Here is a 54,867-nt window from a genome sequence, read left to right on the forward strand (position 1 = left end):
CCGCCAGCGTTCGTCCTGAGCCAGGATCAAACTCTCCAATAAAGTTTGTTACTGGTTCAAAGCTGGCAAATCATTTAATGATAGACTCATTAACGCTTTCGCTGTTCAGTTTTCAAAGAGCATTTTTACGCTATGTTCAGCGCAGATCTTTAGTTTATCACATTCAACTTTCAAAGTCAACAACTTTTTTAGCTTTATGTGATCTTTTCTACTCAATTAAACTTAGGTGTTTCGTGAGTAGATTTTTAATATAACACATTTCTTTTCATTAATCAAGAGATTTTTTAACCTCATTGAAATTAATGGTGCGGTCGGCGAGACTCGAACTCGCACGGGTCGCCCCGCCACCCCCTCAAGATGGTGTGTCTGCCAATTCCACCACGACCGCATGTAAAACGTCTCAGGAGAGGTTCGAACTCCCGACCGTCCGCTTAGAAGGCGGATGCTCTATCCAGCTGAGCTACTGAGACATATTGTAGTTATAAAAAAATGGGGCGATCGATGGGACTTGAACCCACGAGTGCCGGAGCCACAATCCGGTGCGTTAACCCCTTCGCCACGACCGCCATAATGTATGCGTTTTAAAAATGTTCCTTGGCAGGGGCAGTAGGAATCGAACCCACACCAAAGGTTTTGGAGACCTTCGTTCTACCGTTAAACTATGCCCCTATGGTAGCGGTGGAGGGGATCGAACCCCCGACCTTTCGGGTATGAACCGAACGCTCTAGCCATCTGAGCTACGCCGCCATGATTATCTCGTAATAAAAAGAAGTGGCGGAGGGAGAGGGATTCGAACCCCCGTGAGCTTGCACTCTAACGGTTTTCAAGACCGCCCCGTTATGACCACTTCGGTATCCCTCCGCAAAATATGGAGCGGGTGATGGGAATCGAACCCACGCGACCAGCTTGGAAGGCTGGAGTTCTACCATTGAACTACACCCGCTTGAATATGGTGCCGGTGAAGGGACTTGAACCCCCACGGTTTCCCTCACGATTTTGAGTCGCGCGCGTCTGCCATTCCGCCACACCGGCATATTCATTTGAAACATGGTCGGGAAGACAGGATTCGAACCTGCGACCCCTTGGTCCCAAGCCAAGTACTCTACCAAGCTGAGCTACTTCCCGATTATCGTTCTTCACTTTTTAAAATGAAGATGCGTGCCCTGAGAGATTCGAACTCCCGACCTTTTGATTCGTAGTCAAACGCTCTATCCAGCTGAGCTAAGGGCACATGTTATGGAGCGGACGAAGGGTCTCGAACCCTCGACCTTCGCCTTGGCAAGGCGACGCTCTACCAATTGAGCTACGTCCGCATATTTATTGGTGCGGTCGAGAGGACTTGAACCTCCACGGTGTTGCCACCACTAGAACCTGAATCTAGCGCGTCTGCCAATTCCGCCACGACCGCATTTAAAATTCAATCTCTCGCTTTTTAAAAACTGGTGAGCCATGAAGGACTCGAACCTTCGACCCTCTGATTAAAAGTCAGATGCTCTACCAACTGAGCTAATGGCTCTCGAAAAATGGCTGGGGTACTAGGATTTGAACCTAGGAATGACGGAGTCAAAGTCCGTTGCCTTACCGCTTGGCTATACCCCAATAGCCATGAAGTAAAGATGGTGGGGAGAGACGGATTCGAACCGCCGAACCCGGAGGGAGCAGATTTACAGTCTGCCGTGTTTAGCCACTTCACTATCTCCCCAAGCTTGTCCTTCAAAAGCAAACCTTATTCAGCTTTCAAAGAAAAAGTGGTGCCGGCAATAGGACTTGAACCCACAACCCCCTGATTACAAGTCAGGTGCTCTACCAATTGAGCTATACCGGCGTGCTTGGTATAAATGGTGGCTCGGGACGGAATCGAACCGCCGACACGAGGATTTTCAGTCCTCTGCTCTACCGACTGAGCTACCGAGCCTCAAGCGTAATTGTTTCGCCATCGCTTGAGAAAAATGGCGGAGCTGACGGGACTCGAACCCGCGACCTCCGGTGTGACAGACCGGCGTGAACTCCAACTTCACCACAGCTCCATGTAAAACATTCAGTTGTTAAAAGTGGTGGAGGCTGACGGGATCGAACCGCCGACCCTCTGCTTGTAAGGCAGATGCTCTCCCAGCTGAGCTAAGCCTCCGCTATTCCCAACAAAGTGACGTCAATGCTTTGAAGCATATTCCGAGTACTTTGTTGGGGCCCCTTATTATCAGGGCGTTTTGCTAGGTGACCCGTAGGGGATTCGAACCCCTGAATGACAGCGTGAAAGGCTGCTGTGTTAAACCGCTTCACCAACGGGCCATTTGAATGGCTCCTCGGGACGGACTCGAACCGCCGACCGATCGGTTAACAGCCGATTGCTCTACCAACTGAGCTACCGAGGAATGATGATGTTTTAGAATGGTGGAGCTGAACGGGATCGAACCGATGACCTCCTGCTTGCAAGGCAGGCGCTCTCCCAACTGAGCTACAGCCCCATTCTAATGCTTTCATGACACAGTTGCCATGCCAGCTATGTAAGTGGTGGTGGGCCTAGGCTGACTCGAACAGCCGACCTCACGCTTATCAGGCGTGCGCTCTAACCAACTGAGCTATAGGCCCGTAATTACTTCCGGAACTTTAATCTATCACACTTTTAAGTTCATTGCAATAGAAAATTTGATATTTTTTTATTGCGTGGGTGAACTTTTTTGTGAAAGACGAGTTTAACAAAAGCACAATCTATTATAAGTCAGTTCATCATATATTTCAAATGTGTTTTTAAATTTTCATTAAGAAAAAAGCTTGCCCGGTAAAGGACAAGCTTTTCTTCGTCGCAATTAAATATCAAGATCGCGTACATTTGCTGCGTATTGTTCAATAAACTCCCTGCGAGGCTCTACTTCGTCACCCATCAGTGTCTCAAACACCATATCGGCATCCATAGCATCCTGGAGATCTACCTGAAGCAACGTACGAACTTCTGGGTCCATTGTAGTCTCCCACAATTGATCCGCGTTCATCTCACCTAGTCCTTTATAGCGTTGGACGTTTGGCTTCGGTTGTGCCTTCAAGGTAGCGAGAACCTCATCACGCTGCTTGTCGGTATAAGCATAGTGCAGCGTCTTCCCTTGCTTGATGCTGTAAAGAGGCGGCTGCGCAATATAAATATACCCCGCTTCGATCAACTGTTTCATGTAACGGAAGAAGAACGTCAGCAGAAGCGTACGGATATGCGATCCGTCGACGTCGGCGTCCGTCATAATAACGACTTTATGGTAGCGTGCCTTTGAAATATCAAAGTCTTCACCGACACCTGTTCCCAAAGCCGTAATAATAGCACGGATCTCGTTGTTGCCGAGAATTTTGTCCAAACGTGCTTTTTCTACGTTCAATACCTTCCCGCGAAGAGGAAGAATGGCTTGGAAATGACGATCGCGTCCCATCTTTGCAGAACCGCCCGCAGAGTCACCCTCTACAATGAACAGTTCAGATTCGGATGCGTCCTTGGAAGAGCAGTCCGCCAGTTTACCCGGCAAAGCACTTACTTCCAGGGCACTCTTGCGACGAGTCATTTCACGTGCTTTTCGAGCTGCCTCACGGGCACGAGATGCCATGAGCGCTTTTTCCACAACTTTTTTGGCTACACCCGGATTTTCTTCCATAAAGGTGTTAAAACGGTCACCAAAGACAGACTCGGTAATGCTACGCGCTTCCGAGTTGCCCAGCTTCGTTTTTGTTTGTCCTTCAAACTGAGGCTCTTGAATTTTTACGGAGATAATCGCGGTAATACCTTCACGCACATCGTCCCCGGAAAGATTCGGATCCTTTTCCTTCAGGAAGTTAAACTTGCGGCTGTAGTCGTTGATAACACGCGTAAGAGCTGTTTTAAATCCGGTTTCGTGAGTACCCCCCTCATGCGTATTGATGTTATTGGCAAAAGAGTAGATGTTGCTCACATAGCTGTCGTTGTACTGAAGGGCAACCTCCACGACAAGACCTTCTTTTTCCCCTTCGCAATAAATCACATCATCATGCAGGGCTTCCCGGTTTTTATTCAAGTATTCTACGAACTGGATGATACCGCCCTCGTAGTGGAAGGACTCTTCCTTCTGCTGATCTGGGCGTGTATCCTTCAGCGTAATGCGCAATCCTTTGTTCAGGAACGCCAGCTCGCGAATACGTTTTTGCAAAATCTCGTACTCAAATACAGTTGTTTCGGTAAAAATAGTCGGGTCGGGCTTGAAGGTTACTTTTGTTCCCGTTTCATCGGTCTCGCCTACGACAGCAAGATCGGCATCCGGTGCGCCTACTGTAAAGCGCATGTAGTATATCTGGTTATTTTGTTTAACCTCGACTTCCATCCATTCGGATAGCGCGTTCACTACCGAGCTACCGACCCCGTGAAGACCACCGGACACTTTGTATCCGCCACCGCCGAATTTACCACCGGCGTGCAATACAGTCAAAACGGTTTCAACAGTGGATTTCCCGGTCTTTTCATGAATGCCAGTCGGGATTCCTCGACCGTTATCGGTTACAGATACGGAGTTGTCTGGATGAATGACCACCAAGATCTCGTCGCAATAACCGGCCAGCGCCTCGTCAATGGCATTGTCGACAATCTCCCATACCAGGTGATGCAAACCTCGGCTGCTGGTCGACCCGATGTACATGCCGGGACGTTTCCGAACTGCCTCTAACCCTTCCAGTACCTGAATCTGACTCGCATCGTAGTTTGTATCTTTCGTCGTCACTTGATCCACTACTCTGTCAACTCCTCCACTTCAGCTTGTACAAAGGGAAACTGATCCAAGCTGTCCACGAACTGAGCGCGTCGCTTCAGCGTCAGAGAAGAAATAGGTGAACAGTAAATGGCGTTCTGGGTGATTACATAAGACTTCGTTTCTTCCTCACTATGGTCAACAACTGTTTTACTTTTTTCAAGTAAGAACGCTTTATTGATTTTTGAGGATTTCACAGTCTGATGATCGAGGATGGAAATAACTTCCTTCGTGCTCACCACAGTATCTCCACCAATGTGAATAAACATCCCTGTACCCCCTACCTTTCTCCGGAGATTTTCCCTTCCCTCACGTAAAAACGAGAGGCTTGCTGGAGAACCTGATGCTTTAAGCCTTCCACACCTGTGGTACTTACAAACGTCTGTACTCGATCCTGAATGGTTTCGAGCAGCAATGTTTGCCGATGTTCATCCAACTCTGACAAGACATCATCCAACAACAGAACGGGGTATTCTCCCACTTCTTCTTTAATCAGCTCAATTTCGGCCAATTTAATGGACAGCGCACTGGTGCGTTGCTGTCCCTGGGAACCATACGTTTGCACATCCATGTTGTTCACTTTAAGTGAAAAATCATCACGGTGTGGCCCAATAAGGGTGTTCCCCCGCATGATTTCCCGGTCGCGAACCTCTTCGTAGGCAGCAAGCATTTTATCTACAGCTTGATCTATCGTCATCTCTTCTGTAACGGGCGATGAGTTAACGTAATGCAAAGAAAGTCTTTCCCTGCCATCGGTAATGCCAGTGTGGATTTCCTGTGCCCACTTCTCCAGCTTCCGAATGAACTCAAAACGCTTCCGTAACAATTTTACCGCTAAATCGGCTAATTGGGTATTCCAAATTGCCAGCATTTCCAGCGAGTTACTTTTTTTCATGGCCAAATCCTTTAAAAGCTGATTTCGCTGGGCCAGCACTTTGTTGTAATTGCTCAAATAATAAAGATACGTAGGTGAAACCTGACCGATTTCCATATCGATGAAGCGTCTGCGCTGGGCAGGTGCGCCTTTGACAATGGAAAGATCCTCGGGTGCAAACATGACGACATTCAATGCCCCCACATAGGCACTCAGCTTCTGCTGTTCCATTCCGTTGATTTTGGCCCGCTTTCCCTTGGTTGTCAACTGCAGCTCTAAACGAACAGAACCGTAGCGACGAAGAACATCGCTACGGATCGTGGCATAATCGGCATCCCAGGAAATTAGCTCCTTGTCGCGGGGCGTTCGGTGGGATTTGGCGAGTGCCAAAACATAGATCGATTCGAGAGCATTCGTTTTCCCTTGAGCGTTGTTGCCAATAAACAACTGGATGGGACCGTCAAACGACAGGGACATCGTTTCGTAGTTGCGATAATTGGTTAGCGACAGGTTCTTGAGAAACAAGAATCACGCTCTCCTCTCAGGGGCGTACCACTTGATAGCGACCATAGCCTTCAATCGCCACTTCATCGCCAGGATATAGCTTGCGTCCACGTCTGTTGTCCAGCTCTCCATTAATCTGGATCGGAACCTCAGCCAAAAAAGCTTTGGCCATTCCCCCCGTGTCAATGATTTCAGCCAGCTTCAAAAATTGGCCGAGAGCAATATAGTCTGTGCTTATGGAAACCTCACGCATGGCTTGGCTCCTTTCTTTTACGTAAAAACATTTTAGTACGTACGAACCGGCAAAATCAAATGGAGCATCCAGTCATGATCGGTCGGACGAATCACAAATGGACTCATCGGGCCGCTAAAGCTCGCTTTGATTTCTGCGCTATCGATTGCACGCAGCGCATCGATCATGTATTTGGCGTTGAAGGAAATTTTCAATTCTTCGCCATTCATTGCTTTTGGCATCAAAATGTCCGTTACTTTCCCGATCTCAGGTGCATTGGACGTAATTTCGACGGTTCCATCAGGCATCGTAACGAGCTTGACTACGTTCGATTTGCCTTCGCGGCTCAACAAGGAAGCGCGCTCGATGGATTGCAAAAACTCCTTGGTGCTCACAGTGATCTCCGTTTTGCTTCCTTGTGGAATAATTCTGGTCGTGTCCGGATAGGTTCCTTCCAAGAGACGGGAATAGAACAGGATATGCTTGGACTTCACCAGGATTTGATTGTCCGCAACAACGATATCCGCGAGATTTTGGTCGTCATCTAATATTTTTACCAATTCATTGCAGCTTTTACCCGGAACAACCACGTTGTGGAAAGAAAGATCCTCTGGGCATTCGACCATTGCGGTACGACTAGCCAAGCGATGGCTGTCGGTTGCCACAAAACGCAATTTGCCTTGATCAAGCGACCACATTAAACCGGTCAAGATCGGACGCATCTCGGAAGTGGAAACACCAAAAACAGTCTGACGAATCATTGCCTTCAGTAAATCACAGGGAACACTGAAGACTTTATCTTCTTCCAGATGCGGCAGCTGTGGATATTCGCTGGCATCCATTCCGTTAATGGTGAACTCAGCTTGTCCGGAACGAATTTTGGTTACGAGACGATCATCCACTTGAATATCGATTTCATTGCTTGGCAGTTTGCGTACGATTTCACTAAAAATACGTGCAGTCAACACAATGCTACCAGGTTGATGTACGGTAACTCCCCATTCTCCGGCTTCTTCCATCGGGATCTGAACTTCAATAGACACATCAGAATCGCTTGCTGTCAGTGTCAAACCTTCATCATCCGTTTTGATTTTAATCCCGGTCAAAATTGGAATCGTAGTTCTGCTAGAAACTGCTTTGCTAACATGCGATACGGCGTTCGACAGCTTTTCACGCTGAACGGTAATATGCATCGACGTGAGCCTCCCTCTCCGGCGCCATTATTTTGGTTGGAATCTGCATAATGGCTGCGCCTTTATCATAACTTATTAGGATAAATCTTTTTAACAGAAGTAGTAATAGGGCCTGTGGATTTGTGGATATGTGGGTCCATTACGTAAAAGAGAGCCTATACACATGTGGGTAAGTTGTGTATAGGCTTTTTGCGTTATGCACAGGTTTAATGGTTTGCTTTTAACTTTTCAATGAGCGACTGAATGGTTGTTTGCATATGAGGGTCATTTGCCAGTGCACGAGAGATTTTCTCATGGGCATGGATGACTGTCGTATGGTCACGGCCGCCAAATTCATCACCGATTTTCGGCAAGGAGGCATCCGTCAGCTCTCTGGAGAGATACATCGCAATCTGACGGGGGAAAGCGACGGTTTTTGTCCGTTTTTTCGCCTTGAAATCTTCTAGTTTCAGGCTGAACGCTTCTCCGACCGTTCGTTGGATGTCCATAATGGTAATCACGCGTGGGCGGGAGGAAGGAATAATGTCTTTCAGTGCTTCCGCTGCCAGCTGCGTGTCGATATCGCGATTAATCAAGGAGGAGTAGGCAACGACACGAATCAGTGCGCCTTCCAGCTCGCGGATGTTGCTGTCGATCTGGTTGGCAATGTACGCCATTACCTCATTAGGGATATCGAGATTTTCTGCTTTCGCCTTTTTGCGCAAAATCGCAATCCGCGTTTCGAGGTCTGGCGGCTGAATATCAGTAATCAGCCCCCATTCGAAGCGTGAGCGGAGGCGATCCTCCAGTGTCGGGATCTCCTTAGGAGGCCGATCGGAGGAGATGATGATTTGTTTGCTTTCTTCATGCAAGGCATTGAACGTATGGAAAAACTCTTCTTGTGTCGACTCTTTGCCTGCCAAAAACTGAATGTCATCAATTAAAAGAACGTCAACACTCCGGTATTTATTGCGGAATTCGACGGCTTTGTTATCACGAATAGAGTTGATGAATTCATTGGTGAATTTCTCAGACGACAAATAGACCACTTTCGCCGATGGGTTGTGCTGAATGACATAATGGCCAATTGCATGCATTAAGTGGGTTTTGCCAAGTCCGACTCCTCCGTAAATGAAGAGGGGATTGTAAGCTTTCGCAGGAGCTTCAGCAACCGCAAGTGATGCGGCGTGAGCGAATCGATTCCCTGAGCCGATGACAAACGTGTCAAAGGTGTATTTGGGATTTAAGATACTGGGTGGCTGGTCATCCGCGACTGTTGGCGGTTCGCTCATTTTCACCCGTGGGGCAGGTTGTTCGTCGGCAAAAGCCGCATCAGGATTTTGCATCGCGACGAACTTTACTTTCATATTGATACCCGTCACTTCATATAGTGTATCGGTAATCAGTTGTGCGTACCTGGTTTCTAGCCAATCACGAGCAAAGTCGTTTGGTGCGACGACAATCAGTGCATCTTCTTCTAAAGTAGTTGCCTTTGTCGCCTTCAGCCAGGTATCAAAACTGGGTTTGCTTAGCGATTTTTCTATCTTGGCGAGTACTTTGCGCCATAGTTCGCTAATCGCTGCATCCAACCAGAATCCCTCCCTCTGGGCCATCCGAAAAATTGATGAAGACCGATCCATCATGATCGAGAAAAAGTGCAAAAACCTGCTATGTTGTGACTTAATTGTCAACACAGCCGTATGTAACGACTGTGGATAAAAAAAGTCGAAATATAGGGATTCCGCTCGTAGAAGTGAAAAAAAGCAGACGGTTATCCTCAATCCTGTGAGTAACGACATACACATAGGAAAGAATCTGTCCACAAACTTATCCACACCCTGTGGAAAAACCGATTCACGTATCGGAGTTATTCACGCTTCAAAACAAAAACATAATAACAGATATAAAGCGTGGTATCAATGGTTTTTTCATACTTATCCACAAACACAACTTCTGGTACTCGCCACATATTCACATCCCTATATTTTGTGTACAAGCTGTAGATAAACTTGTCGAAAGCTGTTTTTGTGGATAAAATGATATCCACAGACCCGGGAAATAGTTTTATGGGGATATTTTCCTTGGTAATGAAATTCCACTGTTGCTTGACTTTTTAGGCATATGTTCTTATAATGCAAAAGAATGTCTTTGCAAGACGGAGGTGTATACGTAATGAAACCATCTTTCAATCCTAACAACCGCAAGCGCAAAAAGGATCATGGATTCCGTAAGCGCATGAGCACAAAAAATGGCCGTAAAATTTTGGCTGCTCGTCGTCAAAGAGGTAGAAAAGTTCTTTCCGCTTAGGCCACACTTTCAGTGGCCTTTTTGTTTGCCTACATATGTCTGAAAATTCTTTGTTCTTATAAAAAGAGGAAGGCTCTCTCCGATGTGGAAACCTTTTGAGGGATAATCGTTACCTAGCTACCGAAAATCCTACTATTTATTGAAGAGACAGGAGGAGGCCGATGGAGCAAAGCAAGGATGTAACCGACTTTTTTGTATCGTTGGCGCGAGAGTTTCTTGATGAATGGCCTCTAGCCAGCTTGGTATGTGCCTATGCTGGTGGATCTGTCGGGAGGGGAGAAGCGGACGCATACAGCGACCTTGATTTACACATCTTTGTGGAGGGAGAAGATGATCTTTCCTGTGAAAATCGTTTGTTTAGAGGTCATGTAATACAGCTGCAGGTTCAATCTGCTCCTACAGATGAAGAAGTATACGAGAATCCGTGGGCATGGCGTTACTTAAAGGAAGCAAAGGTGATGCTAGACCCGGAGGATCGTTTCACTTCCTGGATGAATGACATGTGTGCCTATATGGATTCCCCGGCTGGAAAAGAGAAAATGTTTGCACAGGCAAAAGCGGAGGTAGATTCGTTCCATGAAGAGGCGCAGGCTGCCTTAAGGGAAGGCTTTCCTTACTCCGCTTATTTGGCTGCATGGGCAGGATGGATAGGGGCGTTGCAAATGAGTGCCGTCTTCCAGGGGGATTCATTGAGTGATGCACAGTTGTATCAGTTGGTTCAGAAAGCAGGACGGTCGGACGGTATGGATGGCTTTTTTCAGGAGACATACCGGGGTATTCAGGATGTACAGGATGCACTCATGGTATTGGCGGACTATCGGGCCCATCTACGGTCAATAAATGAGGGGATCGAGTTTGTACTGGCGACTGAAAATGATTGGTTAGTAAAGAGGAAGGTTCAGAGATTGCAGGAGAGAAATCAGCTTGATATGGCCGGGTTTTTATTATTTTCAGAGGCGATCTGGTTATATCAAAGTGTGGATTCTGATGAATGGCTGGAAAATCATTGGGCGGATCTGCCTGCCGAGCTTTCCTTGTCCCTTCAAAAATTGGGCTTTTTCCAAGCGGATGGGCCATTGCTCGCTCATTTACGTCATGCCAGTGCAGAAATCATCGCGGAAATTGACTGTTAGGGGAAAAAAGTGGACGAAACAAGGATATACTGGTAGATGCTGTTTACGTTTTCTACTATAATTGTGATGTTAGGGGTTGTTTACCTTGCATCGTTCACACCGGCTCAAAAAAAATGAGCAATTCCAAGCTGTGTTTCAACGAGGAAGTTCTGCTGCTAATAAGCAGTTTGTCTTGTATTCAGCAAAGCAAGAGGGACAAGCGGCTTTTCGTGCTGGAATTTCCGTCAGTAAAAAAATTGGCAATGCTGTTGTCCGCAATAGAGTCAAGCGGCTTATACGCGAAGCAGTAGCTCGAATGGAGTCTGATATTCCAGTCGGTCTCGATCTCGTCATCATCGCCCGTCCGGGTGTGGAAGCGATGACGCTTGAAGCCATTGAGCAATCTCTGTTACATGTGATGAAGCGAGCCAAAGTGATCAAACAGGCACCCGTACATAATGGAAAAAGAGATGGAAAAAGAGGGTGAAACGATGATGGTGAAGATCATGGTTTGGTTGATTCGGGGATACCAACTGATGATTTCTCCGTATAAACCACCTTCATGCAGATTCGCGCCCACCTGTTCTCACTACGCAATCGAGTCGATTCGCCGATTTGGAGCGTGGAGGGGAGGCTGGTTGGCCCTTCGTCGCATCTTGAAATGCCATCCGTTCCACCCGGGCGGGTATGATCCAGTCCCGGATCAGCACAAATAAGATTACCTCAATTGAAGCGGGGAAAAGGAGGATCACCCTTGAGTAGACGTACACTCAGCATTCTTATGCTGACTATGCTGGTTCTAGTTTTGTCGGGCTGTAACCCCCAAGCTGCAGCACCAATTGGCCCTGACGCAACCGGCATTTGGGACAAGTATTTTGTCTATCCACTGTCCTGGCTAATTAAAGAGAGCGCATTGATACTCGGAAACAACTACGGTCTGGGTATCCTGGTTGCAACGATCATCATTCGAATCATTGTGCTTCCATTGATGGTCAAGCAAATCAAGAGCTCCAAGAAAATGCAAGAGATTCAACCGGAGATGCAAAAAATCCGTGACAAGTACAAAAATGATCCTCAAAAAGCGCAAGCGGAAACCATGGCTTTGTTCCAGAAGAGCGGTGTCAACCCGTTGGCTGGATGCTTGCCAATGTTGGTACAAATGCCGATTTTGATCGCGTTCTACCATGCGATTATCCGTACAACCGAGATTAATTCGCAAACGTTCATGTGGCTGACGCTGGGACAAAAGGACCCGTACTACATCTTGCCAATCATTGCGGCGATTACGACGTACCTGCAGTCCAAGATGATGGGTCAGGCAACACAAGGGAATCCACAAATGCAAATGATGATCGTCATGATGCCGCTGATGATTTTGGCGATTGCTGTCACATTGCCATCAGCGCTGTCTCTGTACTGGGTATACGGTAACCTGTTTACCATTGTACAAACCTACTTCCTGTATCGTGACAAAGGAAATATGCCAACTCCTAAGGGGGGAGCCTCCAAGTGAAAAAGGTGGTAGCTACGGCAAAAACGATCGACGATGCTGTGCAAAAAGCTTTACTGGAATTGGGAGTGCCGCGTGAGCGGGCAACGATCCAAGTTCTGGAGGAACCAAGCAGAGGGTTGTTTGGACTGATTGGGGCAAAGGACGCTAAAGTGCAAGTAGAATTTCACTTTGATCCGGTTGCACAGGGACGTGACTTTCTTCAAGACGTTTTGTCGAACATGAAGGTGAATGCCAAAGTGGAGACGCGTACAAATGAAGAAGGCATGCTGTTTGACATCCAGGGAACCAATCTGGGAATCATTATTGGCCGCAGGGGACAAACTCTTGATTCATTACAGTATCTCGTAAACGTCGTAGCGAACCGTCATGCGGACAAACATGTACGTATCACTCTGGATGCCGAAAATTACAGGCTGCGTCGCAAGGAAACATTGGAGCAGCTCGCAGATCGTGTGGCGAAAAAAGCGTTATCGACCAAACGGGATGTACGTCTGGAACCAATGTCTGCTGCTGAACGGAAAGTAATCCACGCCTTCTTGCAAAAGAGAGCGGATGTGGTTACCTTCAGTGAAGGAGACGAGCCAAATCGTTATATCGTGATTGCACCGAAAGAAGCCTCTCGCTAGGCTTCTTTTTTTGCCTGAATGTAAGGAAGCAAGCGACGACATATTGAATAATCTCTCTCAAAAAGTTGTCCACTGTGGATAATTGACCAAATGGTTGAGGATTTGCGAAAATGATTATACTGTGGATAACCAAAATGGACGGCAACCTTGGAGAGAGGGTTGCTTTTTCCTATTGGGTGTTTGGGCATATAGATGGATTGGCTGCACTTTCTTTTGGAATTTTTCCAGACGATCTGTTATGCTAGTAAGTTAGTGGCTGACTTGTAAGAGTGGAAAGCTTGAGGTGAACAGCATGAAATTCGATACAATAGCGGCGGTCGCAACACCGATGGGTGAAGGCGGTATTGCCGTGATCCGGGTAAGTGGTACGGAAGCGATCGAAGTTGTGGATAAGATATATAAAGGAAAGCAGCGGTTGTCCACTGTGGACAGCCATACGATCCATTATGGGCACTTGTATGAGCCAAACACAGGTGAACGAGTGGAAGAGGTACTGGTTTCCGTAATGAAGGCTCCCCGTACATTTACGAGGGAGGATGTAGTGGAGGTCAACTGTCACGGAGGAATTGTTTCCGTTGAAAAGGTTCTGGAGTTAATCTTGGATAATGGAGCAAGATTGGCGGAGCCTGGTGAGTTTACGAAGCGTGCGTTCTTAAATGGACGTGTCGATCTGTCTCAGGCTGAGGCCGTCATTGATTTGATCCGGGCGAAGACAGACAGAGCGATGAAGGTCGCATTGAATCAAGTCGAAGGGAAGCTGTCCAGGCTCATTCGGCAGCTGCGCCAAAACTTGATTGAAGCTATGGCCCATATAGAAGTAACATTGGACTATCCAGAGCATGATGTCGAGGAGTTTACACAAAATTTCTTGCGAGGAAAGTGCCTGGAGGTTAAAGGTGAAATCCAGCGACTGTTGCAGACCGCACAGCAAGGAAAAATTTTGCGTGAGGGCTTGTCGACCGCGATTATTGGGCGTCCGAATGTAGGGAAATCCTCTCTATTAAATAGTCTGGTCCAAGAGGAAAAGGCGATTGTGACTGACGTTGCGGGAACGACACGCGATGTCATCGAAGAGTATGTCAATGTGCGCGGGGTTCCTTTGCGACTCATCGATACCGCAGGAATTCGCGATACAGAGGACATCGTGGAGAAAATCGGAGTAGAGAAGTCCAGACAGCTGCTGCAAAAGGCTGACCTTGTGTTGCTCGTGATCAACTACAACGAGCCTCTCTCTGCTGATGATTACGCGATTTTTGAAGCGGCTAAAGGGTTCCATGTTATTGTGATTGTTAATAAATTCGATCTGCCACAAAAAGTGGATTTGGAAGAGATCAAGCGTCATTTCCCTCAGCAGCCGTTGATTATGACGTCAGCGCGTGAGGAAACGGGGATCGATCTTCTGGAGCAGGCGATTGGGGAGATATTCTTCAGTGGTCGTGTGCAGCAGGATGACTTGACCTATGTGAGCAACGCTAGACATATTCAACTGCTTCGTCAGGCGGAACGAGCCATAGATGAAGCGCTGGGTGGAATCGATGATTTGATGCCAGTAGACATGATTCAGATCGACATTAAAAAGTCGTGGGAGCTGCTTGGTGAAGTCATTGGAGAAAGCGTCGGCGAGGATTTGATTGACCAGATTTTCTCCCAGTTCTGTCTGGGTAAGTGATTAGGAGGATAAAAAATGAACGTTGTACCTGCATATGAAGCGGGCTCTTTTGACGTCATTGTCATTGGTGCGGGTCATGCCGGTGCGGAAGCGGCATTGGCGGCTGCACGTATGGGCTGCAGTACATTGCTGTTGACGATCAACCTGGACGCTGTGGCGTACATGCCATGTAATCCTTCCGTAGGTGGTCCGGCAAAAGGCCACGTCGTACGCGAATTGGACGCGCTTGGTGGAGAAATGGGACGCAATACCGACAAAACCCATATCCAAATGCGGATGCTGAATACAGGGAAAGGACCTGCAGTGCATGCCTTGCGCGCGCAAGCAGACAAATTTGCGTATCAGCATGAAATGAAGAAAACGATTGAAAATACTCCGAATCTGATCCTGCGTCAAGCGATGGTGGAAGAGCTGATCGTAAACGATGGAGTTTGTGAAGGGGTTATCACACAAACTGGAGCGCGATACATGGCCAAATCCGTTGTATTGACGACCGGAACCTATTTGCGCGGAAAGATCATCCTCGGGGATCTTCAATACGAAAGTGGACCGAACAACATGCGTCCGTCCATTCGTCTGGCACATCATTTGAAGGAACTCGGTTTTGAAATGACACGTTTCAAGACGGGGACGCCACCGCGTGTTCATAGCAGCAGTGTGGATTTCTCCAAAATGGAGATTCAGCCTGGTGATCCGGTACCGCGCGCCTTTTCTTATGAAACAACGGAATTTATTATGGACCAGCTGCCTTGCTGGCTGACATATACAAATGAAGAAACTCATGGACTCATTAATAGCAATCTGCATCGTGCCCCTATGTATTCGGGAATGATTGAAGGAACCGGCCCGCGTTATTGCCCTTCGATTGAAGATAAGGTAGTTCGTTTTAATGATAAGCCGCGTCACCAAATTTTCTTGGAGCCAGAAGGACGCAATACCGAAGAAATGTATGTACAAGGCTTGTCGACCAGCTTGCCGGAGGATGTTCAGCTGTCTATGCTGCGCTCCATGGCTGGAATGGAAGAAGTCAAAATGATGCGTCCTGGCTATGCGATTGAGTATGATTCAATCGTGCCGACGCAGCTCTGGCCTTCTTTGGAAGCCAAAATCTTGCCTGGCTTGTTTACAGCAGGACAAATCAATGGTACCTCTGGTTATGAAGAAGCAGCGGGTCAAGGTCTCATGGCAGGGATTAACGCAGCACGCCGCGTTCAAGGAAAACCACCCGTCATTTTGGGACGAGAAGAGGCGTACATCGGCGTTTTGATTGACGACCTGGTTACGAAAGGAACGCATGAACCTTATCGTTTGCTTACTTCTCGTGCAGAATATCGCTTGCTGCTGCGTCATGACAATGCGGACTTGCGCCTGACAGATATCGGCCATGAAATTGGTCTGATTAGCGATGAGCGCTACCAGCGATTTAACCAAAAACGCGCGCTGATTGAGCAAGAAAAAGAACGTGTGGCAAACACGCGTGTACGTCCTGAAATGGCACATGTTCAAGAGGTTTTGCGCAACGCAGGCTCCCCTGAACTGACAGATGTCATCGAGCTGGCTCAATTGCTGCGTCGTCCGGAAATCAACTACAGCCACATTGCTCAAATGGTCCCTGCACCCGAAGCACTGCCAGAGGATGTAACGGAACAGGTTGAAATCCAGATTAAATACGATGGCTACATCAAAAAGTCATTGCAACAAGTAGAGCGGATGAAAAAAATGGAGGAGCGCCGCATCCCAACAGATATTGACTACCACCAAATCTCCGGTTTGTCCAAGGAATCCCGCGACAATATGACCAAAATTCGTCCGTTGAACATCGGGCAGGCGGCTCGTATCGCAGGGGTTACTCCAGCAGACATTTCCGTGTTGATGGTATATCTGGAGTACAAACGCGTGGGAGTAGCCGAGTAAGGAGAAAAGCTATGACGAAAGAACAGTTTGCCGAGGTACTTGCAGCCCAGGGGATTTCTTTGACGGATCGTCAGAAGGAGCAGTTTGATCATTTTTTCCGCCTACTGGTGGAATGGAATGAGAAGATGAACCTGACCGGGATTACTGAAGAAGGTCAAGTGTACAACAAGCATTTTTATGATTCGATTACGCCGGCTTTTTACTTTCCATTTGACCAGGTGCAATCAGTTGTTGATATCGGTGGGGGCGCAGGCTTTCCGAGCATTCCTTTGAAAATTTGCTTCCCACATCTGAAAATGACAATCATTGATTCCTTGAACAAGCGTATGAGCTTTTTGCAGCATGTAGCACAGGAACTGGGTCTGGAGAACGTGAATCCTGTACATGGGCGTGCAGAGGATCGTGGGCAAGAAGCGATTTATCGGGAGAAATTTGATCTCGTAGTGGCACGTGCTGTTGCTAGACTCAATTTGTTGTCGGAGTTCTGCCTTCCTTTTGCCAAAGTCGGAGGACACTTCGTCGCTCTCAAGGGAGCGGAGATTACTCCAGAGCTTGCTGAAGCGAAGAAGGCAATCAAGACCCTCGGTGGAAAAACGAGAAAGGTCGAGACATTCCAGCTTTTAGAGGAAGCGGGAGAGCGTAATATCGTCATCATGGAAAAAATAGAAGCGACGCCGAAAAGCTATCCGCGCAAGGCAGGGGTTCCTGCGAAAAAGCCGTTAGTGTAGGAGTCAATGATAAGAGAGGGTCGTAGCCACGTGCTGCGGTCCTTTTTTTCGTGTTGAAAGTTTAAATGAAACTGCCTGTTCCTGATGAATTCTCTCAGATTTGCGTCTTGTATCATGGAGTCTACAACTCGGCATATGCATAGTACTAGCTCCTTCGAAAAACAGTACTTTCCTCCTTTTTTTCGCCAGAATTTCCACCCATATTGCTTCGGCTCTTTCTAGCCTTTATAGCAGGAGCCATCATGGGATAGGAGCGAGAGAGATTCATAAAAGATGTGAGTAGGCAAAGAGGTGCTCGTTTTCGAACGTATAGTCTCGTATGCTTTGGTTCGTGTCTTTTTGGGCTAGCTTCCATTTATGGTATTTCTTCGAGTGGCGTAAATCATGATACGGGGAGGATAGCTGCACAAGTCGTCACAGGCATGGGATTTTTGGGAGCTGGAGCCAATGGTAGAGTGAAAGGCTTGACGACGGCAGCAGGGATGTGGGTTGCATCAGTCATTTGTCTAATGTTCAGTACAGAGATGATAGTGCTGCGATCGTTGCCGCGATTTTTTCGTACCTGACGTTAGACCTTCATAGACATTTTCCTCGCTTGTTTTACCGTCACCAAGATTTCACATCCTACCGATGAGTATGGGAAGTGAAGAGACGACAAAGCACCGTGATCATCACGATTTTTATGAACGTATAGGAATTTTATAAGCAGTACACTCAAGAATTCCGGAGCGCATAATAACTTTCCGCAAAAATGCGGTCGCTCGTCCATGAGAAGGTCCTCGATAGAGGTTATTTTACGAAAATCACAATTGATGTTTCACGTGAAACGTTTTTTGTTAGCAGGAATTGGGCGAATCTTGCAGAATTACATATATATAAATGAACCTGAAGAAAGCGTGTAGGGAAAGAAGATTAGGTCAAAGGCAATTTTACAAACCGACCGGATGGGCAAGAAGAGTCTGTTAATCAGTATGTACTATAGGGCTTGTGAAGCTTTTTTAAAAGTAGCTGCATGCTGTCTCTAACGATGTAAGAGGAGGACCTATGTTAAAAGAGTAGGACTGGACTCACTTACGACGCCAATATGCCATTTTTCCTTAGCAGCAACAATCAAAGAACATATTCAATCTGTCATATCCGGACAATGGATGGGCGAGGGATACAAAATGTTTCGAGGGAGATTCTGTCGTTGATTGGACAGGACCTTTTTCAGTTTCAAGGACGTATTCAAAAAGTTGTCTTATCAGCACCAACAAGGCGGCGAGAAGCTGAAAAAGGAGGAGCGGAATGTAGGGGAGCTACATGAGCACCTGGATTTCGAAGGTAACGCTTGTTTCGTTGTTGCGCAATTTTTCAGGATTTCTTCGTGATCAAAAATGACTTTTTGAACACCTCTTCAAAGACTTAAAAATAGCACGGATGGAACGGGTAGAAGTGGGGGATTTTTCTATGGCAGTTAAAGATTCATTTTCTCGGATTTTTGGCTTGACGGACAAGACAGAGAACGAAGAAATCAAACAAATACCAGTTGAGGAGATCGTACCGAATCCATATCAGCCTCGAACTGTATTTGATGACGAGAAAATTGATGAGTTGTGTCAAACGATACGAACTCATGGGCTCATTCAACCGATTGTCGTGCGGGTTCGCGATGGTCGTTATGAATTGATTGCCGGGGAACGACGTTTGCGCGCAACTAGAAAATTGGGCATGGAGAGGATTCCTGCGATTGTCAAAGAGTTTAATGACTCGCAAACAGCCTCTATCGCATTAATTGAGAATTTGCAACGAGAAGGTTTGACAGCCATTGAAGAGGCAGTCGCATATCAAAAGCTGATTGATTTGCACAATTTGACGCAAGAGAGTCTTGCTCAGCGTTTGGGCAAAGGACAATCGACAATCGCAAACAAACTGCGCTTGCTCCATTTACCGCAAGAAATTCAAGATGCCTTGTTGTCCAGACAAGTTACAGAGCGTCATGCAAGGGCTCTAATTCCGTTAAAAGATCCAGAATTACAAAATAAAGTCCTGCTGGAGATTTTGGAGCGGGAATGGAATGTGAAACAGACGGAAGTACGTGTGAAGCAGCTGCTAGAATTGGCTGAGAACCCAAAATCGGAAAAAGATGCGAAGCCTCGCTGGAAAGCATTCTCAAGGGATACGCGAATTGCGATTAATACCGTTCGGCAATCGATCGATATGGTGATCCAGACGGGCCTGCCTGTAGAGACAGCGGAAGAAGACCATGATGAATTCTATCAATTCACCATTCGTATTCCGAAAAACAAGGAAACAGGGAAATAAATGTAGATGGTAACCAAAAAGGCGACATTGTCGCCTTTCTTTTTGGGCAAATGCTGATTATTTATAGAAAATGATGCTTTCTGCACGATTAAATTTCCAGAAATAAGCATTTTTCGTGAAAAAGCTAGGGAAATCTGCATTTTTGGGACAAAAATCAGGCTTTTTTGTCTCACTATCTAAAAAAAACAGCGTACGACCAAGCTGCAAATCTGATAACATGGAGAGTACCAACCTGTGCATACTGCTGGTTTGCTCGATAATCAATGAGGATAACTTTCAGAGGCTTTTTTCATCTTATTGTGTACAGGCCATGTAAAGGTAACAGAATGGCAACGAACGAAGAAAGTTGTAAAAAAGATTATCGTTTTACAAGAATACGAGCAAATCGTAAATAGACTCGAATGACTAACTAGATGAGGATACAGAAGATGACTTTGAAAGACGTATTGGAGAGTGTACTGGTCAAGCCACAAGCTTTCCTACACGACAAAAAAGAGGTGGAGAAGTTGGGAAAAATCATTGCGGTTGCGAACCAGAAAGGCGGCGTCGGGAAAACGACTACGTCCGTCAATCTAAGTGCTTGTTTGGCCGCATTGGGGAAAAAGGTGCTGCTGGTTGATATTGATCCGCAAGGAAATGCCACCAGTGGGATCGGGGTAAATAAGGCAGATGTAAAGTACTGCATTTATGATGTCCTGATCAATGATATCAACCCCGTCGATGCGACTTTGCCGACTGAAATTGACGGATTAATGATCATCCCTGCCACCATTCAATTGGCAGGTGCGGAAATCGAGCTGGTTCCTACGATTTCTCGTGAGGTTCGTCTGAAAAAGGCACTGGAAGTAGTCAAGGACAAGTACGATTACGTCATTATCGATTGCCCGCCATCCTTGGGGATTTTGACCGTTAATTCTTTGACAGCATCTGATTCGGTCTTAATTCCAATCCAATGTGAATACTATGCGCTTGAGGGCTTAAGCCAGCTGTTGAACACCATTCGTTTGGTCCAAAAACATTTGAATTCACAGCTTGCTATCGAAGGTGTTGTGCTGACGATGCTCGATGCACGTACGAATCTCGGTCTGCAAGTGATTGAAGAAGTGAAGAAGTATTTTCAGGACAAAGTATACAAGACAATTATTCCTCGAAATGTACGCTTGAGTGAAGCACCGTCACACGGACAAGCCATCATTACGTACGATCCACGCTCACGAGGAGCGGAAGTCTATACTGATTTGGCGAAGGAAGTGGTAGGGGTATGAGTAGAGGATTGGGAAAAGGGCTGAATGCACTTATTACTTCCAATCTCATCGAAGAAGGGGAACAGGTAAAAGAGGTTTCCATTAATGAGATTCGTCCTAACCCTTATCAGCCCCGCAAAGAATTCGAGCAATCAGCTATCGAGGAACTGGCACAGTCGATCAAAGAGCATGGAATCATCCAACCGCTGATTGTTCGGAAAAGTATCAAAGGTTACGAGCTAGTAGCTGGGGAAAGACGACTGCGTGCTGCAAAGGTAGCGGGGTTAAAAGAGGTTCCGGTAGTAGTAAAGGCGTACACAGATCAGCAATTAATGGAGATTGCCCTGATTGAGAACTTGCAGCGGGAAAATCTGAATCCACTCGAAGAGGCAGAGGCTTATGACAAGCTGATTTCCCACCATGATTATACACAAGAACAGCTTGCGCAAAAGATTGGGAAGAGTCGACCGCATGTAGCCAACATGCTTCGTTTGCTGCAACTGCCGGAGAAGATCCGAAAAATGGTTTCGGCAGCCGAACTATCCATGGGACATTCGCGCGCTTTGCTTGGGGTAACTGATAAGAAAGTACAACAACAGCTTGCAAATGACGTGGTGGAAAAAGGATTAAGTGTTCGTCAGCTGGAAGAGCTTGTGAAGCAGCTCAATGTTTCACGTGAAACAAAAAAGAAAAAGCCAGCGAAAAACGAGCCAGTATTGATCGAGATGGAGGAACGACTACGCAGTCGTTTTGGAACATCGGTCAAGATTAAAAAAGGAACAAAGCGCGGCAAGATCGAAATCGACTTCTATTCACAGGAAGACTTGGAGCGAATCATCGAAATGCTGAATATAGAGAAGTAAGTCCAGGAGGTAAGGTAGTCATGGCGATCATCTATTTGGATAACGCAGCTTCTACATGGCCGAAGCCACCGGCAGTCAAAGAAATGATGGCCGAGGTCATCGAGGATTTTGCTGCAAATCCTGGCCGAGGTGGACATGCACTGGCGATGAAAGCGAGTAAAGCTGTGTTTCGGACACGAGTGCAAGTGTCACGGTTGTTTGGGATTCAAAACCCGAATAACCTCTTTTTTTATCTCAATGCCACTCAAGCGCTTAATCAAGCGATAAAAGGATTCTTACAAGCAGGAGATCATGTTGTTTCTTCGTCTGTCGAGCATAATTCGGTAAGACGTCCCATCGAGTACATGCGCAAAAACAACCAAGTAGCAGCTACTTTTGTCGAGCCGAGAGAAGACCATCAATTCTATGTAGAGGATTTTGCCAAGGCAATTACACCCGCAACAAGGTTAATCGTTGTGAGTCATGCCTCCAATCTGACGGGTGTTATCCTGCCTGTAGCAGAACTGGGAAAACTGGCAAAAGAGCACGGAATTACGTTTTTGGTGGATGCTTCTCAGTCTGCTGGTGTTTTGCCTATCGATGTAGAGGCAATGAATATTGATATGCTTGCTTTTCCTGGGCACAAAGGGCTGTATGGTCCACAAGGTACAGGTGGTTTGTACGTGAGGAGTGACATTGATCTCGAACCTTTGATTCATGGGGGGACAGGCAGTCAGTCTGAAGCGATTGATCAACCGACAACTCGTCCAGACCGATACGAAAGCGGGACACTCAATACGGTTGGTTTGGCAGGGCTGCAAGCAGGTGTTGATTTTGTCATGGAAAAAGGTGTGGACAACATTCGTCAGCACGAATGGGAATTGGTGAAGCAAACGATCCTTGGATTGCAGACAATCGACGGTGTACATGTCTACGGACCGGGGATTGAGATCGAACGTGTAGGCGTGGTTGCTTTTAATATCGGAGAGGTGGATGCAGCAGAGGTGTCGTTTATCCTGGATCAACAATACGGGATTGCGACGAGATCGGGTTTTCATTGCACGCCACTGGGTCACCAGACTGCCGGTACCGAGCAACGTGGAGCGGTTCGAGCCAGCTTTGGAATTTTTAACTCAGAGAAAGATGTAGAAGCGCTTCATAACGCTGTTCGGGAAATAGCAGCAGCGTTTGTGTAAGGGTAAGGCATCTGTAGGGGGACAGCGCAAGTGATCTTGCTGGGAACATTGGTCAACGCCGGAGCAATCATCTTAGGGGCATTGTTAGGCAGAATGTTGAAGCGAATTCCGGAGTCGATGCGACAAACCGTCATGCAAGGAATTGCTCTGGCCGTATTCGTGTTGGGCATTAAAATGTGCCTGGGTTCGGATAATTTTTTACTCGTGATTATCAGTATTGTGCTAGGAACAGTAATAGGTGAATGGATTGGGATTGAAAAAGGCTTAAACAATCTGGGTCACTGGCTGGAAAGGAAAGTTGGGGGGAGCCAAGGCAGTATCGCCACTGGCTTTATCACGGGGACACTGGTGTACTGTATTGGAGCCATGGCTGTACTAGGTTCATTGGACAGTGGTTTGCGTAACAACCACGAGGTACTGTTTATGAAAGCAATGCTAGACGGATTCTCTGCGATCATTTTCGCATCAACGCTAGGAATCGGTGTCATCTTTTCGGCAGTGCCCGTGTTTTTATATCAAGGCATGATCGCGCTATTATCTACGAGCATTTACAGTGTGGTGAGCGAAACGATGCTGAATGCGATCCTGGTAGAAGTAACGGCGGTAGGTGGCTTGATGATTATTGCCATTGGATTAAACGTTTTGGAGATCAAACAGATAAGGGTAGCCAACATGATGCCAGCATTACTGATTGCAGCAGTCGGAGTTCCCTTTATCGATTGGATTTCAAAGCTGTTTTCATAGTTCGCAGAGAGGCTCTTCCTTCGGGAGGAGTCTTTTTTTATGAAAAATCAACTATCATCGATAAAAATAGCATGCGATAATATGATACAAAAACTCGATTTGCGAGCAAGGATGGATAAGCGGGACGGAACAATACAGTACGACAGCATGTTTGGGGAGAGAACGGTTATGTTGGGTGTTATCGTCAATCCTGTATCAGGTAATGGCACAGGGTTGAAAGTATGGAGGCAAATTGAGGCGACGCTACGACGTCTGGGAGCGCCTTTTCATGTCAGGTTGACATCAGGAGAGGGGGACGCCGAAAAATTATCAAAAGAGCTGATTGAAAAAGAGGGAGTAAATAAAATCATTGCTGTCGGAGGGGATGGTACTGTCCGAGGCGTGATAAACGGGATATACGAATCAAAACAAGATTGTCGATTTGGATTGGTGCCGGCTGGTTCCGGGAATGATTTTGCTCGCGGACATGGAATTCCGATGAAACCGTTACAGGCATTAGAGCGAATTCTGTCGGAAAAAGGGGAAAAGCGAATCGATCTACTTTTATTGAATGGAGAAGTAGCTGTGAATTCAATTGGGGCTGGATTCGATGCACAGGTAGCAAAGATAACAGATCAAGCTGTGTACAAAGCTTGGCTGAATCGGTATAAGCTCGGAGCACTCGCCTACATTATATCGGTGATTCGCGTCGTATGTACGTATCAGCCATGTGACATCGTACTGAACGTTGATGGTCATGAGGCTAGTTTAGAGGCTGTCTGGCTAGTTGTCGCTGCCAATATTCCGAATTACGGAGGAGGAATGCTGATTTGTCCCGATGCTATCCCGGACGATGGCATCGCAGACATTTGCGTAGTAAGTGGTGTGAGCCGACTCGGATTGTTAGCTGCTTTTCCGAAAATATTCACAGGAGCTCATCGTCATCATCCGGCTGTCCGGTTTTATAGGGGCAAGCAGATAACGATACAAGCAGCGGGACAGCTGCCTGTCCATGCAGATGGAGAAAGTGTAGCGCCAACGCCGATCAGCGCCCAAGTGATCGAAAAGTACCTGACGATTTATGTATAAAAAAATAGACCTGTCATCCGTTGAGGGAGAGAACAGATCAAAAAGCAAGTTTTCTAAAGAGGGGTGGAACCTTTTGCAGAAAGAAACGGTCAATCATATAAGACACTATCGAATCGACTAGGCGTAGAAGCCAGTGTTACGGCTTTGGCCAGTCCGGAAGCTATGATATCTGCCATGTTCATGACGATGGAGAGCCGGGTATTTTGAAGGACAAAATACTCCATGAATCCCCCTACGTTGACAATCCCCGTAATGTGGAAGGAACCAACAGGAGGAAGCTCTTTTTTTACACCAGCCCCTGGTTTTAGTGGACCATTAATCACATTGATGTTTCCGACGTGGCTAAATTGACCTAAACAGGCATCGACCGCAATAAGTGTAGCTGTCGGATGATTCGTGTGGATGAGCTCTAATTTTTCCTTAAGATTCATGGCGTGTACAGGGTCCTCAAGCGTTCCGTACACTTGCAAAAAACGAGGTGACTGTGCGATGAGCTTGGTTCCTACTAATGGGCCTAGGGCATCACCAGTAGAACGGTCTGTCCCAATACATACAATGACAAGGTCGTCATCGAACCGATTTAAGCGAAAGCGCTGGGCAAGGTGACCGGCGAGATGCTCGTCTGCGTTTTCACTGCGGTATTCCACTTTAAAAGGTGGCAAAGAATAATCCTTGCGATTATCAGATGTACTCATGGAAACCCCCACTCTTGCCGACTTGGCTTAAACCAACCTGTAAAAGGTTATATAAAAGTATTCACAGTATCGTACCGATATGACATTTTTATACCTGCTAATGGGAAAGTTACGTAGGTTTTGAAAACTCAGCAGGCTGGCATGCATGAAAACGAACAGGTAAAATAAGAGGAGCCTATGGCAGTTTGCGTGAAAGAGATAAGGGGGAGTGAAATGGGAGGAGAGACAGTGCTGATCGCGTTTGATTCCACGCAGCAAGCCTTGCGGGCAGAAATGCTGCTGGAGTACGAAGATATTGAAATTGATACAAGACCAACGCCAAAAGAAATAACGGCAGGCTGTGCCCTTTCCATTGAGTTCTCACTGTCGGATTACTCACGAGCGAAAGCGATCATGATGGAACAACAAGTGGTAATACGAGGATACTTCCGTCAGTTTTTTGGCCAGTATAGCGAGGTCGACGAAAACGGGGAGCAGAAGGAGCGGGAGGAATGAATCAAGCTAGTTTCTTTGAAAGAATTTATGCTCAGGTATATGCGTATGTGACAGATGCAGATATGTGGGTAAATATAGGGATGGCTGTACTGAAAATAGCCGCGATCATCCTGTTATCGCGAATCGTCGTTTCCGTTGTGCAATCAGGCGTAAATAAAGTGTTCCAGCACCGCCACGGAAGCAAGATACAAATGGATCAACGCCGGGTGGACACGATGCGGGTGCTCGTCAACAATATCGTTCAGTACGGCATTTACTTTTTGGCGATTCTCATGATCTTGCAGCTGTTGGGCATTGATTTGCGCCCTGTTTTGGTAAGCGCAGGGGTACTGGGACTGGCAGTCGGTTTCGGGGCGCAAAGTCTCGTGCGTGATATCATTACGGGATTCTTCATTATTTTTGAGGATCAATTTGCTGTCGGAGATGTCGTAACGATCAACAATCTGACAGGAACGGTGCAGGAGATTGGTCTGCGCATTACAAAGGTGCGAAGCTGGACGGGGGAGGTACACATCTTTCCAAACGGCACGATTAATCAAGTGACCAACTTTTCTTTGCAAAATACGTTAGCGGTTGTCGACGTATCTGTAGCGTATGAAGAGGATCTGAACCAAGTGGAGTCTGTGCTTAAAGAAGTATTGGCATCGGCTCAAACAGAATTGACGGATATCGTAGCTGAGCCACAGATTTTGGGGGTACATGCACTGGGACCTTCCGAGGTCATCATCCGTGTTACGGCTGAGTGCAAGCCGAACACCCATCACGGAGTCAATCGAAATTTACGTGCGAAGATCAGAACGGAATTAACCAACCGAGGGATTCAAATTCCGTATCCAAAAATCGTCGCGGTGTCTGGAAAGGGAACAGTGTAGAGAGGAGAAAGAGAAATGGAACGCAAGCAATTTGGACTGGGGGATGTCGTACAGATGAAAAAGCCGCATCCATGTGGCACGAATGCGTGGAAAGTCATACGCATGGGCATGGATGTGCGAATCAAATGTACGGGTTGCGATCATAGTGTAATGATTGGACGACTAGAATTTGAACGCAAGCTGAAAAAGATACTGATTCGCGCGGAGGAAGAACCGCAAGCATAGACCATATTTCTTTGATCAACCCATCTGTCTTTTTCTACAATGCCTGTAAACGATGAATCGACGCGCTTATATTCTTCAGGGAGCGGTTTCATCGTTTTAGACGGGAGGGGTTCGATGAAAAAGATGAGTGTTCGGTGGTTGCAATGGGTAGTAGTGCTAGCGCTTTTCCTGGTTCCATCACAGGGAGTGTGGGCAAAGTCGGCAAACGAATGGGGAGTGAAAATATCCCCAGCTGACAAATCGGCGGAAATTAACCCGGATCAAATCATTACACTGACGTTTTCGGGACCGGTTTCGTTAAAAAATGGGCAAGAGCTCACCGACAAGTCTGGTCTCTCGATCATTTCGCTCACGGATACGAAAAAAAAGAAGGTTCGTTTTACGGCGAAATGGAACAAAACAGATCGAAGCATGATGATTGATCCGGTAGGCAATCTGGAAGCAGGGGCGTCTTATCGAGTGAGCCTGCTGGCCAAAAAGTTGAAGGATCAGCGAGGCAATTTGAATCCAGAGCTGGCCAGCACGTTTCAAACGAGAAAACCTGTGGATAATATCGCTCCGCAAGCAGTCATGTTGCCCGGACACGGGGCTAAACATGTATCGCTTCAGGATAAAGTGACACTCCAGTTTGTAGAAGAGATTGCTTTGGTTAGTGGTGGAGTCCTATCCAGCAAAACGGCCGGGCCATTAGTTCGTGTGACAGATGAAAAAGGGATTATTGTTCCGCATACCATTACGTGGAACAAAAGCAAGCGGATGTTGTCTGTGAAGCCAAAAGGAAAATGGCAGCCACATACGAGATATCAGGTAAGTCTTATCGCCGGTTTGGTAAAGGACACAGCAGGTAATGTAAATCAAGCGCAGTGGATAACTTTTCAGACCGGGTCGAAATAGTTCTGGTTCAAGCATGTGGATAAAAAAAAGGATGCAGCCAATAGAGGCGCATCCTTTTTCCTTTTGTACGATCAAATGTATCTCCCGGTGATAGTACGTAGGTTATGACTGATCATTATCCCTAGGCTGCATTGCCTTGGCTATGATCTATGTGGAATTGGAGAAGGTAAGGCTGCTGAGGATGCAAGCTTACCTTCAGATAGGCTGGATGGCAGCGGAGTAGGTTAGTCGCAGTCGCAACCTACGATAACGAGAAGGATGAACAGAACCAAGATCAGCGCGAAATCGTCGAAGCCGTTAAAGATACCCACTTGCTAACACCTCCTACCGTAGTTTCAATACTCATGCTATGTAGGAACCCACAACGAGGTATAGGCGGATGCCCCAGTTCCAAGGAAAATAAGTTATTCACAGCATATCCACAGAAAATGTGGACAACTTTTTGCAGAAAAAAGGAGTGTCTGCAAATGCTGAGGGGGATAAAAAGTTGTTAGTAAATATTTATCCACAGACTTATCCACAAAAGTGAATTTTCTCTGGATAAATTGACGGTTGTTATTGAATATTTGAAAAATTTTTATTAGTAAGAAGGAATTTGGCAGGTGAAAATATAATTACACACTTATAATTTTGGCAAAAATAGATAGAAGAAAAGGGGCGATTGAGATTTGAAGAAGCAAGTATTTGCATCAGTTACGGCTTTGGCCATTGCATTGTCGACAGTATCCGTACCATTCATTCCTTACAGCACGCAGGCGGTAGCTCTTGCTGCTGAGAAGCCTTCTTATCAAACTCGCACTGAGATCCCAGATGCGTACAAGTGGAAGCTGGATCATATTTATCCGACTGTTAAGGAATGGGAAAAGGATGTTGCTAAGGTTGAATCTTTAGCAAACGCTTTCACAAAGCACCAAGGCAAGCTGGGTACATCTTCTGCTGCCATGCAAGCGGCATTCGATGACTATGTTGAATTGATGCGCTTAAATGACAAAGCATACGTGTATGCAAACATGTCTCTCGATGTAAACTCCGCGAATCCTGATCTGCAAAAGCTGGGAGACCGCGCTGAGAAAATGTACACGCTTGTCACAGAAAAAACTTCATGGGTACAGCCTGAAATCGTTGCGATTCCCGATGACAAAATAAAGAGCTTACTGTCAGAAAAGGAGCTTGAGCCTTACAAGCTGTTTATCGAAGACATGCTGAGAACGAAGCCGTACTCACTCTCTGCGGATATGGAGCAGCTCTTGGCGAAATCGTCGCCATTGGGCGGTGCGCCTACTAATATTTACAGCATGCTGTCCAAAGACGTGAGGTTCCCTAAAATCAAAGATGAGACAGGCAAGGAAGTTCAGTTGACTCGTGCCAATTTCATTTCCTATATGGAAAGCAAAGATCAAAATGTGCGCAGAGAAGCGTTCAAAGCGTATTATGGGGCTCTGATCGATTTCCAAGACTCGTTTGCATCAACATTGGCTGCCAAAGTAAAAGGAGATAATTTTTACGCAGCGGTACGCAATTACGATTCTGCGCTGGAGGCAAGCCTGACACCGAACAACGTACCCACGAAGGTGTATGATGAGCTGATTGACACGGTAAATGACAATCTGCCATTGCTGCATCGCTACATTTCCTTGAAAAAGAAAATGCTTGGCGTGAAGGAATTGCACATGTACGACATTTACGTGCCGATCGTTCCATCTGATGACAAATATATTTCCTTCGACGAAGGAAAGAAAATTGTCGTTGATGGTTTGCAGGTAATGGGTGACGACTATGTCAAGGCAATGTCTGAAGGCCTTGATGGCGGCTGGGTAGATGTCTATTCCACCGATGACAAGCGCACGGGTGCTTACCAATGGGGTGCTTATGACACACATCCATACGTACTGTTGAACCACCAAGGTACGCTCGACGATGTGTATACGATCGCCCATGAGATGGGACATGCGATGCAGTCCTATTACACGAACAAAAACCAGCCGTACATTTCGTCCAACTACCCAATCTTTACGGCAGAAGTGGCTTCGACCATGAATGAAACTCTGCTGTTCAAGAGCATGTACGCGAAGGCGAAGACGAAGGAAGAGAAGATGTATCTCTTGAATCACTATCTGGAAAACTTCCGTTCTACGCTGTTCCGTCAGACGCAGTTTGCGGAGTTTGAGAGAGCGATTCACGAGAAGGAACAAGCCGGGGAATCTTTGAATGCGGAAGCGATCAAGAAGATCTACCTCGACATCAACAAAAAGTACTACGGAAAAGACATGGTTTCCGATGAGGAAATCGGTATGGAATGGGCACGTGTGAGCCATTTCTACAACTATAAATACTACGTCTATCAATACTCGACGAGCTTTGCCGCTGCACAAGCATTAGCGAAGCAAATTATGGATGAAGGTCAGCCAGCAGTGGATCGCGTTCGCAAAAACTTCCTCGAAGCGGGTAACTCTGCTCCGCCTATCGAGGTGCTGAAAGCAGCAGGGGTGGACATGTCCACGTCCCAGCCAATCGAGCAAGCGATGGAAATCTTTGAAGAGACATTAAATGAGCTGGAAAAGCTGGTAAACGAGAAGTAAAGAAGCAATAGAAGCAAAACAGGCTCCCTTCCATTACGGATAGGAGCCTGTTTTTTGTATGTATCAGTAGGCAATGCCGACTCTCGTTCGCACGTACTCGGAAGTAGAAAGCTGCTGATACGTAAACTCCGCCGTATCCGGCACGGAAATTTGCATCCCATCTACAGGCAGCTGATGAGCCTCGACCCGGTAAGTGCCTGTATACTCGCCATCTGGCAAATAAGTCGGGCAAACAATGGTCCAATCGAGCTCAGACTGTTCCAAGAGCGAGAATGCCTTGTGATGTTCCTCGGCAGCACGCGTCAATTTTTGTCTGGACTCACTGGATTGATAGCGAAGCAGGTCAGGAGAAACTCTGCTTTGCAAGATGCCGGCGGTGCCCACCGTAATAATGCGTGACACGCCTTCACGTTTCATTGCTTCAATAATATAGGGAGTTCCTTCGGATAACGTCGTTGCTTTATCTGTCCCGAGCGCGCTAATGACTGCGTCAACTCCACGCATGGCTGATGCAACATCCTTTTGAGCGAGGACGTTTCCGGTCAGAACGTGCAGATTTTCATCAGCCAGATGAAGGAGCTTGTCTGCTGAGCGAACTAGAACGGTTATTTCATGACCATCTTTTCGTGCATAGTCGAGGATATGGCTTCCTACGCGACCAGTGGCACCGAGAAGTAAGAGTTTCATTTTTGTAGTCACCTCGTACCATTTATTTTACCGTAGCAAACAGATTCTGTTTGTCTAGTCTAGCATTTCTTTTTTTGTCCCACCACCTGGAGCTATGATGAGCACAGGAAGAGACAAGTAAAAAAGCTTCCACAAGGAGACAATTGTAATCTGAAAACCAAATCTATATACTTAAAAGGATGTCAGGATGATGATGAGGGAGTGTATATAGATGGGTGCATCATGCGGGATTGTAGGTCTCCCTACAATCCGAGTAGTTAATCAGCATACCAGGTAATTACCACTTCAGATGCATTCGAAATATTTACATGATGAATGAGTTGCCGAATTGCATTTTTTGATTTCATACGGTCGAGAGACAATACATCATCAATTAATCGTTTCACTTTCTGTTGGACGATAACCCCGGCGTTTTCCTGCTCCGATTTTTCCATCTCCTTTAGCTGCTCAAGCAAATGTTGTCGATCCTTTTCAATTCTTTCCTTGGCTTTTTTCAAATCATGAGTTGTAATCAAATCATCCTCATAAGCTTCAATCTGTCTTTGAGCTTTCAAATCCAATTTACGAAGGCGATCTTGAATGGAAGCTTTGTCAGCTCGCTTCTCCGAATTTATTTTAGCGACGGTTATTTCCAGATCATTTGGATCGGCAATTGCAATTTTTTTGATTTCACCTATAACAGTAAATTCCAAGTCATCACGCAGAAGGTGATGGAAGTAGCAGCCACCTTTTTTCATGTAAGTATTGCATACATAGCGGAAGTATATATTTTTCCCATGCTTCGAATCTTTGCGTCCAACCATCTTTCCGCCGCAATGAGTGCAAACAAGCAGCCCTGTTAAGAGGTAATTTGTTTCGTCGACATATCTACTTGCAGATTGTTTGCGGGACTGGAAAATTTTTTGGATAGCATCAAAGGTATCACGATCCAAGATCGGTTCGTGGTGGTTTTCTATGCGAATCCATTCTTCCTCGGGACGGGTTAAAATCCGTGTGCCTTTCCGGTATGTACGATTGTAAACAAAATCCCCAACAAGTGTTTCTCGCTTTAACAGTTCACGAACAACTCTATCTTGCCACTGGTTACCATCCTTAGTTGTTATGCCTCTTTCGTTAAGACGTTTCGCAATTTCCCATGCCCCACGTCCTTCCAATGCCCATCTTGCCATTTGGTGAACAGCTAGTGATTCTTCCAGATTTATTTCTAAAGAGCCGTTCTTCACTTCGTAACCAAAGCAGGGCCTTGAAATGATCTTTTCGCCTTTCCTCGCGATTGATCGCATGTTATCTCGGACACGTTCAGAAATACGCTCACGCTCAAATTCTGCCACCATACCGAGCATTTGAAGCGTCATCCGACCGGCAGGGGTTGTCGTATCAAATGCTTCAGACGCAGATACATAACTACAATTGTGTTTTTCTAAATAATCGATCACCGAAAGTATATCGAACAGACGGCGCGAGAGCCTGTCTAATTTAGTTGTAATGATCAATGTGTATTTTTCCGTCTTTACATCACTTAGCAGGCGAGCAAGTTCGGGACGACGCAAATCTTTGGCGGAGTATCCGTCATCTTCGTAGATAGTAGGAGCAGGCCATCCCATTGCTTTACAATAAGAACTCAGACGATCGCGCTGCTCGTCAAGAGAAAATCCTTTTTCAGCTTGTTCTTCGGTACTTACACGTATGTAACCAGCTATACGCATACTCACTTATAAACAACCTCTTTTTCCTTTTTTCGTTGTATGGCTACCCTGAACATTTCTTTTGCTTCGTTACACCCATTAGCCAGATTGGCTTTCCGATACAAACTTCGATGGTAGGAAAGGAGTTTAAGATCATTTTTTGCTTGAATGATTCGACTTTTTATTTGATTATAACGCCGTAAGGCAAGTGACACTGTAACATTGAACACATGTGCCCAATAATTAACGACATTCTTTTCATACAACGGCACCTCAAGCTTCTGCACCATAAAGAAAGGGATCGCAGCATACTGCTGAAATAGAGATGCTTGTGTTTCCTGAAGATCACGAAATGCTTTAGGTAACACTTTCTGATTTCCAACATGACGGAGTGGGTGACAGAGCTCATGAAAAAACTGGGATCGTTGAACAGGATTGTCTAAACGGCTATCAAGGCTAATCAAAAATTCTCCAGTGCCATCGTCATCCCAATAAGCATGCGATCTTGTTGGTAGATACAAGATTTCCCCACCAAACACCTCAGCGATACGGTGTATGTCAAGGTCGTTAGGTGTATAGATCGAGTGTGTAAAGTACATCTCGTTGATCCACTCTTCGAGAGGGGAAGTTTTGTAGTGTGTATAGTCCAAAATTAAAACCTCCTCAATCAACAAACGTTTGTTCGGTTTATCAGTTAAAATTAATGCCCATTTTAGGGCATTTTATAGATTAGTTGCTATTTTCCTTTGCGTTCCTTTGCTTTCCGTTCTTTCATTCTCCTAAATAGCTCTAGGCTTTCTTTGAGGTAGTCCATTTCTTCCTCATCTAGTTCTTCCACTCCGCCATCGATAAAAGCCAAGCCTTGGACTGGGGCGTTCTCATTTTGAGGAATCCTTTTTGCTGTGGATGAAAGGGCGCTAGTTTCTTCTAAATAACCAGCTTTTTTAATTAGCTCGTTGTACTCTATTCCTCTGAGATATGGAGCGAGTGATTTTAGAGTCTCAATACTGGTTTTGTTTGTTCCAGCCTCAAGCCGATTGATCGTAGAGTGACTCACCCCTGATTTTTCGGCAAGCTCTCGCTGACTCCTATATCCACTTTTTTCTCTCAGTTCAGCAAAGAAAATACCAAACTCTTTTAGGTTCATAGTCACATCACCATCCTCATCATAACAAAAAACGTTGCATTCATGAAACGTTTTTTGTAACATACATGAAATTTATTGTTGCAAGTATGTTACAACCGTGTTAAATTAATTGTGTAACAAGCGTGAGACAAGGGGGTGCAACAGTGAAGGTTCTTTTAAAACCCGGTGTACTTGATGATCTTAGGCATAAGTTGAAGTTTACTGACAAGAGATTTGCTGAATTCATAGGTGTCTCTAGAAGTCAGTTATGGCGTGCAAAACTTCCTCCAAGTGATAAACGCTTTTCCCTTGGAGAGGATTTTATCGCTAAAGTACTGTCGGCTTTTCCAGATCATACATTTGAAGACATATTTTTTTTGGATGATCTGTCACATTCGTGTGACAGTGGTGTTCCAGCTTGAAAGGAGTTAACTCATGAAAAAACAACGTCCACAAATCCGCGTTGTAGGCCACAGGGTTGTAAGTCGTAAAGACCCCACGAAAGTTCTGGGCGATAGACCAGAGAACTTCCCGTATCTGGTCGCTGCGTGTAAAGCTGCCATCGCAACGATGACGACCAATGAGGTTCACGTAGTGAAGAGGGTGGCAAATCAGTGAACTACTCCGAAATAAACGGCCTGCATGAAACCGCCAGTGCCAAAGAAGCAAACGATCTGCTTCAAGAAGGCTGGACGTTATACGACATCGAGAAGAGAAACGGACGGTATACGTTCCTTCTGGTGAAGCTGTAAAACTGCTCCGAGAAAAAACCACACAACTGCATAGAGCGCCGAAGAGCGGGAGCGAGCGATTTGATCTGTGAAAGCAGGGAGCCGCGCCATAATACATTCCACCAAATCACCGGGTAAGGGTGAAACAAGGTCAAGGTGGGGTCACTGCCAAGACTCGACGCTGCATGCAGTTGTGTGAAAGGAAAGTGAGGTGATCAATTTGTTAGATGAACTCGATCATTTGGTTAAACGCATCGGTTGGTACACCAAGAAAGTCAAACAATCAGCAAAATGGCCACGAGAGAAACGGGAACGTCGGCTTCCAAAGCTTCTGGCTTACAAAGAAAGGCTTCATGAACTGATCAGAAAAAGAAAGCCCTCGGCTCATATGGCTGCCGAGGGAGAGTCTGGAAAGTGAGCTTGGATTCATTGTACATCGAAAATCGAATAACGCTGGTAAGGATGGTGCGAACAAATGAGCGACTTTGGTAGACAGTTAGGTCAGTCACTTCAAGAGGCGGGCATGACACAGTTAGCTTTCGGCTTCGAAGCTAATGTAAGCCGGGAGGCAGTTTCTTCATACACCACGGGGAGAATTATGACGCCGCCCGATGTTAAGTCGAAAGCTATACAAGTGACAAACAATCCATTTCTTTCAATTGCAGCAGCTTATGAGTCGTCAGCAGGTACAAGCCCAGTCATTTTGGATGGCGACAATGTGGAGCTAAACAGGCACACCGTTGTTGCTAAAACGGTAGAGGAAGTCGAGGAGTTGCTTCTAGCCATAAGGCGGGTCCAGCCCATCCTTTTAAAACCGCCGTCCACATGGAGTACATCAGAAAAGCATCAGATTGAACACTTGATCCAAGAGACGTTGGACGTGGTTACATCGACAACACACATGGCGGCGGTGATCACAAAGGAAGGAAAGCTGGGCTGGATTGCTCAATGGACGAAACACAAAACAAAGCTTTTGAGCAAAGGTTTTATAAAAGTGATGAAAGGGGCAGGACGTCATGAGTGATCAGTACATGGTTTTTGATAAAGAGCAGTTGTTCATAGTAATTGGAGCTTTGGTAAAAGAAAAGGTCAGGCTTGATCGTGAGGGTGATGAATGGCAAGGCAAACGGATAATTTCAACAGCAAATACACTGTTTGAAATGTACTGCGGTAAACCTGGTTATTTGGACGAAGAACAGCTTGAACAAACAGCAAAAGCATTGGAAAGAGCAGTCGAAGAAGGTAGGGGATTGTCAAACAGCAAGGCGTCAGAAGCTTTGTGGCTTGCTTCTCGACTACGTCAGATAAAGGCAAAGCGGGAGAGTCGATTTTTTAAAGCGCCTTATGTAATGGTGAAGGGCAAGCGGAAAGCGGTTCTCTTGAAAGCAAGAGAAGTTGCAGCATTCCTGAAATATGAAAAAACCGCCCGCGACGAACGGACGGCTTAGAAAAACACTGTATTAGAAGAATACCACAACAGTGTAGAGGAGGACAAGCCCATGAGTAAATCGCTTTTAGATAGAGGCATTATCGCAGTAGAAAACATTGATTCGAAAGGGGATCGCTGGGCCGCATTTACGGCAAACGGAAGTTTGAAAATCAGCGAATTCTCCAAAGTGACTGAGGGGCAAGAGGTTATCTTGCAAAACTGGGACGAGATTGAGCGTCTACGCAACTTTCTAAATAGCTTGAAACCAGTAAAACAGCCAGAGGAGGTTGTGATCCATGCAGCAACTGCTTGATTTTCCGGAGCACGTCGAACGGACAGAGCCGAACAGACAGCGGCAATTGGAACCCTTAGCTTTTGATGTTGATGGCAGCGGACTTGAATGGACGGTACGGGATGTTATCGAAGAATTGGAGCTTCTTGTTGAGGGGAAAGCAACGATGAATCAAGAGGATTTCGTAGAGGGGATAAGGGAACAGGCAAGACGCTTGATAAAGTAACGTGGGCTTCGGCCCTGCGTGGAAAATTCGGCCGACCTTTCAAAATCTGAGAGTCGCACGTGAACTGAGTTTTCCACGGAGGTTCGAACCTCCAAGTAATACATAGCGAGGTCAAGACGTGGCGTAGGCAAGGAACTACAACGGCTGCCGTAGAGGTTTTAGGAGGGTGGCGGCCTCGTGATTTAAGAGAAGGGGGGAACTCGGGATGACCGACAGAAAAGCGGAATTGATAACGATGATATGCAAGGAGTGTCAGAAACTAGGCTTTACTCAAAAGGATTTGAAGGAAAATATTGATGCGGTTAATCAATTTTACTTCGAGAATGCAATGCCATAAAAAGAGAGGGGTTTTCCCCTCTCAATGGATTATCCCTTATGACATGGATAAGAGCAGTGATAGCATCCGTCATAATTTGTTTTCCCTGTTTCTTTTTTTACTCGTTGAATCGCAGCATTACAATCGTTTTCGTACCCAATCATTACACGGTTTAGTGCGGCTGGAAGATAGGAGCATTCACTTGTATGAACTTCATGATTGCCTTTAGAATCCAGATTCTTGTTGTAGTAATAAAAATTCGCCAAATTTGTCGCATCCTTTCTCTGGACTGGTAATTTTAGACACTTAACAGCATTCGACAATAATATGGAAAAACCTCCAAAAATTTGTCGTTAGTATCTGCTCGATAAAAATAAAAAAGACCCAGCGCTACAACGCTGAGTCTTCGGTCTTAAAGCACGATTGGGAATCAAGTTAATATTTGCTTATCAAGTGATTTAACACAAGAGGGAGTGGTTCTGTGGGAGCTTTGAAACTGGTCTCCACGGAAAACATGCCATATCAAGAATGGCTCCAGTTGAGAAAGAAAGGAATTGGCGGTTCGGACGCTGGTTCTGTCGCTGGCTTTAGCAAGTATCGTTCTCCAATAACCGTCTGGCTCGAAAAGACTGGCAAGGTTGAGCCTTCACAAGAGGAATCACAAGCAGCTCGATTCGGACGAAAGTTAGAACCAGTTGTCGCCGACGAATTTGCCGAACGGACTGGCTTAAAAATCGAGCCAATTCATGAAATGCTCCAACATCGAGAATATCCATTCATGCTGGCTAACCTCGATAGGTTGATCTACGAGGACGGGAAGCAAGGAGTCTTAGAGTGCAAGACTGCTGACAAATACTTTGCTTCTGAATGGGACGACGAAAAGATTCCCGACCATTATTACTTGCAGGTTCAACATTACCTCGCTGTGACTGGCCTACAGTTCGCCTACATCGCTGTTCTGATAGGCGGCAATGATTTCCGTCACAAGCGTGTTGATCGGAATGACGAGGTAATTTCCCATCTAATCAAAATCGAGTCTGATTTTTGGCGACTGGTTGAAGAGGATATTCCCCCAGCGATGGACGGTGCTGAAACAACAGCAGAGATGATCAAGCAACTTTATCCAGAGTCTAACGGACAAGAAATCATTCTCCCCAATGAGGCTATGGAGTGGCTTAAGCAGTATCACGAAGCAGCCGCAAGGATCAAGGAATATGAATTCCTGAAAACCGAAGCTCAGAACAAAATCATGTACGCCATGAAAGATTACGCCATTGGTTGGATTGGTGAAAAGAAAGTTACACGTTCAGTAATTGCTGAGAAACAAATGAACTTTGTAAAAAAGGCACATACACGGCTTTACCTACCAAAATCATCATAGGAGGTCGAATGGATGGGGAACCCGCAAGATATGGCTGGAAAGCTTGCAGAACGAACAGGTAACAACTCTCTTGAGAAAAAGGAGACAACGATTTTTGATCTGATTGAATCCAGAAAGAACCAATTTGCTCAAGCCGCTGGGAACAACATGGATGTAAACAAGTTCCTACGGATCGCAACATTCTGCATTAGAACAAACCCTACGCTCATGAAATGTAGTGTTCCATCGCTGATGTCTGCATTGATGCAGTCGGCTCAGCTTGGTCTTGAGCCAGGAGTATTAGGACATTGCTACTTAGTTCCTTTTTGGTCAAGCAAATTAAAGTCTTTCGAGGCTACATTCATTATTTCGTACAAGGGCATGATTGAGCTGGCTAGACGGAGCGGTAACATCCAATCAATCGCTGCTCGAATTGTTTATGAAAATGATGATTTCCAATTTGAATACGGCTTGGAAGAAAAACTGACTCATAAACCTTGCGTAAATGGGGAAAGAGGCCAGATGAAATTGGTTTACATGATCGCTCATTTCACTGGTGGGGGTCACTACATCGAAGTTATGAGCAAGGCGGAAATCGATACGGTCATGATGTCTTCAAAATCGTATGACAACAATAAAAAACAGGCAACAGGCCCATGGAAAGACCACTATGAAGAAATGGCAAAGAAAACAGTTATCCGTAGAGCTTGGAAGTACTTGCCTATCAGCGTTGATGATGCGCGTGTAGTCGAACAAGAAGGCACTGTGAAGCATGAGATAGCAGAAGATATGTCAACTGTCGCTTGGATCGATGCGGAAGCATACGCGGTTGAGGAAGTGCCAGAAACGAGCGGTGAACAAACCAAGCAGCATGAGAATCCTGAATCAGAAGGAGATTTGTTTTCAAAAGGATAGATCATGCACAGCCGTGGAGTAGTGACATGAAAGGGTGCAGGGGATGGGCATAGCAGAATATGGGACAACGGGGTTCTTTGTCCTTCCCCGTATGTCTTTCCGGAACAGAAGGGACAAGCTGTTATTCGCCGATTTGATGGAACGGGCTAGCTACAAGGACAGTGCTGGGCAGAAACGAGGCGAGTTGTTGTTTAATGCAGCAGAGTTTGCAAGGGAAGTGGGCTGGACACGAAAAGCAATCACTACCTCACTAAATCATCTGGTGAAGGATGGCTTGATCAAAATTTCAGCAGCAAAACGCAGGTGTGACGGGGTTTTCATCACGATTTTGCACTACAACCAGATGCAAGATTTGAGCTCTTACAAAGTGCAAAATTCCTCCGAAAAAGGGACAAAGGAGGGACAATCAACTGACAACGAAGGGGCAATCAAGGAGCAATCAAGCGAAATTGCAAACCCTTGTGGCTCTAAGGATGAAGGGGGTTCGCAAATGGCAGAAGGGACAATCAAGGGACAATCAAATGCTCGTGAAGGGACAAAGGAGGGACAATCTTTATTTATTAAACAACAAGAACAGCAGTATAAACATAAGAACCATTTACAAGACTTACCCGAGCAATTGTCGAGATTGGAGCATGTGGGATCCTTTGTTGACTCGCAAATGCTCGCCAACCCCATATCCACTTTGCCAAGAAAACTTTTTGTGGAATACATCAACACCATTCGCTTGAAGAGGGCAACAGGTCGGATTGCAACAAGCAAAGCTGTGAAGATATGGGAAAAGCTGTTGTCCTATTGGCAAAACAAGAAATTGGCTGACACTCCTGACGGGCGGGCTGCTATCATCCTATACGCTCTCAGCCTTCATGTCATGAAGTTTGATGACAAACAGGAGGAATACACTTACGGAATTATCCGCAACACATCCGAGCATGAGGCTCGACAGAAGATGCTGAAACTCAGGAATCAGGGAGGTGCGGCCCGTGAAATCGCTGCAACAGGTACTGACTCAGGGCGAGCAGAGTATCACCAAAAGCGCCGAAGCTTCTAAGCCACCTGCTAGGGCATGCCCACATTGCAATAAAATGCTTGAGCCTATCCAGATTGTAATACTGGGCCAAACCCGATGGGGAACCGTTACTTGCCCTTGTGAGACAAAGGCAAGAGAAGCCCTTGAAAAAGAAAAGCGGAGGCGCGAATGGTTGACCCTCTGCCACGAATTCACAAGCAGAGACAAACTGCTTCCAAAAGCAACTCTAGCAAACTACGAAAATCGTATGGGATGCGCCAATGCCATTAAGATTGCGAACAACTTTGTTGATACATACACCGAATGGCTACGTGAGCGCCCAGGATTGGGGCTTTACCTCAACGGACCAAATGGTTTAGGGAAAACGCACCTTCTAACAGGGATGTATAAAGCGTTGATGAAACGGAACGTTTCGGCAGTATTTATGACCACCTACCACATGTTCCAACGATTCAAAGAGGTAGGCAAGGTCAATGATTACGAGTATGAAAAACGCCTTTTGAAAGTGCTGTATGGTTGCGAGGTGCTGCTTCTGGATGATGTAGGCGGTGAGGTTCCTTATGACTCCCGGGCTGAGAAACTGCTCGATGTAATCAACGTTCGAAGCCAAAAGAGGCCCATTATCTACTCAAGCAATTTCACGACAGGAGGGCTTGAACAGTGGATGGGAAACCAAGGGAAGAGAATCGCTGATCGCATCTTGGAAAATGCCATCACGATCACGTTGGATGGCGAAAGCAACCGGGGCCTGATTAACGACGAGCACCATGACTGGCTTGCTGGAAGGGTGAAAGGGCTTGAATAACACTGTCGAACAAACTGAAAGCATGGGGCATGTGCTAGTGAACAATCAGGCTGAGCAGAGTGTCATTGGAACCATGTTCCTGAACGAAACCTATTATCCATATGTCTACTCGATTTGTAAGCCAGAGGACATGTATTCGCCGCACCACAGGCAAATTTACCAAGCTATGGTTGAGCTTAAACAAGAAGGCAATCCAATTGACCTTTTAACGGTGACAGCGCACCTACAAGACCGCAAGCTGCTGGATGAAGTCGGCGGTGTTACGTATCTTACGGAAATCGCCAGTTCAGTTCCAACTGCTGCAAACATCGAATACTACGCTGGAATTGTTCGTGAGAAGTCCAACCTTCGAAAGATATACTTCGCTGCACTTCGGATACCTAGCCTGATCGAACAAGAGGTCAACCTTGATATGGCTGTAGAGTATCTGGAAAAGACTTTGCAAGAGGTCGTTGTCAGCTCCAATGGAAAAGGTTTCCGCCAAACTAAAGATGTTCTCCTGAATGTCTACGATGCTATCGAGCAGAAAGCGAATAATGGGGATGGCGAGGTTACAGGAATCTCAACTGGATTCAAAGACTTGGATCGGGTCACGAGAGGGCTGCAAAGATCGGACTTAATCATTGTAGCTGCTCGTCCATCCGTTGGTAAAACTGCCTTCGTTCAAAACATAGCACAACGTACTGCGGAAAAAGGTTCCGCCCCGGTAGCGATTTTCTCGCTCGAAATGAGCGCGGAGCAGTTGGTGCAGCGCATGATCAGCTCAGAGGCTAATATCGAGGCAGACCGCTTACGAACAGGACAGTTAGAGGAGGAGGATTGGCTAAAGCTCACAGAGGCCATTTCAAACCTTTCTAAAAAGCCAATATATATCGACGATACCCCAGGCATTACGGTAAGCGAGATTAAAGCCAAATGCATGCGCCTCATGAATGAACACGGTGGGCAGTTGGGCGCCATAATGATCGACTACTTGCAATTGGTTCGCTCACGAGTAAAGGCAGGTAGCAGGCAGGAAGAGGTATCTGAAATCTCACGGACCCTAAAGGCGATTGCGCGTGAGCTGAACGTGCCAGTTGTTGCACTGTCTCAGTTGAGCCGTGGAGTAGAACAGCGGCAAGACAAACGCCCGATGATGTCTGACATCCGTGAATCAGGATCAATCGAGCAAGACGCTGATATCGTTGCCTTTTTGTACCGCGATGACTATTACGACAAGGAAACAGAAAACAAGAATGTCACTGAGGTCATCATTGCTAAGCAGCGAAACGGTCAAACGGGAACGGTAGAGCTTGCATTCCTGAAAGAGTTCAACAAGTTCGTTGATCTGACCCCGCGCCAGTTGTCCATTGCTGATGTCCCCCAGGAAGTTGAAGACGATGAAGAGGACAAGCCGTGGAGGAGCTAGCGGAAGGGCTGTCGGGTGAAATTCCGGTAAAGGTGCCAATTCCTCAAAGACTACAGTTGATTCAAAACGATAAAGAGCGGTCAGCAGCAATGCGACAATGGTGGAAAGCTTACGTAGACAGGTATCCTGAATTTAAAGCAATTCGGTCGGACAAGGATTTCGTTTACATGGTGAAACGGGGAGGAGAGCAGACATGAAGCAAGGCAAACGCCCAAACAGGCGGCAAAAAGAAGAAATGCAAGCTTACAGGTTAAACCCTGCGAATTGGCTTGTTGAACGGGACAGCACAACAGAATTCGTTTTGATTCATCGCTTCACTGGTACGAAAAAGACGATCAAGAAAGGGGCATAACCGGTGCAACGGCTGATTATCCCCTTGTTGATGGAGAAGAGACGGCGAAACCCAACAACAAGGAAGATGGAGAACATCTGGGTCGTTCCTTCATGGAATCATTTGTACACCATCGTCAGAAATGCGCCAACTCTAGGAAAGTGGGGAGAGCTTTATAAACAGCGTGTAGCAGAGGCTGCTCTTGAGTGGGCAATGGATAACGATTGGGTGATGATTGAGACCAGGAAGGTTATTCTACGCACATGGATTTACTGGAACGATGCCAGAGAGAAAGACTGCCATAACACCGATAAAGCCTGGGCGGATGCTCTGGAAGGCATTCTATACAGAAACGACAGTCAAGCATTGATTCAATATCAGGACTTTCAAATTGATCGGGAAAACCCGCGTATCGAAATAGAGCCGATTGTTGGCAGTCTGATCATAAGAGACACGCCAGCACGAAAAAATAAACCATCAAAAAATCAGATGGCAATTGAATTTTAATCCAAGGGAGAGTGTGGAAAATGAGCAATCAAGCACAATTTACGGCACTGGTAAAGAAAATGGCAACGGATGATAAAAAAATGATTTTGAGCTTGGAACTAGTCGGTAACATTGAGCCAACTTCACTAGTGAAATTAGTAGATATGATCGGGGACAAAGTGACTGTAAACCTTGGCAACCCACAAATGGCTATGGAATTTGACGAGAATGAAAGAGAAGAACGTCGCGGTTTATCCGTCACAACCGATCAGTCTGGAGTGGTAACTCAAGTTAGCGGAAACAGTGAGGAAGACAACAAAGATACTGGTGACCTGGAGAAGGAAGGCGACGAATCCTCTGAAAACGAGGAAGGATCTGAAAACATCTCGATTCAAACGGAAGACTCGGAGAAAAACACACCTGATCCAGAGCAGCAAAGCCAAGAAGAAACCGATGGCAAAACGAATGAAGGCGATCAGGAGGCAAACAAACAAGATAATGCTGTCACCGCAATCGAAAAGGATAAGCTGGTGGCATTCATCTTGAGCGGACAAGCCCCAGCGTTTGAAGAAACGGAGTATGACTTCCCTGCATTGCTTGCACGTAAACAAAATGGCGAAACGTGGATTAAGATTGCATCGTCCATCGGCACCTCTTCCTCCAAACTCCAAACGGCTTGGTCCAAATACAAGAAACTCGTTGCTGAACATATGGCAAAAAACGGTGAGGAACCGGGGGCAGCGTAAAGCTGCTCCTCTCCCCAAGAAGTAAATGAACGCCATTGGAACCGGATTAAGTAGGGCTACTCAGGATAACGGCGTCCATGACTACCAAATATTTCGTGGACGCCGCCATATACACGAACTGGAAGGTCAGGAAACACGATGGCAACATGACCAGCATCAAGCTGTAAACGGTCAGAATCTTGCTCAATCACATAAGGTATCTCCATTGCATTAAGCGCCTCTTTCAGATAGCCGACTTCAGACCACGCGACAGAGTAATAAAATGACTTTTCCATGAGACCAACTCCTTCGTCATCATTATGCCACGGGGAGTTGGGACAAAAATAGACGGGCACACAAGTTCTTGCCGATCTGACTGAGTGCGGGCTGTAGGACAAGATTATCAGAGCGGCATGCCAGTTCTCTTTAACGGGGAAGGTGGGAAAACGAAACGTGTTTGCTTACAAGAGGATTCCTTCGGGTGGTTTGAAACTGGACGGTATGCTTGGGAAATGACGGATGTAAAGCCTATTGATCAAGTGCCAGCAACAGGGCAGCAAGGACTCTGGAATTGGGGAGGGGAACGGGATGCCTGAATTAGACAAAATGCCAGATGTATGTAAGAGTTGCCCGGAAAATTACTATTGCAGCTTGAAACCGGATATGTGGAAATGTGAAGTAGAGGAGGATCAGACAAAAAAATAGCCCCCACTGGGAGCCCGTATATATGTTCGGCAAAAACATTATAGCATGGGCTGCCACGAGGGGGAATTGGAAAGATGAGCGCACAAGAGCAACTGTCATTTCTGGAACCAGTAGATGAAAAAGAAGTCAGAAAGGCTGTTGTCAAAGCATTAAAAGAATATAAAGCCCTCCGTGTTGCTGTCCAAAATAAACAGGAGCGACAGGAGAAGGGTATCGATCAACTGTTTCCACGGCTTCAAAAGTCTGAGTCCACGAATGAGTTGAAAGCAAGACAGATTGAAAGGGCATTGCAGTATTCGTTGGATGAAGTAGAGCGTCAGATTATCGAAGAGAAGTATCTCAGCACATCACGGGTAAAAGACATAAATGTTTATCTTGATATGGGCCTGACAAAGGACCAATACTATGAGAGAAAAAAAGATGCTATACGTCAAATTGCTACGGCACTCGGGATGATCTGAGTGTCTTTTTTTATGCAAAAAGCTCCGACAAAATCCCGACAAAATACGGGACAAAACCCGGACAAAATCACGGATAAAAGGCAGGACGATTTGAAATGGTATGGACGGTAATCTTGAGTCAAGAGCAAGCGACATCGGCTCTTGGGAGATACCGCCTATCCCTTATCAATGGCGTACCTGAGCGAATCTATGGGTGATGACGAATGTGACCTGACGAGAGGGGGGCATTCTGAGCCTGAACGCGCTAGTCTTGCGATGATCGTAGCAGGGAACCATGCAATTATTTTTTTGCATTGTGTTACAGCGGTTTTCAAGTTTTGGGAACCCCTCTCGGAACTTTGGAAAATCGCAAATTACTCTGCTGGGATGTACTGGACAGGGGACTACATGCGAGACCTACGGCTCCGGCCACTCGCCCCTTGTCCAGTATCTCTCATATTCGTCTTCGCCAACCCTGTCAAAGAGTGCAGAGGATTTTCCTAGAAAATGGTATACTGACTTTACTGAAAGCGTGGAGGTGCATTGGTTGTATGTATAGAGAGGATCTAAGGGGGACTTGGTTCAGTAATCGTAGCACCGCAATGATATATGTAAACAAATCCGAAGCACCGGAATTCTACATCGTAAATGAGCAGGAAAACCACCTAATCCGCATTCGTGATGAAAAACAGATCGAAATGTTGAATTCCTGTTTTTATGGACCACAGGTTACTCCGGAAGCAATCAAATGGCTAACCGATCCATCAGGCGGCAGGCTCACTTACTATGATAGCGTAGAAGATTTTGTTGCTTCCCATAAGAGAATGATAGAGGAACTAGATAAAGAGTAGGCGAGTCGTTATAGGCTCGTCTTTTTCTTTTGGGGGTGGGTGAAATGTAGTGCGTCAGTATGTCGACTCAGCGACAGGAGAAATATACTACACCGAGGAAGTACTGCGCCGGTCGGACGAGATCGTAAAAGTTTTTCGTCCAGTTGGTCGCAGCTCAAAATTCGTGAAGATCAAAGCCAGCCAAAAGGCAAAGCGACGGCTCAGAAAGCTGTCACTCGCTGAGGCTGGCTTTTTGTTGAAGATTGCACCTTATGCCAGTGAGGGAACTAACCTTCTGCAAGGCGACAATGAGCGCGGACAAAAGGGTACGCCGCTTACTGTCAAAGACCTTGCCCGCATCGCAGACTGTTCCTATCCAACAGCACGCAAGATCGTTAAGACATTCATTGAGCTGCACATCATGCGTCGAACCGACTTGGAAGGACAGTCAGCATTAGCAATCAACCCCCTGTATTCTCTCAACGGGAAGACAGCAGAAACGTGGCTCCTGCACTTATTCAGCCAGGAGATCACAGAGGCAGGCGAAGACCCAAATTTGGACTAGGGGGTCGCCAGAAGCCAACAGGCAGCCAAAGCATATGGCTCTAAGCTGCAACCTCATTTTTTGCGGTGAAACAATACATATACTTTTCCGCTTGAATAGTAGTCGTTTGATTACACCCCCAAAACACGTAACCAGCCCTACAGCATCAAGGCATACAGCAATTTTAGGGCTGGCAATATTCTTTATTCTTACTTTATTGCCACGAAGGAGCTGAACAGCATGGACATACGGAAAATATCAGTCTCTAAAATTAACCCGGCACCTTATAATCCCCGCGTTGATTTGCAACCGGGCGACCCCGAATACGAGAAACTGAAACGATCCATCGAGGAGTTTGGATACGTGCAACTGCTCGTCTGGAACGAACGATCAGGGAACCTCGTTGGTGGACATCAAGGATTCAAGATACTTGTTAACGAGCAAGGACGGACTGAGGTAGACGTATCAGTCGTAGACTTGGATGACATCAATGAGAAGGCGCTCAACATCGCACTGAACAAAATCAGTGGTGCTTGGGATGAGGATAAGCTTGCACAGGTGTTGTCTGAGCTACAGGAGAGCGATTTGGACGTAGAGCTAACAGGATTTGATCTTGAAGAAGCTGTAGATTTGATCAATGAGCACGTCAACATGGAAATAGATGAACCAATCAAGGAAGATGATTTCGATGTTGAGAAAGCATTAAACGATATCATTGAACCGGAGACGAAGCCAGGGGACATTTGGAGGCTGGGGAGGCACATTCTGATGTGTGGAGACGCTACAAGTGAGCAGGATGTGAAACGGCTAATGGATGGTCAGCGGGCAGCACTGGTAGTAACGGACCCTCCTTATAACGTTGCGTTCAAGAGTGATTCATCAGAACTTGCTTCAGACGGCAGAGAAAGCATCATGAATGATGACATGCCCATGGAGCAATTTGAGGACTTCCTTCAAGCTGTGTTTGCAAATTATGCATCAATCATGGACCCGAAAGCAGCAATCTATGTTTTCCATCCTTCTAGCTATCAGCGAGAATTTGAGAACAAGATGAACGAGGCCGGAATAGTATCGCGCACCCAGTGTATTTGGGTTAAGAACGCTTTTTCGTTGTCGTTTGCTCAATATAAGTTCAAGCATGAGCCGGTGTTCTATGCTCATCTAAAAGGGCAGGCTCCAGCATGGTACGGAGATCGTAAGCAGACTACGGTTTGGAGAACTGATCTAACAGGAATCTCCGAGGAACCGGAGACCGTCTGGGAGGTATCGCGAGGGGATGTAAGCAAGTATGTCCATCCTACACAAAAGCCATTGGCGCTGCTTGCTATTCCAATTGGGAACAGCAGTCAGAAAGGCGATACCGCTGTCGACTTTTTCGGCGGTAGTGGTTCTACACTGATGACATGTGAGCAGATGGGGCGTATCTGTAGAACAATGGAGCTCGATCCAAAATTCTGCGACGTCATTAAGAGGCGATTCTATGAGGCAACAGGCATTGAACCTGTACTCATAAGCAGGCTACAAGAAGCTGCTTAAATAGCAAAAGGGAGACGCGCGAACATCCCCCCATGCAACCAGGTCACCCCGGCTGAGATAGTGGAAACCCGTGGCCACGGAACCTCATAGCCACTATCTCGTTTTCCATTTTACAGGAAAGCCGAGGGTGCCACAATGAAAACAACAACAGAACAGTCTTCTCCCGAATCTATTGACCTTCTATTGCAATATCAAATTGAAGTGATGGAAGGCATCATGGAATCGAAGGATCAATACAGGAGAGTCGTGAAAGCAGCCATTGCAAAGTGGGTTAAGGACTTCCAATCTGGCCACATCGAGATCAAGACGGTGGATGATCTTAAGAAGTTGGTTGAACTGGACATTGAGTTGCAGAAAAATGACCTTTAAGAAGTAGGGTTTAACGGACTTTTACCGAAGTGTATTGCAGAGAGGGTGTGAGTATATATGGACCAACAAGAACCAAAAACTCATGTCTTGGTCTGCTATCATTGCGGAAATAAAACACAAATGAATCGGATCGCACATCACCAAAAGGAATGGATTGAGAACTTTCTGGGGTTTAGTGTGAAACCATACCAGGTTAAATTTTTTACGGAATGGGATTTATTTCTTTGCCCTGTATGCGAGAGTGAGACATTATTAAAAACACAGAAAAATACAGATCATCGTGATTCTCAAAGCGGGAATATGATACGTGATGAACAAATAGTATATCCTCCCGTTACTTTTGACAAAAGTGGTATCCCTGAAAGTGTAAAAAAGTCATTTGAAGCCGCTCTACGAATAAAAAATACAGAAGGAACACTGTGCGCCATAGGAATACGTAGGACATTGGAAATTATGTGTAAGGATAAACAGGCAAATGGGGATAGCCTCTATGAGAAACTTAAGGATTTATCTGATAATGGTGTGCTGCCTCCAATACTAAATGAGATGACCACGGTCCTACGAAAATTAGGAAATGAAGCCGCACATGGTGATGAAAGAGAGTTTTCTTCAGAGTTAGTGGACTCCATGGTTCAGTTCACCCATGTAATCCTAGATTACGTATATGTTTTACCAGATAAATTAGGTGAAATCCAAGATAAGCTGAGAAAAACGATAGAAGGAACAGCTTCTCTACATGGTAGTGCAACAGTACAAGCTACAGCAAACGAAATAAAAAGAGAGGACGCATAATTGCGTCTTCTTTTTTTGAAAACAACCCCATGAAGTGGTGAGGTGGTGGTCATGTAGATGGCGAGGAATCCTGAAAAGAAAAGATGCAAGGCAAGGAGTAAGCAGCGCGACGAGCAATGCAAAAACTGGGCTAAGCCCGGCTGGGACGTCTGCCGCTTTCACGGTGCTGGAGGCGGCGCACCAGAGCGTAATACCAATGCAGTCAAGACGGGCGAATTCCAGTCGATTTGGATGGACGCCTTGACTCCAGAACAAGCAGAGGTGCTTGATAGGATCAACCTCGATCCAGTACAACAGGCGGATGAAGAAATCCGTTTGTTTACATGGCGTGAGCGCGAAATGATGCTCCGCATTCGTGACTTGAAGGATGGGCTAACAGAAAAGCAGCGGCGTGTCCTTCAACAAAGAGTCACCACAAAGGAACCAGTGCAGGTTCATGACGATAAATCTGGGAAACAAAAGATGATGGTGATTACTCGGGACGAATTGGTCACTACGGAAATTGAAGAGACAGAGTATCGAGCGATTGAAGATATCCTGTCGCTTGAAGAAGCACTGACCAGAGTCCAAGACAAAAAGCTAAAAGCAATACAGCTCAAAGCACAGTTGTTGAGCAACGGCGGCGGTCCTGAAAAGCAGATCACCGTCCGGAGGTGGTCGCGTGACAAGTCTGGAACTTGACCTCGATCCATTCGCGGATTGGACACCTCATGAAAAACAAATTGAAGTCATGGAATGCGATGCCCGAAACGTAGTCATGAACTGCGGTCGTCGCGGTGGGAAAACGAACGTGGGAGCGCGGAAGTTTTTCGATAAAGTCCTATCAGATATTGAGGCAGACAAAGGTTTGCCATACAAGCCCCCTCGAAACCTAAAAGTGATGAAGAAGCCTAAGCCAAGGCTTGAATACTGGTGTGTGTCTCCGACCTATTCCATGTCAGAGATTCAGCAGGAAGAGCTGGGAGCGGTCATTCCAGAGGAAATGATCGAGAGTTGGGATTTATCCAAGAATCGGGTGTGGCTGAAAGGGTACATCCTCATTCAGTTTAAATCTGCCGACAACCCGAAGACGCTAGTCGGTAAAGGGCTGGACGGCGTGTGGCTTGATGAGGCTTCCAAGATGAAGGAGCAGACCTGGAGCGGATATCTCTCCTATGCTCTTGCTGATAAAGGCGGCTGGAGCGTTTGGACGACTACGCCTGAGGGAATGAACTGGTTTTATCATGACATCGTATTGAACGGACAGCACACGCAGGCAGGCGGTCAACTGGACGAATATCGTAATGACCCTGAATGGTGCAATTTTTACTGGACGAGTAAGGACAATCCATTGCCTGAGTTGCAAAAGAATATTCAGCGCATGATTGAAACCATGCCGAAACGATATGTGGACCGGGAGATTTTCGCCCGGTTCGATGTATTTTTTGGGCAGGTTTATGAAGAGTTTAATCGTTCGATTCATGTCGTACCGCGCGCGCTTTGCGAGCAGAAGTTCAAAGACGGACATTTTGTTCACATTGAGGCAGGCAAGGACTGGGGCTTTACAAACCCCGGTGTTACTCTCGTCGGGGCAATGACTGCCAATGGCGAGTTGTGGATCGTGGATGCGATCTATAAGGCTCAGATGGAGATTCTTGTTCCTGGTGATTCCAACTGCTGGGTGGCTCAAGACAAAGAGCTCATGAAGAAGTGGAAGATCAAAATGTTTTGGTGTGACTCAGAGGACGCCAGCAACATTAAAACGTATCTGACTAATGGTTTGCCAGCGAAAGCAGCTCAGAAGCACTTGAAAGAAGGCATACGGGCTGTCTCCACTCTGTTTAAAGTGAAGAGTGACAACGGTAGGCCGAACATATTCATTTCTGATCATTTGAAAGAGGTCATCCAAGAATTGACGAACTACAGATATCCGGAAGATGTTACAGGCGACCGCGCTGAGGTGCCAGTGAAGGAAAATGATCACTCTATGGATGGTCTTCGGTATCTGGTTTGGAACAGCAAGGTGTTCCATCAGTTGCTTATCAGTCGTTTTAAAGTGATACCGTGGAAGATTGCTGAAAGTAAGTGATAAATATTCGGTGATAATTAGTTGGAAAATGAAATAAACGCCCAACTGCCGGGCGTTTGAAATGCCAAAGAAAATTGTAATTAAATTACTCGGGTGGGCTCAGAAAAAGTGATTTTGAAAAACTGACCAATTCTTTAACACTATTTCCGATTGAAACAATTTTATTGAGCTTGTCTAAAAGACTAATTGTCCCTTGAACATCTTCATTTTCGTTATTTTTAATAACCTCATCACGGTGTAAAAATAGCGCCCCTGCACTCGATTCAAGTGCCTGTTTTAGCCCGTCTATACCCGTGATTCTTACTTTAATAATTGCGGTGCGAATGTTATGAAGCTTCTCAATTAATATATCTCTGAGACTGTCAGGAAGATTAGAATTAAAAAGCTTTTCGATAAGCGCATCGACATCCTGCTGAATGGAGGCAATAGTCTGTTCATCAATTGTGACTTCACCATATTTTCTTGTGATTAAGTCTGCTGAAAACTTCAATCCATATAGAGTATGTTCCCCAAGAGAACTTTTAAAATTACTTAAACTCGAATCAAGTTCAAGTCTGAGTATTGCTCTTTCGACATTCACAATGGGTTCTAAATAGATATCGTTATCAGATAGTCTTTCAATTTGGTTTCTAGATTCTCGGACAAGATGAATCAAATCAATCAAAATCGAGTACAGAGATGCTGTATCATTCCGTTCAATATTAAAGATATTTCCTAAAATTTCTCTACCATAATGTCCTTCAGAGTTTAAGATGTCTTCAATAATATTTTGTAATCGGCTGATTGGGTTATTGTTATATACCATATCTACATCTCCTTAAGAGTAGTTAAGTCTTATTACGGATACATTGTAACAAAGTTCCAAGAAATGAAAAATTGATTTCATTATAGGTGAGAAAGCGATGCAAACGATGCTCCTAGAGCAGTTTTACGAAGAGAACAAAGCCAACAATTCATGGCGTTGGGTATCAGACCTGATAAAAAAGCATCAGACGAAGGACTACTCGATCATGCGGAAGTATGTCGATGGAGACCAGGACATTCTTCACAAACAAGAGGAAAAGGGCAAGCCGAATAACAAAATCGTCTTAAATTTTGCTCGGAAAATTATCGACTTCGGTACTTCATACATTGCCAGTAATCCTATTCGCTATTCTTCCAATGAGGCAGGAGCAGACGTAGAAGAGTACGTTCAAAAGTTGCAGGCTGTCCTGATGGATAACGATGAAGAGAGCTTGTCTTACGATATTATCGAGGACGGTTCAATCGATGGTGAGGTATTCGAATACTACTACTTTGACGAGGATGGACAGATTTGCATTACTGAGTTCAAAGCAGACGAGTGTATTGCTGTGTATGACACGACGGTTAAAGCTAAGCTGATTGCGGTTATTCGGTACTATACGATAACGGATGTTAGCAGAAACACCAAGACTATGTTGGTTGAAGTTTACGATGAAAACGAGATTACTTACCTCCGACGTGAAGGGACTGCCTTTGTTCTGGATATGAGCAAGGAACAGAATCCCGTTTCGCATAACATCACTGTCCGCGTAAAGGACCAAGATGGTAAGTTTCAGCAGAAGCCCGTTGTCCCTTGGACGCACTACGTCAATCGGCGTCGAAAACATCAGCAAAACCGCGATGATGGGATGGTTGAGGGGATGGGCGATCTTTCAGACCTGAAGCAGCTTATGGACGCGATTAACAAGGCTGTCACTGGTAAGGTAGATGTGCAGGAATATTTCAAGAATCCGAAAGTCATTTTTGAAGATTTGGACCTGGATGATTTGCTCCTGTATGACACAGAGGGAGAACTTATCACGGATGTAGAGAAGAAAAAACAGTATCTCGCTAAGATGTGGTCAACCTCTCAAATCCTTGTAGGCAAAAAAGCCGTTCCGGTCACGTGGGACCTACAGGACACTCATGAAGAAAACACTATCAACCGATTGATCGAAACGATTCTTGACCAAACTGGAACACCTCACCTGCGACCTGACCAAGTGGGGACAGCTCCATCGGGAATTGCATTGAAGATCATCTTTTACCATGCCGACATTAAGGCGGGCATAAAGATGCGCCAATATGGAAAAGGGTTTCGTAATCGAATTCGTATTCTTACTGGGATGCTGAATCGGAAACACAAAAAACAGTGGGATTATCAAGCTATCGATGTGAAATTCAGCAAGAATATGCCAGTGAATCTGGTGGAAATGGTGGAAATCGTGACGAAACTGGTTGGTCAGTTGTCCCATGAGGAAAGACTGGCACTACTGCCGTTTGTGGATGATCCGCGCGCCTCTCGTGAAAAACTACTGGAAGAACAAGACGAAGAGGCCGAACGCAGAATGAAGATTCTTGACCCCGACGCATTGGATGACAAGGAGCCGACAGATGATGACGCGCCCCCTGACGATGAAAATAGTCCAGACGGTGACGCTGCATGAGCAGAGAGGAACGCTATCAAGAGGAACTGGAAGCGAGAATTGAAAAGCATGGGGTCAAATTAAAAAAGCTGTTCTCCAAAGCCAATAAAAGCATTGTGCAAGAAATCACTGACCTCTACGCCCGATTTGCTGAAAGCGGACAAGAGCTAGTGTCCTTGATTTATAATGCAGCACGCCTCGACCACATCATGACAAGCATAAAGACCATCTTGCACACCCTCCGCATGGAAGAAGAGCAGCAGCTACGAATTACATGGGCGGAAGAGTACAATCTCAGCCTGTTCCATCATCTCTATTTTCTTGAACAGGATGCACAAGTAGAGGTTCGACTTCCACAGATCAATACAGGGATGGTACTTGCTGCATTGGAGCGACCATGGAAAGGCAGGCATTTTTCCAAGCGGATTCGAATGCGTACTGATCTGTTGGCGGCAGCTATGGAGGATGTAATCACTCAAGGCGCAGTTCAGGGGTGGGGAGTATCTCGAACAGCTAAGGAAATAACGAAAAGGACATCAGAGAGTTGGTCAAGCGCTCAGCGCCTTGCTCGTACAGAATTAAACCGGGCTGCTGCCCAAGGGCAAACGATGGCTTACCAAGCCAATTCAGATATTGTGAGCGAAAAGGAGTTTTGTGCCACATTGGACAAGCGTACTTCTTCTGAGTGCCGCAAGCTGGACGGCAAAAGATATCCGCTTGATTATGATACAGCCGACAATCCAGGACGTGAGGGCGAACGCATACCTAATCATCCAAATTGCCGATCGTACTGGCGGCCAGTATTGAAATCGAAGGTCTTGGAGAAGTTGGAACGCGAGCGCTCTTACCGGATTGATCAGGAGAGAGGATACACCTCAGCTCGAACATACGAGGAATGGAGACGGGAGAAAGGGATTTCGGTTTAGCCTACTTTAAGGACGGCCTTTTTTGAAAAAGTGAATAGTTGTGATGAGTAAACCGTAAATGCCTATGCCAGCAAGAAGACTTAAGAGAATGTTGGAAAAGTTTGTTCTGTTAATTA

64 protein-coding genes and 23 tRNA genes (1 of these 87 only partly in view) are annotated in these 54,867 nt (G+C 46.0%); 48 read left to right on the forward strand and 39 right to left on the reverse strand.

Annotated features, from left to right (window positions below):
* On the forward strand, positions 1-254 hold a 254-nt coding region (locus M3630_RS15850), incomplete at its 5' end, for a hypothetical protein (protein ID WP_251252707.1).
* Positions 255-303: 49 nt separating this feature from the next.
* Here M3630_RS15850 and M3630_RS15855 read toward each other — a convergent pair.
* From M3630_RS15855 to dnaA, 29 genes are all read right to left on the reverse strand, one after another.
* Positions 304-388: transfer RNA gene (locus M3630_RS15855), tRNA-Leu, on the reverse strand.
* A gap of 8 nt (positions 389-396) precedes the next feature.
* Positions 397-470, reverse strand: a tRNA-Arg gene (locus M3630_RS15860).
* A 20-nt stretch (positions 471-490) separates the two neighbouring features.
* A tRNA-His gene (locus tag M3630_RS15865) sits at positions 491-566 on the reverse strand.
* Positions 567-595: 29 nt separating this feature from the next.
* Positions 596-669 (reverse strand) — tRNA-Trp (locus M3630_RS15870).
* A 1-nt stretch (position 670) separates the two neighbouring features.
* Positions 671-747, reverse strand: a tRNA-Met gene (locus M3630_RS15875).
* 25 nt (positions 748-772) lie between these two features.
* Positions 773-861, reverse strand: a tRNA-Ser gene (locus M3630_RS15880).
* 8 nt (positions 862-869) lie between these two features.
* Positions 870-943: transfer RNA gene (locus M3630_RS15885), tRNA-Gly, on the reverse strand.
* A gap of 7 nt (positions 944-950) precedes the next feature.
* A tRNA-Leu gene (locus M3630_RS15890) sits at positions 951-1,032 on the reverse strand.
* A 16-nt stretch (positions 1,033-1,048) separates the two neighbouring features.
* Positions 1,049-1,125, reverse strand: a tRNA-Pro gene (locus M3630_RS15895).
* A 32-nt stretch (positions 1,126-1,157) separates the two neighbouring features.
* Positions 1,158-1,231, reverse strand: a tRNA-Arg gene (locus M3630_RS15900).
* A 6-nt stretch (positions 1,232-1,237) separates the two neighbouring features.
* Positions 1,238-1,313: transfer RNA gene (locus tag M3630_RS15905), tRNA-Gly, on the reverse strand.
* An 8-nt stretch (positions 1,314-1,321) separates the two neighbouring features.
* Positions 1,322-1,408 (reverse strand) — tRNA-Leu (locus tag M3630_RS15910).
* 32 nt (positions 1,409-1,440) lie between these two features.
* A tRNA-Lys gene (locus M3630_RS15915) sits at positions 1,441-1,516 on the reverse strand.
* An 8-nt stretch (positions 1,517-1,524) separates the two neighbouring features.
* Positions 1,525-1,599 (reverse strand) — tRNA-Gln (locus M3630_RS15920).
* Between the two features lie 18 nt (positions 1,600-1,617).
* Positions 1,618-1,702 (reverse strand) — tRNA-Tyr (locus M3630_RS15925).
* A 47-nt stretch (positions 1,703-1,749) separates the two neighbouring features.
* Positions 1,750-1,825 (reverse strand) — tRNA-Thr (locus tag M3630_RS15930).
* A 14-nt stretch (positions 1,826-1,839) separates the two neighbouring features.
* Positions 1,840-1,915, reverse strand: a tRNA-Phe gene (locus M3630_RS15935).
* A gap of 35 nt (positions 1,916-1,950) precedes the next feature.
* Positions 1,951-2,027, reverse strand: a tRNA-Asp gene (locus M3630_RS15940).
* 25 nt (positions 2,028-2,052) lie between these two features.
* Positions 2,053-2,128 (reverse strand) — tRNA-Val (locus tag M3630_RS15945).
* An 87-nt stretch (positions 2,129-2,215) separates the two neighbouring features.
* A tRNA-Glu gene (locus tag M3630_RS15950) sits at positions 2,216-2,289 on the reverse strand.
* Between the two features lie 7 nt (positions 2,290-2,296).
* Positions 2,297-2,372, reverse strand: a tRNA-Asn gene (locus M3630_RS15955).
* Positions 2,373-2,389: 17 nt separating this feature from the next.
* A tRNA-Ala gene (locus tag M3630_RS15960) sits at positions 2,390-2,465 on the reverse strand.
* Between the two features lie 47 nt (positions 2,466-2,512).
* A tRNA-Ile gene (locus M3630_RS15965) sits at positions 2,513-2,589 on the reverse strand.
* 218 nt (positions 2,590-2,807) lie between these two features.
* Positions 2,808-4,733: a DNA topoisomerase (ATP-hydrolyzing) subunit B gene (gene gyrB / locus M3630_RS15970; RefSeq protein WP_173612522.1), complete on the reverse strand. Its 1,926-nt coding sequence runs from the start codon at positions 4,731-4,733 to the stop codon at positions 2,808-2,810.
* Entirely contained in the window at positions 4,733-5,020 is a 288-nt protein-coding gene (remB, locus tag M3630_RS15975; protein ID WP_007720118.1) for an extracellular matrix regulator RemB, read from the reverse strand. Before remB ends, gyrB begins: the two co-directional genes overlap by 1 nt.
* A gap of 11 nt (positions 5,021-5,031) precedes the next feature.
* Positions 5,032-6,150: a DNA replication/repair protein RecF gene (gene recF, locus M3630_RS15980; RefSeq protein ID WP_251252708.1), complete on the reverse strand. Its 1,119-nt coding sequence runs from the start codon at positions 6,148-6,150 to the stop codon at positions 5,032-5,034.
* Positions 6,151-6,166: 16 nt separating this feature from the next.
* Complete coding sequence (gene yaaA / locus M3630_RS15985) at positions 6,167-6,382, reverse strand: S4 domain-containing protein YaaA (protein ID WP_012683786.1); 216 nt, start codon at positions 6,380-6,382, stop codon at positions 6,167-6,169.
* Positions 6,383-6,414: 32 nt separating this feature from the next.
* Positions 6,415-7,554 (reverse strand): DNA polymerase III subunit beta, encoded by a 1,140-nt coding sequence (dnaN, locus tag M3630_RS15990; protein ID WP_232773742.1) that lies wholly within the window; start codon positions 7,552-7,554, stop codon positions 6,415-6,417.
* A 206-nt stretch (positions 7,555-7,760) separates the two neighbouring features.
* On the reverse strand, positions 7,761-9,122 hold the full coding sequence (gene dnaA / locus M3630_RS15995; protein WP_017246844.1) for a chromosomal replication initiator protein DnaA: 1,362 nt from the start codon (positions 9,120-9,122) through the stop codon (positions 7,761-7,763).
* A 583-nt stretch (positions 9,123-9,705) separates the two neighbouring features.
* Between dnaA and rpmH the strand changes: the two genes are divergently transcribed.
* From rpmH to noc, 11 genes are all read left to right on the forward strand, one after another.
* Entirely contained in the window at positions 9,706-9,840 is a 135-nt protein-coding gene (gene rpmH / locus M3630_RS16000; RefSeq protein WP_007720125.1) for a 50S ribosomal protein L34, read from the forward strand.
* A 161-nt stretch (positions 9,841-10,001) separates the two neighbouring features.
* Positions 10,002-10,973, forward strand: coding sequence for a nucleotidyltransferase domain-containing protein (locus M3630_RS16005; RefSeq protein WP_251252709.1), 972 nt, complete (start codon positions 10,002-10,004; stop codon positions 10,971-10,973).
* Between the two features lie 85 nt (positions 10,974-11,058).
* Positions 11,059-11,439, forward strand: coding sequence for a ribonuclease P protein component (rnpA, locus tag M3630_RS16010; RefSeq protein ID WP_015894104.1), 381 nt, complete (start codon positions 11,059-11,061; stop codon positions 11,437-11,439).
* 4 nt (positions 11,440-11,443) lie between these two features.
* Positions 11,444-11,668, forward strand: a complete 225-nt coding sequence (gene yidD, locus M3630_RS16015; RefSeq protein ID WP_205669431.1) for a membrane protein insertion efficiency factor YidD — start codon at positions 11,444-11,446, stop codon at positions 11,666-11,668.
* A gap of 38 nt (positions 11,669-11,706) precedes the next feature.
* Complete coding sequence (yidC, locus tag M3630_RS16020) at positions 11,707-12,465, forward strand: membrane protein insertase YidC (protein WP_285860880.1); 759 nt, start codon at positions 11,707-11,709, stop codon at positions 12,463-12,465.
* Positions 12,462-13,091, forward strand: a complete 630-nt coding sequence (gene jag, locus M3630_RS16025) for an RNA-binding cell elongation regulator Jag/EloR (protein WP_007720132.1) — start codon at positions 12,462-12,464, stop codon at positions 13,089-13,091. The genes yidC and jag overlap by 4 nt, the downstream gene beginning before the upstream one ends.
* Positions 13,092-13,383: 292 nt before the next feature.
* On the forward strand, positions 13,384-14,760 hold the full coding sequence (gene mnmE, locus M3630_RS16030; RefSeq protein ID WP_047070294.1) for a tRNA uridine-5-carboxymethylaminomethyl(34) synthesis GTPase MnmE: 1,377 nt from the start codon (positions 13,384-13,386) through the stop codon (positions 14,758-14,760).
* Between the two features lie 15 nt (positions 14,761-14,775).
* The gene (mnmG, locus tag M3630_RS16035; protein WP_221868185.1) at positions 14,776-16,674 is read left to right on the forward strand and encodes a tRNA uridine-5-carboxymethylaminomethyl(34) synthesis enzyme MnmG; all 1,899 of its coding nucleotides are present in this window, start codon (positions 14,776-14,778) and stop codon (positions 16,672-16,674) included.
* A gap of 11 nt (positions 16,675-16,685) precedes the next feature.
* The gene (gene rsmG, locus M3630_RS16040) at positions 16,686-17,402 is read left to right on the forward strand and encodes a 16S rRNA (guanine(527)-N(7))-methyltransferase RsmG (protein WP_106784225.1); all 717 of its coding nucleotides are present in this window, start codon (positions 16,686-16,688) and stop codon (positions 17,400-17,402) included.
* A gap of 275 nt (positions 17,403-17,677) precedes the next feature.
* Positions 17,678-17,968, forward strand: coding sequence for an MgtC/SapB family protein (locus tag M3630_RS16045; protein WP_251252710.1), 291 nt, complete (start codon positions 17,678-17,680; stop codon positions 17,966-17,968).
* Positions 17,969-18,851: 883 nt separating this feature from the next.
* Entirely contained in the window at positions 18,852-19,706 is an 855-nt protein-coding gene (gene noc / locus M3630_RS16050; RefSeq protein ID WP_173612517.1) for a nucleoid occlusion protein, read from the forward strand.
* 57 nt (positions 19,707-19,763) lie between these two features.
* Here the strand turns inward: noc and M3630_RS16055 are convergent, their stop codons facing one another.
* Positions 19,764-19,925 (reverse strand): hypothetical protein, encoded by a 162-nt coding sequence (locus M3630_RS16055; RefSeq protein WP_251252711.1) that lies wholly within the window; start codon positions 19,923-19,925, stop codon positions 19,764-19,766.
* Positions 19,926-20,212: 287 nt separating this feature from the next.
* Between M3630_RS16055 and M3630_RS16060 the strand changes: the two genes are divergently transcribed.
* The 5 genes from M3630_RS16060 to M3630_RS16080 all read left to right on the forward strand — a co-directional run bounded on the left by M3630_RS16060 (position 20,213) and on the right by M3630_RS16080 (position 24,800).
* Positions 20,213-20,971 (forward strand): ParA family protein, encoded by a 759-nt coding sequence (locus tag M3630_RS16060; RefSeq protein WP_173612523.1) that lies wholly within the window; start codon positions 20,213-20,215, stop codon positions 20,969-20,971.
* Positions 20,968-21,813 carry a ParB/RepB/Spo0J family partition protein gene (locus M3630_RS16065; protein WP_173612515.1) on the forward strand — a complete coding sequence of 282 codons (846 nt, stop codon included), beginning with the start codon at positions 20,968-20,970 and terminating at the stop codon, positions 21,811-21,813. The genes M3630_RS16060 and M3630_RS16065 overlap by 4 nt, the downstream gene beginning before the upstream one ends.
* 20 nt (positions 21,814-21,833) lie before the next feature.
* The gene (locus tag M3630_RS16070) at positions 21,834-22,988 is read left to right on the forward strand and encodes an aminotransferase class V-fold PLP-dependent enzyme (RefSeq protein WP_237899737.1); all 1,155 of its coding nucleotides are present in this window, start codon (positions 21,834-21,836) and stop codon (positions 22,986-22,988) included.
* A 30-nt stretch (positions 22,989-23,018) separates the two neighbouring features.
* On the forward strand, positions 23,019-23,732 hold the full coding sequence (locus tag M3630_RS16075; protein ID WP_251252712.1) for a DUF554 domain-containing protein: 714 nt from the start codon (positions 23,019-23,021) through the stop codon (positions 23,730-23,732).
* Between the two features lie 168 nt (positions 23,733-23,900).
* Positions 23,901-24,800, forward strand: coding sequence for a diacylglycerol/lipid kinase family protein (locus M3630_RS16080; RefSeq protein WP_353057243.1), 900 nt, complete (start codon positions 23,901-23,903; stop codon positions 24,798-24,800).
* Between the two features lie 89 nt (positions 24,801-24,889).
* On the opposite strand, the gene yyaC is transcribed toward M3630_RS16080, so the two are convergent.
* Positions 24,890-25,495, reverse strand: coding sequence for a spore protease YyaC (yyaC, locus tag M3630_RS16085; RefSeq protein WP_106656921.1), 606 nt, complete (start codon positions 25,493-25,495; stop codon positions 24,890-24,892).
* Positions 25,496-25,708: 213 nt separating this feature from the next.
* On the opposite strand from yyaC, the gene M3630_RS16090 reads away from it, so the two are divergent.
* The 4 genes from M3630_RS16090 (at position 25,709) to M3630_RS16105 (ending at position 27,981) form a co-directional block, all read left to right on the forward strand.
* Positions 25,709-25,990, forward strand: coding sequence for a putative Se/S carrier protein (locus tag M3630_RS16090; RefSeq protein ID WP_251252714.1), 282 nt, complete (start codon positions 25,709-25,711; stop codon positions 25,988-25,990).
* The gene (locus M3630_RS16095; protein WP_173612511.1) at positions 25,987-26,862 is read left to right on the forward strand and encodes a mechanosensitive ion channel family protein; all 876 of its coding nucleotides are present in this window, start codon (positions 25,987-25,989) and stop codon (positions 26,860-26,862) included. Before M3630_RS16090 ends, M3630_RS16095 begins: the two co-directional genes overlap by 4 nt.
* Before the next feature lie 15 nt (positions 26,863-26,877).
* Positions 26,878-27,087: a DUF951 domain-containing protein gene (locus M3630_RS16100; protein ID WP_007720174.1), complete on the forward strand. Its 210-nt coding sequence runs from the start codon at positions 26,878-26,880 to the stop codon at positions 27,085-27,087.
* A gap of 114 nt (positions 27,088-27,201) precedes the next feature.
* A complete protein-coding gene (locus M3630_RS16105; RefSeq protein WP_251252715.1) occupies positions 27,202-27,981 on the forward strand; it encodes an Ig-like domain-containing domain in 780 nt (259 codons plus the stop codon).
* A gap of 224 nt (positions 27,982-28,205) precedes the next feature.
* Here M3630_RS16105 and M3630_RS31180 read toward each other — a convergent pair whose 3' ends face one another.
* The gene (locus tag M3630_RS31180) at positions 28,206-28,292 is read right to left on the reverse strand and encodes a YjcZ family sporulation protein (RefSeq protein WP_017246824.1); all 87 of its coding nucleotides are present in this window, start codon (positions 28,290-28,292) and stop codon (positions 28,206-28,208) included.
* Positions 28,293-28,649: 357 nt separating this feature from the next.
* Between M3630_RS31180 and pepF the strand changes: the two genes are divergently transcribed.
* Positions 28,650-30,560 (forward strand): oligoendopeptidase F, encoded by a 1,911-nt coding sequence (gene pepF / locus M3630_RS16115; protein WP_251252716.1) that lies wholly within the window; start codon positions 28,650-28,652, stop codon positions 30,558-30,560.
* A gap of 63 nt (positions 30,561-30,623) precedes the next feature.
* On the opposite strand, the gene M3630_RS16120 is transcribed toward pepF, so the two are convergent.
* From M3630_RS16120 to M3630_RS16135, 4 genes are all read right to left on the reverse strand, one after another.
* On the reverse strand, positions 30,624-31,247 hold the full coding sequence (locus M3630_RS16120; protein WP_251252717.1) for an NAD(P)-dependent oxidoreductase: 624 nt from the start codon (positions 31,245-31,247) through the stop codon (positions 30,624-30,626).
* 257 nt (positions 31,248-31,504) lie between these two features.
* Positions 31,505-32,953 (reverse strand): recombinase family protein, encoded by a 1,449-nt coding sequence (locus M3630_RS16125; protein ID WP_251252909.1) that lies wholly within the window; start codon positions 32,951-32,953, stop codon positions 31,505-31,507.
* Positions 32,954-32,955: 2 nt separating this feature from the next.
* The gene (locus tag M3630_RS16130) at positions 32,956-33,582 is read right to left on the reverse strand and encodes an ImmA/IrrE family metallo-endopeptidase (RefSeq protein ID WP_251252718.1); all 627 of its coding nucleotides are present in this window, start codon (positions 33,580-33,582) and stop codon (positions 32,956-32,958) included.
* A gap of 86 nt (positions 33,583-33,668) precedes the next feature.
* A complete protein-coding gene (locus M3630_RS16135) occupies positions 33,669-34,079 on the reverse strand; it encodes a helix-turn-helix domain-containing protein (protein WP_251252719.1) in 411 nt (136 codons plus the stop codon).
* Between the two features lie 143 nt (positions 34,080-34,222).
* Between M3630_RS16135 and M3630_RS16140 the strand changes: the two genes are divergently transcribed.
* From M3630_RS16140 to M3630_RS16215, 16 genes are all read left to right on the forward strand, one after another.
* Complete coding sequence (locus tag M3630_RS16140; RefSeq protein WP_056495772.1) at positions 34,223-34,480, forward strand: hypothetical protein; 258 nt, start codon at positions 34,223-34,225, stop codon at positions 34,478-34,480.
* A gap of 13 nt (positions 34,481-34,493) precedes the next feature.
* Entirely contained in the window at positions 34,494-34,676 is a 183-nt protein-coding gene (locus M3630_RS16145; protein ID WP_251252720.1) for a hypothetical protein, read from the forward strand.
* Entirely contained in the window at positions 34,673-34,810 is a 138-nt protein-coding gene (locus M3630_RS16150; protein ID WP_251252721.1) for a hypothetical protein, read from the forward strand. The genes M3630_RS16145 and M3630_RS16150 overlap by 4 nt, the downstream gene beginning before the upstream one ends.
* Positions 34,811-35,264: 454 nt before the next feature.
* Entirely contained in the window at positions 35,265-35,813 is a 549-nt protein-coding gene (locus tag M3630_RS16155; RefSeq protein WP_251252722.1) for an XRE family transcriptional regulator, read from the forward strand.
* A gap of 7 nt (positions 35,814-35,820) precedes the next feature.
* Complete coding sequence (locus M3630_RS16160; protein WP_251252723.1) at positions 35,821-36,237, forward strand: hypothetical protein; 417 nt, start codon at positions 35,821-35,823, stop codon at positions 36,235-36,237.
* 51 nt (positions 36,238-36,288) lie between these two features.
* Positions 36,289-36,531 carry a hypothetical protein gene (locus tag M3630_RS16165; protein WP_056495786.1) on the forward strand — a complete coding sequence of 81 codons (243 nt, stop codon included), beginning with the start codon at positions 36,289-36,291 and terminating at the stop codon, positions 36,529-36,531.
* On the forward strand, positions 36,515-36,736 hold the full coding sequence (locus M3630_RS16170; protein ID WP_251252724.1) for a hypothetical protein: 222 nt from the start codon (positions 36,515-36,517) through the stop codon (positions 36,734-36,736). Before M3630_RS16165 ends, M3630_RS16170 begins: the two co-directional genes overlap by 17 nt.
* Before the next feature lie 797 nt (positions 36,737-37,533).
* Positions 37,534-38,433 carry a YqaJ viral recombinase family nuclease gene (locus M3630_RS16175; RefSeq protein WP_251252725.1) on the forward strand — a complete coding sequence of 300 codons (900 nt, stop codon included), beginning with the start codon at positions 37,534-37,536 and terminating at the stop codon, positions 38,431-38,433.
* A 12-nt stretch (positions 38,434-38,445) separates the two neighbouring features.
* Complete coding sequence (gene recT, locus M3630_RS16180) at positions 38,446-39,327, forward strand: recombination protein RecT (RefSeq protein WP_251252726.1); 882 nt, start codon at positions 38,446-38,448, stop codon at positions 39,325-39,327.
* Positions 39,328-39,370: 43 nt separating this feature from the next.
* Positions 39,371-40,378, forward strand: a complete 1,008-nt coding sequence (locus tag M3630_RS16185) for a hypothetical protein (protein WP_251252727.1) — start codon at positions 39,371-39,373, stop codon at positions 40,376-40,378.
* Entirely contained in the window at positions 40,311-41,162 is an 852-nt protein-coding gene (locus tag M3630_RS16190) for an ATP-binding protein (RefSeq protein WP_251252728.1), read from the forward strand. The genes M3630_RS16185 and M3630_RS16190 overlap by 68 nt, the downstream gene beginning before the upstream one ends.
* A gap of 22 nt (positions 41,163-41,184) precedes the next feature.
* Complete coding sequence (gene dnaB, locus M3630_RS16195; RefSeq protein ID WP_251252910.1) at positions 41,185-42,570, forward strand: replicative DNA helicase; 1,386 nt, start codon at positions 41,185-41,187, stop codon at positions 42,568-42,570.
* Positions 42,558-42,767, forward strand: a complete 210-nt coding sequence (locus M3630_RS16200; protein WP_251252729.1) for a hypothetical protein — start codon at positions 42,558-42,560, stop codon at positions 42,765-42,767. The genes dnaB and M3630_RS16200 overlap by 13 nt, the downstream gene beginning before the upstream one ends.
* A complete protein-coding gene (locus M3630_RS16205; RefSeq protein WP_197242450.1) occupies positions 42,764-42,922 on the forward strand; it encodes a DUF6906 family protein in 159 nt (52 codons plus the stop codon). The genes M3630_RS16200 and M3630_RS16205 overlap by 4 nt, the downstream gene beginning before the upstream one ends.
* Before the next feature lie 3 nt (positions 42,923-42,925).
* On the forward strand, positions 42,926-43,408 hold the full coding sequence (locus M3630_RS16210) for a RusA family crossover junction endodeoxyribonuclease (protein ID WP_251252730.1): 483 nt from the start codon (positions 42,926-42,928) through the stop codon (positions 43,406-43,408).
* Between the two features lie 20 nt (positions 43,409-43,428).
* Complete coding sequence (locus M3630_RS16215) at positions 43,429-44,133, forward strand: hypothetical protein (RefSeq protein WP_251252731.1); 705 nt, start codon at positions 43,429-43,431, stop codon at positions 44,131-44,133.
* A 56-nt stretch (positions 44,134-44,189) separates the two neighbouring features.
* Here the strand turns inward: M3630_RS16215 and M3630_RS16220 are convergent, their stop codons facing one another.
* Positions 44,190-44,408, reverse strand: a complete 219-nt coding sequence (locus tag M3630_RS16220; protein WP_251252732.1) for a hypothetical protein — start codon at positions 44,406-44,408, stop codon at positions 44,190-44,192.
* Positions 44,409-44,891: 483 nt separating this feature from the next.
* Here M3630_RS16220 and M3630_RS16225 point away from each other — a divergent pair, with 483 nt between their 5' ends.
* The 8 genes from M3630_RS16225 to M3630_RS16260 all read left to right on the forward strand — a co-directional run bounded on the left by M3630_RS16225 (position 44,892) and on the right by M3630_RS16260 (position 51,396).
* Positions 44,892-45,278 carry an ArpU family phage packaging/lysis transcriptional regulator gene (locus M3630_RS16225; protein WP_142062200.1) on the forward strand — a complete coding sequence of 129 codons (387 nt, stop codon included), beginning with the start codon at positions 44,892-44,894 and terminating at the stop codon, positions 45,276-45,278.
* A 530-nt stretch (positions 45,279-45,808) separates the two neighbouring features.
* Positions 45,809-46,108 carry a hypothetical protein gene (locus M3630_RS16230; RefSeq protein WP_251252733.1) on the forward strand — a complete coding sequence of 100 codons (300 nt, stop codon included), beginning with the start codon at positions 45,809-45,811 and terminating at the stop codon, positions 46,106-46,108.
* Positions 46,109-46,157: 49 nt separating this feature from the next.
* Positions 46,158-46,652, forward strand: a complete 495-nt coding sequence (locus M3630_RS16235; protein ID WP_106656894.1) for a hypothetical protein — start codon at positions 46,158-46,160, stop codon at positions 46,650-46,652.
* A 219-nt stretch (positions 46,653-46,871) separates the two neighbouring features.
* Positions 46,872-48,167: a site-specific DNA-methyltransferase gene (locus M3630_RS16240; protein ID WP_106656893.1), complete on the forward strand. Its 1,296-nt coding sequence runs from the start codon at positions 46,872-46,874 to the stop codon at positions 48,165-48,167.
* A 135-nt stretch (positions 48,168-48,302) separates the two neighbouring features.
* A complete protein-coding gene (locus M3630_RS16245) occupies positions 48,303-48,536 on the forward strand; it encodes a hypothetical protein (protein WP_106656892.1) in 234 nt (77 codons plus the stop codon).
* Between the two features lie 57 nt (positions 48,537-48,593).
* Complete coding sequence (locus M3630_RS16250) at positions 48,594-49,328, forward strand: DUF4145 domain-containing protein (protein WP_106656891.1); 735 nt, start codon at positions 48,594-48,596, stop codon at positions 49,326-49,328.
* Positions 49,329-49,385: 57 nt separating this feature from the next.
* On the forward strand, positions 49,386-50,009 hold the full coding sequence (locus tag M3630_RS16255) for a hypothetical protein (protein WP_056495846.1): 624 nt from the start codon (positions 49,386-49,388) through the stop codon (positions 50,007-50,009).
* Complete coding sequence (locus M3630_RS16260; protein ID WP_251252734.1) at positions 49,990-51,396, forward strand: terminase large subunit domain-containing protein; 1,407 nt, start codon at positions 49,990-49,992, stop codon at positions 51,394-51,396. Before M3630_RS16255 ends, M3630_RS16260 begins: the two co-directional genes overlap by 20 nt.
* Positions 51,397-51,481: 85 nt before the next feature.
* Here the strand turns inward: M3630_RS16260 and M3630_RS16265 are convergent, their stop codons facing one another.
* On the reverse strand, positions 51,482-52,201 hold the full coding sequence (locus M3630_RS16265; RefSeq protein ID WP_251252735.1) for a hypothetical protein: 720 nt from the start codon (positions 52,199-52,201) through the stop codon (positions 51,482-51,484).
* 97 nt (positions 52,202-52,298) lie between these two features.
* On the opposite strand from M3630_RS16265, the gene M3630_RS16270 reads away from it, so the two are divergent.
* Together M3630_RS16270 and M3630_RS16275 are read left to right on the forward strand one after the other, a co-directional pair.
* Positions 52,299-53,846 carry a phage portal protein gene (locus M3630_RS16270; RefSeq protein WP_251252736.1) on the forward strand — a complete coding sequence of 516 codons (1,548 nt, stop codon included), beginning with the start codon at positions 52,299-52,301 and terminating at the stop codon, positions 53,844-53,846.
* A complete protein-coding gene (locus M3630_RS16275; protein ID WP_251252737.1) occupies positions 53,843-54,751 on the forward strand; it encodes a minor capsid protein in 909 nt (302 codons plus the stop codon). Before M3630_RS16270 ends, M3630_RS16275 begins: the two co-directional genes overlap by 4 nt.
* Before the next feature lie 6 nt (positions 54,752-54,757).
* Here the strand turns inward: M3630_RS16275 and M3630_RS30955 are convergent, their stop codons facing one another.
* Positions 54,758-54,867, reverse strand: partial view of a hypothetical protein gene (locus tag M3630_RS30955; RefSeq protein ID WP_285860922.1) — the final stretch only. The gene runs 169 nt beyond the window's last position; 110 of the gene's 279 nt are visible here — the last part of the coding sequence; the start codon falls outside the window, past its right edge — the gene reads right to left on this strand; it ends in the stop codon at positions 54,758-54,760.

It is taken from the genome of Brevibacillus sp. MER 51 (genome assembly GCF_023714195.1).
Classification (GTDB): domain Bacteria; phylum Bacillota; class Bacilli; order Brevibacillales; family Brevibacillaceae; genus Brevibacillus.

Bases quoted from the DNA above. Each gene is read 5' to 3' on its own strand.
- M3630_RS16065 (WP_173612515.1), top strand. From the start codon at position 20,968: ATGAGTAGAGGATTGGGAAAAGGGCTGAATGCACTTATTACTTCCAAT.
- M3630_RS16135 (WP_251252719.1), bottom strand. From the start codon at position 34,079: ATGAACCTAAAAGAGTTTGGTATTTTCTTTGCTGAACTGAGAGAAAAA.
- M3630_RS16105 (WP_251252715.1), top strand. From the start codon at position 27,202: ATGAAAAAGATGAGTGTTCGGTGGTTGCAATGGGTAGTAGTGCTAGCG.
- remB (WP_007720118.1), bottom strand. From the start codon at position 5,020: ATGTTTATTCACATTGGTGGAGATACTGTGGTGAGCACGAAGGAAGTT.
- recT (WP_251252726.1), top strand. From the start codon at position 38,446: ATGGGGAACCCGCAAGATATGGCTGGAAAGCTTGCAGAACGAACAGGT.
- noc (WP_173612517.1), top strand. From the start codon at position 18,852: ATGGCAGTTAAAGATTCATTTTCTCGGATTTTTGGCTTGACGGACAAG.
- M3630_RS16270 (WP_251252736.1), top strand. From the start codon at position 52,299: ATGCAAACGATGCTCCTAGAGCAGTTTTACGAAGAGAACAAAGCCAAC.
- rsmG (WP_106784225.1), top strand. From the start codon at position 16,686: ATGACGAAAGAACAGTTTGCCGAGGTACTTGCAGCCCAGGGGATTTCT.
- M3630_RS16155 (WP_251252722.1), top strand. From the start codon at position 35,265: ATGAGCGACTTTGGTAGACAGTTAGGTCAGTCACTTCAAGAGGCGGGC.
- M3630_RS16080 (WP_353057243.1), top strand. From the start codon at position 23,901: ATGTTGGGTGTTATCGTCAATCCTGTATCAGGTAATGGCACAGGGTTG.
- yaaA (WP_012683786.1), bottom strand. From the start codon at position 6,382: ATGCGTGAGGTTTCCATAAGCACAGACTATATTGCTCTCGGCCAATTT.
- M3630_RS16250 (WP_106656891.1), top strand. From the start codon at position 48,594: ATGGACCAACAAGAACCAAAAACTCATGTCTTGGTCTGCTATCATTGC.
- M3630_RS16240 (WP_106656893.1), top strand. From the start codon at position 46,872: ATGGACATACGGAAAATATCAGTCTCTAAAATTAACCCGGCACCTTAT.
- M3630_RS16265 (WP_251252735.1), bottom strand. From the start codon at position 52,201: ATGGTATATAACAATAACCCAATCAGCCGATTACAAAATATTATTGAA.
- M3630_RS16225 (WP_142062200.1), top strand. From the start codon at position 44,892: ATGAGCGCACAAGAGCAACTGTCATTTCTGGAACCAGTAGATGAAAAA.
- mnmE (WP_047070294.1), top strand. From the start codon at position 13,384: ATGAAATTCGATACAATAGCGGCGGTCGCAACACCGATGGGTGAAGGC.
- dnaN (WP_232773742.1), bottom strand. From the start codon at position 7,554: ATGCATATTACCGTTCAGCGTGAAAAGCTGTCGAACGCCGTATCGCAT.
- yidD (WP_205669431.1), top strand. From the start codon at position 11,444: ATGATGGTGAAGATCATGGTTTGGTTGATTCGGGGATACCAACTGATG.
- M3630_RS16070 (WP_237899737.1), top strand. From the start codon at position 21,834: ATGGCGATCATCTATTTGGATAACGCAGCTTCTACATGGCCGAAGCCA.
- M3630_RS16245 (WP_106656892.1), top strand. From the start codon at position 48,303: ATGAAAACAACAACAGAACAGTCTTCTCCCGAATCTATTGACCTTCTA.
- M3630_RS16170 (WP_251252724.1), top strand. From the start codon at position 36,515: ATGCAGCAACTGCTTGATTTTCCGGAGCACGTCGAACGGACAGAGCCG.
- M3630_RS16255 (WP_056495846.1), top strand. From the start codon at position 49,386: ATGGCGAGGAATCCTGAAAAGAAAAGATGCAAGGCAAGGAGTAAGCAG.
- M3630_RS16095 (WP_173612511.1), top strand. From the start codon at position 25,987: ATGAATCAAGCTAGTTTCTTTGAAAGAATTTATGCTCAGGTATATGCG.
- M3630_RS16220 (WP_251252732.1), bottom strand. From the start codon at position 44,408: ATGGAAAAGTCATTTTATTACTCTGTCGCGTGGTCTGAAGTCGGCTAT.
- M3630_RS16145 (WP_251252720.1), top strand. From the start codon at position 34,494: ATGAAAAAACAACGTCCACAAATCCGCGTTGTAGGCCACAGGGTTGTA.
- M3630_RS16125 (WP_251252909.1), bottom strand. From the start codon at position 32,953: ATGCGTATAGCTGGTTACATACGTGTAAGTACCGAAGAACAAGCTGAA.
- M3630_RS16055 (WP_251252711.1), bottom strand. From the start codon at position 19,925: ATGTTATCAGATTTGCAGCTTGGTCGTACGCTGTTTTTTTTAGATAGT.
- M3630_RS16185 (WP_251252727.1), top strand. From the start codon at position 39,371: ATGGGCATAGCAGAATATGGGACAACGGGGTTCTTTGTCCTTCCCCGT.
- M3630_RS16205 (WP_197242450.1), top strand. From the start codon at position 42,764: ATGAAGCAAGGCAAACGCCCAAACAGGCGGCAAAAAGAAGAAATGCAA.
- rpmH (WP_007720125.1), top strand. From the start codon at position 9,706: ATGAAACCATCTTTCAATCCTAACAACCGCAAGCGCAAAAAGGATCAT.
- M3630_RS16005 (WP_251252709.1), top strand. From the start codon at position 10,002: ATGGAGCAAAGCAAGGATGTAACCGACTTTTTTGTATCGTTGGCGCGA.
- M3630_RS16120 (WP_251252717.1), bottom strand. From the start codon at position 31,247: ATGAAACTCTTACTTCTCGGTGCCACTGGTCGCGTAGGAAGCCATATC.
- M3630_RS16090 (WP_251252714.1), top strand. From the start codon at position 25,709: ATGGGAGGAGAGACAGTGCTGATCGCGTTTGATTCCACGCAGCAAGCC.
- yyaC (WP_106656921.1), bottom strand. From the start codon at position 25,495: ATGAGTACATCTGATAATCGCAAGGATTATTCTTTGCCACCTTTTAAA.
- mnmG (WP_221868185.1), top strand. From the start codon at position 14,776: ATGAACGTTGTACCTGCATATGAAGCGGGCTCTTTTGACGTCATTGTC.
- dnaB (WP_251252910.1), top strand. From the start codon at position 41,185: ATGGGGCATGTGCTAGTGAACAATCAGGCTGAGCAGAGTGTCATTGGA.
- M3630_RS16275 (WP_251252737.1), top strand. From the start codon at position 53,843: ATGAGCAGAGAGGAACGCTATCAAGAGGAACTGGAAGCGAGAATTGAA.
- M3630_RS16160 (WP_251252723.1), top strand. From the start codon at position 35,821: ATGGTTTTTGATAAAGAGCAGTTGTTCATAGTAATTGGAGCTTTGGTA.
- M3630_RS16165 (WP_056495786.1), top strand. From the start codon at position 36,289: ATGAGTAAATCGCTTTTAGATAGAGGCATTATCGCAGTAGAAAACATT.
- M3630_RS16230 (WP_251252733.1), top strand. From the start codon at position 45,809: ATGTATAGAGAGGATCTAAGGGGGACTTGGTTCAGTAATCGTAGCACC.
- M3630_RS16100 (WP_007720174.1), top strand. From the start codon at position 26,878: ATGGAACGCAAGCAATTTGGACTGGGGGATGTCGTACAGATGAAAAAG.
- M3630_RS16215 (WP_251252731.1), top strand. From the start codon at position 43,429: ATGAGCAATCAAGCACAATTTACGGCACTGGTAAAGAAAATGGCAACG.